The sequence below is a fragment of the Modestobacter sp. VKM Ac-2985 genome (genome assembly GCF_026967925.1).
GTDB lineage: Bacteria > Actinomycetota > Actinomycetes > Mycobacteriales > Geodermatophilaceae > Modestobacter.
The window spans coordinates 1,613,023-1,669,439 of sequence record NZ_JAPVBI010000001.1 but is presented as its reverse complement, the minus strand read 5'-3'; the positions used below and the strand labels follow the sequence as shown (position 1 = coordinate 1,669,439).

The 56,417-nt window shown below is 74.9% G+C and carries 53 protein-coding genes and 1 pseudogene (1 of these 54 running past the window's edge); 28 read left to right on the top strand and 26 right to left on the bottom strand.

Annotated features, from left to right (window positions below; genetic code table 11):
- Window positions 1-313: 313 nt before the first annotated feature.
- Window positions 314-748 carry a division/cell wall cluster transcriptional repressor MraZ gene (gene mraZ, locus O2V61_RS07960; protein WP_036340702.1) on the bottom strand — a complete coding sequence of 145 codons (435 nt, stop codon included), beginning with the start codon at window positions 746-748 and terminating at the stop codon, window positions 314-316.
- Between the two features lie 260 nt (window positions 749-1,008).
- Between mraZ and O2V61_RS07955 the strand changes: the two genes are divergently transcribed.
- The 4 genes from O2V61_RS07955 (at window position 1,009) to O2V61_RS07940 (ending at window position 6,821) form a co-directional block, all read left to right on the top strand.
- Window positions 1,009-2,058: an AAA family ATPase gene (locus tag O2V61_RS07955; RefSeq protein ID WP_269182760.1), complete on the top strand. Its 1,050-nt coding sequence runs from the start codon at window positions 1,009-1,011 to the stop codon at window positions 2,056-2,058.
- A gap of 26 nt (window positions 2,059-2,084) precedes the next feature.
- Complete coding sequence (locus tag O2V61_RS07950) at window positions 2,085-3,437, top strand: DUF58 domain-containing protein (protein WP_269182759.1); 1,353 nt, start codon at window positions 2,085-2,087, stop codon at window positions 3,435-3,437.
- Window positions 3,434-5,788, top strand: a complete 2,355-nt coding sequence (locus tag O2V61_RS07945; RefSeq protein ID WP_269182758.1) for a transglutaminase family protein — start codon at window positions 3,434-3,436, stop codon at window positions 5,786-5,788. Before O2V61_RS07950 ends, O2V61_RS07945 begins: the two co-directional genes overlap by 4 nt.
- A gap of 76 nt (window positions 5,789-5,864) precedes the next feature.
- Window positions 5,865-6,821, top strand: a complete 957-nt coding sequence (locus tag O2V61_RS07940; RefSeq protein ID WP_269182757.1) for a ribose-phosphate diphosphokinase — start codon at window positions 5,865-5,867, stop codon at window positions 6,819-6,821.
- 77 nt (window positions 6,822-6,898) lie between these two features.
- On the opposite strand, the gene O2V61_RS07935 is transcribed toward O2V61_RS07940, so the two are convergent.
- The 7 genes from O2V61_RS07935 to O2V61_RS07905 form a co-directional block, all read right to left on the bottom strand.
- Window positions 6,899-7,336: a DUF3040 domain-containing protein gene (locus tag O2V61_RS07935; protein WP_269182756.1), complete on the bottom strand. Its 438-nt coding sequence runs from the start codon at window positions 7,334-7,336 to the stop codon at window positions 6,899-6,901.
- A 140-nt stretch (window positions 7,337-7,476) separates the two neighbouring features.
- Window positions 7,477-8,715: a DNA polymerase IV gene (locus O2V61_RS07930; RefSeq protein ID WP_269182755.1), complete on the bottom strand. Its 1,239-nt coding sequence runs from the start codon at window positions 8,713-8,715 to the stop codon at window positions 7,477-7,479.
- Between the two features lie 103 nt (window positions 8,716-8,818).
- Window positions 8,819-9,514, bottom strand: coding sequence for a permease (locus O2V61_RS07925; RefSeq protein ID WP_269182754.1), 696 nt, complete (start codon window positions 9,512-9,514; stop codon window positions 8,819-8,821).
- A gap of 174 nt (window positions 9,515-9,688) precedes the next feature.
- A complete protein-coding gene (locus O2V61_RS07920) occupies window positions 9,689-10,423 on the bottom strand; it encodes a glycosyltransferase (RefSeq protein ID WP_269182753.1) in 735 nt (244 codons plus the stop codon).
- 13 nt (window positions 10,424-10,436) lie between these two features.
- A complete protein-coding gene (locus tag O2V61_RS07915; protein WP_269182752.1) occupies window positions 10,437-11,045 on the bottom strand; it encodes an SAM-dependent methyltransferase in 609 nt (202 codons plus the stop codon).
- Window positions 11,042-11,791, bottom strand: coding sequence for a PIG-L deacetylase family protein (locus tag O2V61_RS07910; RefSeq protein ID WP_269182751.1), 750 nt, complete (start codon window positions 11,789-11,791; stop codon window positions 11,042-11,044). The genes O2V61_RS07915 and O2V61_RS07910 overlap by 4 nt, the downstream gene beginning before the upstream one ends.
- Window positions 11,788-12,789, bottom strand: a complete 1,002-nt coding sequence (locus O2V61_RS07905) for an acyl-CoA dehydrogenase family protein (protein WP_269182750.1) — start codon at window positions 12,787-12,789, stop codon at window positions 11,788-11,790. Before O2V61_RS07905 ends, O2V61_RS07910 begins: the two co-directional genes overlap by 4 nt.
- Before the next feature lie 137 nt (window positions 12,790-12,926).
- Here O2V61_RS07905 and O2V61_RS07900 point away from each other — a divergent pair, with 137 nt between their 5' ends.
- From O2V61_RS07900 to O2V61_RS07890, 3 genes are read left to right on the top strand one after another with little or no spacing between them, the layout of a single operon-like run.
- Window positions 12,927-13,223, top strand: a complete 297-nt coding sequence (locus O2V61_RS07900) for a BatC protein (RefSeq protein ID WP_269182749.1) — start codon at window positions 12,927-12,929, stop codon at window positions 13,221-13,223.
- Window positions 13,224-13,225: 2 nt separating this feature from the next.
- A complete protein-coding gene (locus O2V61_RS07895; RefSeq protein ID WP_269182748.1) occupies window positions 13,226-14,593 on the top strand; it encodes a cupin domain-containing protein in 1,368 nt (455 codons plus the stop codon).
- Window positions 14,562-15,560: a sucrase ferredoxin gene (locus O2V61_RS07890; RefSeq protein ID WP_442929167.1), complete on the top strand. Its 999-nt coding sequence runs from the start codon at window positions 14,562-14,564 to the stop codon at window positions 15,558-15,560. Before O2V61_RS07895 ends, O2V61_RS07890 begins: the two co-directional genes overlap by 32 nt.
- A 42-nt stretch (window positions 15,561-15,602) precedes the next feature.
- Here the strand turns inward: O2V61_RS07890 and O2V61_RS07885 are convergent, their stop codons facing one another.
- The 5 genes from O2V61_RS07885 to O2V61_RS07865 all read right to left on the bottom strand — a co-directional run bounded on the left by O2V61_RS07885 (window position 15,603) and on the right by O2V61_RS07865 (window position 22,316).
- Window positions 15,603-16,772, bottom strand: coding sequence for an alkaline phosphatase family protein (locus O2V61_RS07885; RefSeq protein ID WP_269182746.1), 1,170 nt, complete (start codon window positions 16,770-16,772; stop codon window positions 15,603-15,605).
- 20 nt (window positions 16,773-16,792) lie between these two features.
- Window positions 16,793-17,536: a class I SAM-dependent methyltransferase gene (locus O2V61_RS07880; protein ID WP_269182745.1), complete on the bottom strand. Its 744-nt coding sequence runs from the start codon at window positions 17,534-17,536 to the stop codon at window positions 16,793-16,795.
- Between the two features lie 183 nt (window positions 17,537-17,719).
- A complete protein-coding gene (locus tag O2V61_RS07875; RefSeq protein ID WP_269182744.1) occupies window positions 17,720-21,478 on the bottom strand; it encodes a DNA polymerase III subunit alpha in 3,759 nt (1,252 codons plus the stop codon).
- Window positions 21,475-21,990, bottom strand: a complete 516-nt coding sequence (locus tag O2V61_RS07870; RefSeq protein WP_269182743.1) for an SAV_6107 family HEPN domain-containing protein — start codon at window positions 21,988-21,990, stop codon at window positions 21,475-21,477. Before O2V61_RS07870 ends, O2V61_RS07875 begins: the two co-directional genes overlap by 4 nt.
- A complete protein-coding gene (locus tag O2V61_RS07865; protein ID WP_269182742.1) occupies window positions 21,990-22,316 on the bottom strand; it encodes a DUF6504 family protein in 327 nt (108 codons plus the stop codon). The genes O2V61_RS07870 and O2V61_RS07865 overlap by 1 nt, the downstream gene beginning before the upstream one ends.
- 337 nt (window positions 22,317-22,653) lie before the next feature.
- On the opposite strand from O2V61_RS07865, the gene O2V61_RS07860 reads away from it, so the two are divergent.
- The 7 genes and pseudogenes from O2V61_RS07860 (at window position 22,654) to O2V61_RS07830 (ending at window position 28,760) form a co-directional block, all read left to right on the top strand.
- Window positions 22,654-23,178 (top strand): YbaK/EbsC family protein, encoded by a 525-nt coding sequence (locus tag O2V61_RS07860; RefSeq protein WP_269182741.1) that lies wholly within the window; start codon window positions 22,654-22,656, stop codon window positions 23,176-23,178.
- Window positions 23,175-23,768 (top strand): GNAT family N-acetyltransferase, encoded by a 594-nt coding sequence (locus O2V61_RS07855; RefSeq protein ID WP_269182740.1) that lies wholly within the window; start codon window positions 23,175-23,177, stop codon window positions 23,766-23,768. The genes O2V61_RS07860 and O2V61_RS07855 overlap by 4 nt, the downstream gene beginning before the upstream one ends.
- Window positions 23,765-25,426: a phytoene desaturase family protein gene (locus O2V61_RS07850; RefSeq protein ID WP_331254219.1), complete on the top strand. Its 1,662-nt coding sequence runs from the start codon at window positions 23,765-23,767 to the stop codon at window positions 25,424-25,426. The genes O2V61_RS07855 and O2V61_RS07850 overlap by 4 nt, the downstream gene beginning before the upstream one ends.
- A complete protein-coding gene (locus tag O2V61_RS07845) occupies window positions 25,423-26,241 on the top strand; it encodes a carotenoid biosynthesis protein (RefSeq protein ID WP_269182739.1) in 819 nt (272 codons plus the stop codon). The genes O2V61_RS07850 and O2V61_RS07845 overlap by 4 nt, the downstream gene beginning before the upstream one ends.
- Window positions 26,238-27,407 (top strand): glycosyltransferase, encoded by a 1,170-nt coding sequence (locus O2V61_RS07840; RefSeq protein WP_269182738.1) that lies wholly within the window; start codon window positions 26,238-26,240, stop codon window positions 27,405-27,407. Before O2V61_RS07845 ends, O2V61_RS07840 begins: the two co-directional genes overlap by 4 nt.
- 89 nt (window positions 27,408-27,496) lie before the next feature.
- Window positions 27,497-28,072: pseudogene (locus tag O2V61_RS07835) on the top strand (peroxiredoxin family protein); the annotation flags it as partial.
- A gap of 31 nt (window positions 28,073-28,103) precedes the next feature.
- Window positions 28,104-28,760, top strand: a complete 657-nt coding sequence (locus tag O2V61_RS07830) for a flavin reductase family protein (protein ID WP_269182737.1) — start codon at window positions 28,104-28,106, stop codon at window positions 28,758-28,760.
- 80 nt (window positions 28,761-28,840) lie between these two features.
- On the opposite strand, the gene O2V61_RS07825 is transcribed toward O2V61_RS07830, so the two are convergent.
- On the bottom strand, window positions 28,841-29,818 hold the full coding sequence (locus O2V61_RS07825; RefSeq protein WP_269182736.1) for a carbohydrate kinase family protein: 978 nt from the start codon (window positions 29,816-29,818) through the stop codon (window positions 28,841-28,843).
- A 121-nt stretch (window positions 29,819-29,939) separates the two neighbouring features.
- Complete coding sequence (locus O2V61_RS07820) at window positions 29,940-30,623, bottom strand: CDP-alcohol phosphatidyltransferase family protein (protein WP_269182735.1); 684 nt, start codon at window positions 30,621-30,623, stop codon at window positions 29,940-29,942.
- Between the two features lie 37 nt (window positions 30,624-30,660).
- On the opposite strand from O2V61_RS07820, the gene O2V61_RS07815 reads away from it, so the two are divergent.
- The 3 genes from O2V61_RS07815 to O2V61_RS07805 all read left to right on the top strand — a co-directional run bounded on the left by O2V61_RS07815 (window position 30,661) and on the right by O2V61_RS07805 (window position 33,536).
- On the top strand, window positions 30,661-31,500 hold the full coding sequence (locus O2V61_RS07815; RefSeq protein ID WP_269182734.1) for a lipase family alpha/beta hydrolase: 840 nt from the start codon (window positions 30,661-30,663) through the stop codon (window positions 31,498-31,500).
- Between the two features lie 156 nt (window positions 31,501-31,656).
- Window positions 31,657-32,703: a 2,5-dihydroxypyridine 5,6-dioxygenase gene (locus tag O2V61_RS07810; protein ID WP_269182733.1), complete on the top strand. Its 1,047-nt coding sequence runs from the start codon at window positions 31,657-31,659 to the stop codon at window positions 32,701-32,703.
- Complete coding sequence (locus O2V61_RS07805) at window positions 32,700-33,536, top strand: maleate cis-trans isomerase family protein (RefSeq protein ID WP_269182732.1); 837 nt, start codon at window positions 32,700-32,702, stop codon at window positions 33,534-33,536. Before O2V61_RS07810 ends, O2V61_RS07805 begins: the two co-directional genes overlap by 4 nt.
- Before the next feature lie 36 nt (window positions 33,537-33,572).
- Here O2V61_RS07805 and O2V61_RS07800 read toward each other — a convergent pair whose 3' ends face one another.
- From O2V61_RS07800 to O2V61_RS07770, 7 genes are all read right to left on the bottom strand, one after another.
- Window positions 33,573-34,475, bottom strand: a complete 903-nt coding sequence (locus tag O2V61_RS07800) for an alpha/beta fold hydrolase (RefSeq protein ID WP_269182731.1) — start codon at window positions 34,473-34,475, stop codon at window positions 33,573-33,575.
- Window positions 34,472-35,191: an isochorismatase family protein gene (locus O2V61_RS07795; protein WP_269182730.1), complete on the bottom strand. Its 720-nt coding sequence runs from the start codon at window positions 35,189-35,191 to the stop codon at window positions 34,472-34,474. Before O2V61_RS07795 ends, O2V61_RS07800 begins: the two co-directional genes overlap by 4 nt.
- 56 nt (window positions 35,192-35,247) lie before the next feature.
- The gene (locus O2V61_RS07790) at window positions 35,248-35,946 is read right to left on the bottom strand and encodes an SRPBCC family protein (RefSeq protein ID WP_269182729.1); all 699 of its coding nucleotides are present in this window, start codon (window positions 35,944-35,946) and stop codon (window positions 35,248-35,250) included.
- Entirely contained in the window at window positions 35,943-36,434 is a 492-nt protein-coding gene (locus tag O2V61_RS07785; RefSeq protein WP_269182728.1) for a (2Fe-2S)-binding protein, read from the bottom strand. The genes O2V61_RS07790 and O2V61_RS07785 overlap by 4 nt, the downstream gene beginning before the upstream one ends.
- Window positions 36,431-38,899 (bottom strand): xanthine dehydrogenase family protein molybdopterin-binding subunit, encoded by a 2,469-nt coding sequence (locus tag O2V61_RS07780; protein ID WP_269182727.1) that lies wholly within the window; start codon window positions 38,897-38,899, stop codon window positions 36,431-36,433. Before O2V61_RS07780 ends, O2V61_RS07785 begins: the two co-directional genes overlap by 4 nt.
- Window positions 38,899-39,828, bottom strand: coding sequence for an FAD binding domain-containing protein (locus O2V61_RS07775; protein ID WP_269182726.1), 930 nt, complete (start codon window positions 39,826-39,828; stop codon window positions 38,899-38,901). The genes O2V61_RS07780 and O2V61_RS07775 overlap by 1 nt, the downstream gene beginning before the upstream one ends.
- Window positions 39,829-40,035: 207 nt before the next feature.
- Window positions 40,036-41,298 (bottom strand): FAD-dependent oxidoreductase, encoded by a 1,263-nt coding sequence (locus O2V61_RS07770; protein WP_269182725.1) that lies wholly within the window; start codon window positions 41,296-41,298, stop codon window positions 40,036-40,038.
- 500 nt (window positions 41,299-41,798) lie between these two features.
- Between O2V61_RS07770 and O2V61_RS07765 the strand changes: the two genes are divergently transcribed.
- The 5 genes from O2V61_RS07765 to O2V61_RS07745 are packed head-to-tail and all read left to right on the top strand — an operon-like array spanning window position 41,799 to window position 46,598.
- Complete coding sequence (locus tag O2V61_RS07765; protein ID WP_269182724.1) at window positions 41,799-43,073, top strand: ABC transporter substrate-binding protein; 1,275 nt, start codon at window positions 41,799-41,801, stop codon at window positions 43,071-43,073.
- 25 nt (window positions 43,074-43,098) lie between these two features.
- Window positions 43,099-43,962: a branched-chain amino acid ABC transporter permease gene (locus O2V61_RS07760; protein WP_269182723.1), complete on the top strand. Its 864-nt coding sequence runs from the start codon at window positions 43,099-43,101 to the stop codon at window positions 43,960-43,962.
- A gap of 11 nt (window positions 43,963-43,973) precedes the next feature.
- The gene (locus tag O2V61_RS07755) at window positions 43,974-45,125 is read left to right on the top strand and encodes a branched-chain amino acid ABC transporter permease (protein WP_269182722.1); all 1,152 of its coding nucleotides are present in this window, start codon (window positions 43,974-43,976) and stop codon (window positions 45,123-45,125) included.
- The gene (locus tag O2V61_RS07750) at window positions 45,122-45,877 is read left to right on the top strand and encodes an ABC transporter ATP-binding protein (protein WP_269182721.1); all 756 of its coding nucleotides are present in this window, start codon (window positions 45,122-45,124) and stop codon (window positions 45,875-45,877) included. Before O2V61_RS07755 ends, O2V61_RS07750 begins: the two co-directional genes overlap by 4 nt.
- On the top strand, window positions 45,870-46,598 hold the full coding sequence (locus O2V61_RS07745; RefSeq protein WP_269182720.1) for an ABC transporter ATP-binding protein: 729 nt from the start codon (window positions 45,870-45,872) through the stop codon (window positions 46,596-46,598). The genes O2V61_RS07750 and O2V61_RS07745 overlap by 8 nt, the downstream gene beginning before the upstream one ends.
- Here O2V61_RS07745 and O2V61_RS07740 read toward each other — a convergent pair.
- Together O2V61_RS07740 and O2V61_RS07735 are read right to left on the bottom strand one after the other, a co-directional pair.
- Window positions 46,574-47,041, bottom strand: coding sequence for a MarR family winged helix-turn-helix transcriptional regulator (locus O2V61_RS07740; protein WP_269182719.1), 468 nt, complete (start codon window positions 47,039-47,041; stop codon window positions 46,574-46,576). The two genes, O2V61_RS07745 and O2V61_RS07740, sit on opposite strands and share 25 nt — an antisense overlap.
- 147 nt (window positions 47,042-47,188) lie before the next feature.
- Window positions 47,189-47,335, bottom strand: coding sequence for a hypothetical protein (locus O2V61_RS07735; protein ID WP_269182718.1), 147 nt, complete (start codon window positions 47,333-47,335; stop codon window positions 47,189-47,191).
- A gap of 144 nt (window positions 47,336-47,479) precedes the next feature.
- Between O2V61_RS07735 and O2V61_RS07730 the strand changes: the two genes are divergently transcribed.
- On the top strand, window positions 47,480-48,094 hold the full coding sequence (locus tag O2V61_RS07730; RefSeq protein ID WP_269182717.1) for a hypothetical protein: 615 nt from the start codon (window positions 47,480-47,482) through the stop codon (window positions 48,092-48,094).
- On the opposite strand, the gene metF is transcribed toward O2V61_RS07730, so the two are convergent.
- Window positions 48,087-48,989 carry a methylenetetrahydrofolate reductase [NAD(P)H] gene (metF, locus tag O2V61_RS07725; RefSeq protein ID WP_269182716.1) on the bottom strand — a complete coding sequence of 301 codons (903 nt, stop codon included), beginning with the start codon at window positions 48,987-48,989 and terminating at the stop codon, window positions 48,087-48,089. The two genes, O2V61_RS07730 and metF, sit on opposite strands and share 8 nt — an antisense overlap.
- A 215-nt stretch (window positions 48,990-49,204) precedes the next feature.
- Here metF and O2V61_RS07720 point away from each other — a divergent pair, with 215 nt between their 5' ends.
- Genes O2V61_RS07720 through O2V61_RS07710 form a run of 3 tightly spaced genes read left to right on the top strand, consistent with a single transcriptional unit; the run spans window position 49,205 to window position 52,793 of the window.
- On the top strand, window positions 49,205-50,356 hold the full coding sequence (locus tag O2V61_RS07720) for a polyprenyl synthetase family protein (protein ID WP_269182715.1): 1,152 nt from the start codon (window positions 49,205-49,207) through the stop codon (window positions 50,354-50,356).
- A complete protein-coding gene (gene crtI / locus O2V61_RS07715; RefSeq protein WP_269182714.1) occupies window positions 50,353-51,855 on the top strand; it encodes a phytoene desaturase family protein in 1,503 nt (500 codons plus the stop codon). The genes O2V61_RS07720 and crtI overlap by 4 nt, the downstream gene beginning before the upstream one ends.
- Complete coding sequence (locus O2V61_RS07710) at window positions 51,852-52,793, top strand: phytoene/squalene synthase family protein (RefSeq protein WP_269182713.1); 942 nt, start codon at window positions 51,852-51,854, stop codon at window positions 52,791-52,793. Before crtI ends, O2V61_RS07710 begins: the two co-directional genes overlap by 4 nt.
- 22 nt (window positions 52,794-52,815) lie before the next feature.
- Here O2V61_RS07710 and O2V61_RS07705 read toward each other — a convergent pair whose 3' ends face one another.
- Window positions 52,816-53,139: an Rv2175c family DNA-binding protein gene (locus O2V61_RS07705; RefSeq protein WP_269182712.1), complete on the bottom strand. Its 324-nt coding sequence runs from the start codon at window positions 53,137-53,139 to the stop codon at window positions 52,816-52,818.
- Window positions 53,140-53,152: 13 nt separating this feature from the next.
- Here O2V61_RS07705 and O2V61_RS07700 point away from each other — a divergent pair, with 13 nt between their 5' ends.
- Both O2V61_RS07700 and O2V61_RS07695 read left to right on the top strand, forming a co-directional pair.
- Entirely contained in the window at window positions 53,153-54,307 is a 1,155-nt protein-coding gene (locus O2V61_RS07700; RefSeq protein WP_269182711.1) for an alpha-hydroxy acid oxidase, read from the top strand.
- A 181-nt stretch (window positions 54,308-54,488) separates the two neighbouring features.
- Window positions 54,489-56,417, top strand: the 5' portion of a protein-coding gene (locus O2V61_RS07695) for a Stk1 family PASTA domain-containing Ser/Thr kinase (RefSeq protein ID WP_269182710.1). It continues 90 nt past the right edge of the window; 1,929 of the gene's 2,019 nt are visible here — the first part of the coding sequence; its start codon is at window positions 54,489-54,491; its stop codon lies beyond the right edge, outside the window.

The window sequence follows — 56,417 nt, the reverse complement described above, 5'->3', positions numbered from 1 at the left end:
GGGTGGGGTGGGGCGTGCGGGCGGGCGGCGAGTGGGGCCGAGTGGGGTGGGTGGTGCGCGGTGGAGCGCGGGTGGGGCGGGAGCGGGCACCGCCCCGGCCCGCTGCCCCGCCCGCCTCGCCTGGCGCCGGGGAAGCGGTACCAGGTGGAGCCGGGATGGGGCAGCTGGGCGGTGGGGCGGTCGGTGCGGTGGACGTCGAGCCGGGGGGAAGTCGGCTCGCTGTCCGGGCCCGGTCGAGCCGGGGGGAAGTCGGCTCGTGCGGGGTGGCGCGGTCCTGCGGTGCGGTCGTGCGGTGGGGTCGGGTGGGGGCGACTCAGGACAGGGTCGGCATCCCCTCGCTCTCCATGGCGGCGAAGACGGCCTCCTGCTCTGCCACGTAGGCGTCCCAGGTGCCGGAGTCCCAGATCTCGAATCGGGTGTCCACGCCGACGACGACGACGTCGCGGTCCAGGCCGGCGTACTCCCGGAGGGTCGCCGGGATGGTGATCCGGCCGGTCTTGTCCGCCTCGACCTCGACCATCGAGCCGAAGCTCATCCGGGCGTGCATGCGGCCGGCGTTGGTGTCGGCCGGCGCCATCGACTTCAGCGCGGCGCTCTGCTCGGCGACCCGGGCCATGGTCAGGCCGTAGACGCAGCGCTCCTGGCCCTTCTTGATCACCATGCCGTCGGCCACGAGCTCGCGGTAGCGGACCGGGAGGGCGAGCCGGCCCTTCTCGTCGAGCCGCAAGGGGTAGCTGCCGACGAACACCGGATCACCCCCTGCATCAGTCCTCCTGTGGTCGTGCCGGGCACCATCCGTGGCCCCTGCCTCCCCATTGCGCGACACAGTAACCCACTGGCCCCCACTGGACACCACTCCACGCCGTGTCGCCCCCTTCTCCCCACCGGCCTCCACCGGCCCCCCGCCGGGCCGCCTCCGAGCCACCTCCGGGCGGCATCCGGGCCGCATCCGGGCCGCGGAACGGGATCGACCGTGCGCGCCGCTGAGCAGCACGTACCGTGAGCGGGGTGACCGAGGGCACGGCAGAGCTGCGGTCGGACCGGGGGGTCGCGGAGCTGCGCTCCGCCCCCCGGCACGACACCGGCCAGGACGCCGCAGCGACGCAGCCGGAGACCGACGCCGACGTGGCGGCCGAGGGGGCGCAGCTCGCCGAGGCGATCGGCCGGGTGGTGCAGGGCAAGCCCGACGTCGTCCGGCTGGCACTGGTCGTGCTGCTGGCCGAGGGCCACCTGCTGATCGAGGACGTCCCCGGGGTCGGGAAGACCACCCTGGCCAAGGCGCTGGCCCGCACCATCGACGGCACGGTGCGCCGGATCCAGTTCACCCCCGACCTGCTGCCCAGCGACGTCACCGGGGTGGCGGTCTACGACCAGGAGTCCCGGGCGTTCGAGTTCAAGCCCGGCGCCGTCTTCGCCAACGTGGTCGTGGCCGACGAGATCAACCGCGCCTCCCCCAAGACGCAGTCGGCCCTGCTGGAGTGCATGGAGGAGCGGCAGGTCACCGTCGACGGGGTCACCTACGAACTGGCCCGGCCGTTCATGGTGGTCGCGACGCAGAACCCGCTGGAGATGGAGGGCACCTACCCCCTCCCCGAGGCGCAGCGGGACCGGTTCACCGCCCGGGTCTCGATGGGCTACCCCGACCGTGAGGCCGAGCTGGCGATGCTCGGCGGGCGGGCCACCGTCGACCCGCTCACCGCGCTCACCCCGGTGCTCGACGCCGCGCGCGTGCGGACCCTGGTGGCCGCGGTGGGCCGGCTGCACGTCGCCGAGCCGCTGCGCCAGTACGTCGTCTCGCTGGTCGAGGCCACCCGCCGCTCCCCCGACCTGCGGCTGGGTGCCTCGCCGCGCGCGGGACTGCAGCTGCTGCGCGCCGCCCGCGCCACCGCCGCACTGGCCGGCCGCGACCACGTGCTCCCCGACGACGTGCAGGCCATGGCGGTCCCGGTGCTGGCCCACCGGCTGCTGCTGACCCCGGACGCGGCGCTGGCACGGCGGGACGCCCAGCGGGTGGTCACCGACCTGCTCACCACCGTGCCCGTCCACGGCGGCCGCTGACCCATCCCAGAGACGGACGGTCCCCCATGGCGCGCACCCGGATCGCCGACGCGGCGTCCTCCCTCACGCTGCGCGGCCGCTGCCTGGTCGCCGCCGGGCTGACCCTGGGCGCGCTGGGCGCCCTGCTCGGCGAGCGGGCCCTCGTGCAGCTGGCCCTGTTCGTGCTCGCCCTGCCGGTGGTGTCGGCCGTCGGGATCGCCCGCCAGCGCTTCCGGGTCGCGACCCGGCGCACCGTCAGCCCGGCCCGGTTGCCGCGCGGCGGGTCCGCCGAGGTGCTGGTGGAGGTGTCCAACGCCGACCGGCGGGCCGGCGGGCTGTGGTTGCTCACCGAGCACCTGCCGGCCGACCTGGGTGCGCAGCCGCGCTTCGTCGTGGAGCGGCTCGCCAGCGGCGGCACCGCGCCGCTCCGGTACCGGCTGCACGGTTCCCGGCGCGGCCGGTACACCCTGGGGCCGCTGAGCCTGCGGCTCGTCGACCCCTTCGGCCTGGTGCTGCGCACGGCGACCGGCAGCGACACCGCCGCGCTGCTGGTGCTGCCCCGGGTCGTACCACTGCTCGGTGGCGGCGCGCTGACCGGCGCCGGCGGGGACGGCGGCGAGGGCGCCCGCCGCGCGATCGCCGTGCACGGCGAGGACGACGTCAGCACCCGGGAGTACCGCCACGGCGACGACCTGCGGCTGGTGCACTGGCGGGCCACCGCGCGCACCGGCGAGCTGATGGTCCGGCTGGAGGAACGCCCGTGGCGCGCGGCGGCGACCGTGTTCGTCGACACCCGGTCGACCGCCCACCTGCTCGGGGGCCGGGTCGAGAGCCCAGCGGGTGACCCGGCCCCGCCGCAGGACACCCTGGAGTGGGTGGTGGAGGCCGCGGCCAGCATCGGCACCCACCTGCTGCACCGGGGGGCGGCGCTGCGGGTGGTGACCGACGGCGGGGAGCTCACCCCGGCGCTCGGCCGGGGACAGCTGGGCCCGGACGAGCTGCTCGAGCGGCTCGCCGTCCTGGGCGGGGCACCGCAGCCCGGCCTGCAGCTGGGCATGGAGGCGCTGCGCCGGTCCGGGTCCGACGGACCGGCGATCTGCCTGCTGGGCCTCGTCGGACCCGAGGACGTCGCGGCGCTGGTCCGCGCCCGCTCCGGTCCGGGCCGGGACGTCGCGGTGCTCGTGGACACCGCCGGCTGGCTGGACGCCGGGGCAACCCGGGGCCGGCGCACGCTCAGCCCCGCCGCCCGGGCCGAGGTGTGCACCCGGCAGCAGCAGGCCGGTGACCTGCTCCGTGCGGCCGGCTGGCAGGTGGTCGCCGTCGGCCCGGACCGGACCGTGGCACAGCTGTGGAGCCAGGTGGGCAGCCGGGCCGGCACCGCGGGACCGGTGCCGGCATGAGCGGCCAGGTCGACGAGCTGCCGCGGGCCACCCGCGGCGGGCCGGGCACCGGGATCGCCGTCGCGGTCGCCGTGCTGCTGGGCGCGCTGGCGCTGGACCCCGTCTTCGCCGCCCGCACGTGGCTGCTGCCGGTGACGATGGTGGTGGCGGCCGTGGGCCTGGGCGGGGTGGCGCTGCGGGCACTGCTGGACCGGCTGGTGGACGCCGCCGAGGACGACGGCCCCTGGTGGTCCGGTCCGGCGCGGCTGGCCGTGCCGCTGGGCCAGGTGGCGCTGGTGCTCGTCGTGCTCACCGTCGTCTTCACGCCCGACCGCGCCTGGGCGGGCGTGCTGCCGACCCTGGACAGCCTGACCGACCTCGCCGGCCTGCTCGGTGACGGCACCGCGGAGATCCGGGAGCAGGCCACCCCGGCGCTGCCGCTCACCGGGCTGGTGGCGCTGACCACCGTCTTCGTCGCCCTGATCGCGCTGGCCGTCGACCTGCTCGCCGTCCCCGCCCGCCAGCCGGCCCTGGGCGGGCTCGGCCTGCTGGTCCTCTACTGCGTCCCGGTGAGCACCGTGACCGGGGAGGTGGCGCTGATCTCCTTCGCCGCACCGGCCGCCGGGTTCGCGGTCCTGCTGTGGGCCGACCAGCGGGCGCGGCTGGTCGGGAGCGGCCGGGGCGGCAGCGGGTCGCCGATGGGCACCGGCACCCTGCCGGCCCTGCGCACCGGCCTGGTCGCCCTCGTGGCCGGGCTGCTGCTGCCGGCGTTCGTGCCGACCCTGGCCGAGGGCTCGCTCGCGGCGGGGTGGGGCGGGGCGGGCACCGGCAACGGCGTGGGGACGTCGCTGGACCCGGTGGCGGAGATGGCCGGCCAGCTGAGCCTGCCCGAGCCGATCGACCTGCTGGCCGTCGACGCCTCGGTGGCCGACCCGGGGTACCTGCGCTCGGTCTCGCTGGACGAGTACAGCGGCGACGTCGGCTGGCGGATGACCAACCTCGACGGCCAGGCATCGATCGCGGCCGACGGTCCCCTGGCGCCGCTCCTGGACCGGCAGTCCAGCCGCGAGGTGACCGCCCGGGTCACCGTGCTCTCGCACGACGACCGCTTCCTCCCGCTGTTCGACTCCCCGCTGTCGGTGCAGGTGCTGGGCTCCGAGGACGAGGACTGGCGCTTCGACCCGGCCGCCCGGACCGTCTTCGGCCGGGACGTGACCACCGGCGGGCTCGCCTACCGGTTCACCTCGCGGCAGCCGCAGCCGAGCGCGGCGGAGCTGGCTGCCGCACCCCAGGACCCGGGCGACCCCATGGTGGAGCGCTACACGGCACTGCCGGAGCTCGACCCCAGCGTCGTGGCCCTGTCCGACCAGCTGACCGACCCGGCACAGTCGCCCTACGAGCGGGTCCGGGCCGTGCTCGGCCTGTTCACCGACCCGGCCAACGGCTTCACCTACAGCCTGTCCACCGGCCCGGGCACCACCGGCGACGACCTGGCCGACTTCCTCCGGCTGAAGCGGGGCTACTGCGAGCAGTACGCCGGCGCCATGGCCGTGCTCGTCCGGGCGGCAGGGGTCCCGGCCCGGGTGGTGCTGGGCTACACACCCGGTCAGGTCGGCGAGGACGGCGACCGGGTGGTCACCACCGACGACGCACACGCCTGGGTCGAGGTCTGGTTCGCCGGCCTGGGCTGGATCCCCTTCGACCCGACCCCGATCGCCGCCGACCGGGCCGTGGCGCTCCCCTGGGCACCGCGCACGGACGAGGCCGACACCAGCGGCCCGGACCCGTTCACGCCGGGCGGTGCGGCCCCGCTGCCGGCGCCACCGGCTGCCGAGCTGGACCGCGACGACCAGTACGTGCCGCCGCTGGCGGCCCAGTCCGCGCCGGAGGAGCAGCTCAGGCCGTGGCTGCTGGGGGCAGCGGGCACGCTGGTCGTCCTCGCCCTGGCCGCGCTGCCGTTCCTCCTCCGCCGCCGGCAGCGCGCCGCCCGGCTGGCCGACGGGCAGCCGGGCGCCCTGTGGGAGGAGCTGCTGGCGACCACCGTCGACCTGGCCGTCGAGCTGCCCGGGAGGTCGACGGCACGCCAGCTGGCCCAGCAGCTGGCCCAGCGGCTCGCCACCACCGACCCCGCCGCGGTCGCCGCGGTGCAGGTGCTGGCACGAGCCCAGGAGCGTTCGGTGTACGGCCCACCGGCGGCCCGCCCCAGCCCGGACCCTGCGCTGACCGCGGCGCTGGCGACGGTGCGACGGGCGTTGCTCCGGTCCTCCTCCCGCGGGGAGCGGGTCCGGGCGGCGCTGTGGCCGGCCTCCACGCTCGCGACGGCCGCACGGTGGGCCGCCGCCCGGGCACCCCGCCGACCCCGCCCGGCCTGACCACCGGGCCGGGGCTGGCTACGGTGGCCGGTGTCGGTGGCGTCGCCACCGGCTCCCCCCAGCTGCGGAGTGCCCCTTGCGCGAGATCGCCGTCTTCGCCGGCAGTGCCCACCCCGAGCTCGCCGCGGAGATGTGTGCCCACCTGGGCGTGCCGCTGCAGCCGGTCCGGGTGACCCGCTTCGCCAACGACTGCCTCGAGGTGCAGCTGCAGGCCAACTGCCGGGAGCGCGACGTCTTCCTGGTGCAACCGCTGGTCACCCCGGTGCAGGAGAACCTGGTCGAGCTGCTGCTGATGATCGACGCGGCCCGCGGCGCCTCGGCTGCCCGGATCACCGTGGTGATGCCGCACTACGCCTACGCGCGGTCGGACAAGAAGGACGCCCCTCGGATCTCCATCGGTGGCCGACTGATCGCCGACCTGATGGTGGCGGCCGGGGCCAGCCGGGTGCTGGCCATGACGCTGCACTCCCCGCAGGTGCACGGCTTCTTCAGCGTGCCGGTCGACCACCTGCACGCCCTGCGCGAACTGGCCGATCACTTCCGCGCGCTGGACCTCTCCCGCACCACCGTCGTCTCCCCCGACCTGGGCAACGCCAAGGAGGCCGCAGCCTTCGCCCGGCGGCTCGGGGTGCCGGTCGCCGCGGGTGCCAAGCAGCGGTACGCCGACGACCGGGTCAGCATCAGCGCCGTGATCGGGGACGTCGCCGGCCGTGACGTGATCGTGCTGGACGACGAGATCGCCAAGGGCAGCACGGTGCTGGAGCTCATCGACCGGCTGCGGGACGACGGCGCCCGCTCGATCCGGGTGGCCTGCACGCACGGCCTGTTCGCCGCGGGTGCGCTGGAGCGGATCGGCGCCCAGTCCGACGTCGTGGAGATCGTCTGCACGAACACCGTGCCGGTGCCGGCCGGGGCCTCGGAGAAGCTGACCGTGCTCTCGGTGGCCCCCGCGCTCGCCCAGGCCGTGCAGCGGATCCACGACGGGGAGTCGGTCAGCGCGCTGTTCGACACGACGGCGACGCCCGAGGTCTGAGCCGACCGGAGAGCCAGCAGCCGCCGTCCCGGACGGGGTACGGCGGCTGCTGGCTCAGCGGGTGGTCCCGGTGAGTGCTACTGGTCGTAGCGGCGGCGGAAACGCTCCTCGAGCCGGCTCTTCAGCGGCTGGCGGCGCGCCTTCGCGCTGCTGCTGCCCCCGCGGCCGCCGGCCGCCGGCCGCCCGGCCGGACCCGGCGCGGAACCGGCCGGCACCTCACCGGTCGCGGCCTTGTAGTTCAGGACCCCGAGAACGGCCCCGCCGAAGGCCACCAGGAAGCCCAGCACGCCGACGACGGCGTTGGGCAGGGCCACCCCGCCGACCACCACGGCCAGGCCGACGACCACCAGGGCGGCCCCCAGCTGCAGCTTGCGGCGGGCCTTCTGCCGCCGGTCACCGGTGCGGACCGTCGAGGCGAACTTCGGATCGTCATCGACGAGGGCGCGCTCGATCTGCTCCAGCAGACGCTGCTCGTGCTCGGAGAGCGGCACGTCGACCTCCAGGTACAAGTGCAAGAAGCCACCGGCGGCAGTCCGCCCGCGGTAGCACCGAGGATACGAGCCGTTTGCGGCGTGCGAAAGGCGAGTCGCCGTCGACACACCCGGCGAGGATCATGTTGCCGCCCCGCAGCGCCTCCGCGGGGCAGAGGGCCAGGTCAGCGGGGCGTCCCCGAGGAAGGGCCGCGCGCAACCGGACCGGCGCCCGGGACCTGCCGGCGGCCGAGCAGGGTGGCCGGCCGGACGGCGCCGGCCCCGAAGCGCCGGGCAGCCCGGTCGGCGGCCAGCTCGGCGTCCCGGCGGCCGTGCTCGCGAGCCCCCAGTTCGAGCTGTCGCGCGGTCGCCTCGGCCCTCACCAGTCCTTCGGCCCTGACCCCGACCAGCCGGATGCGGGCCCGGTCCAGCCCCAGGGCGTCGAAGAGCGCGCGGGCCGTGTCGTACAGCTCCTGGCCCACGTCGGTGGGGACCTTCAGCGTGCGGGAGCGGGTGATCGTGGTGAAGTCGGCGAAGCGGACCTTGACGGTCACCGTGCGCGCCAGGTGGCCGGTGGAGCGCAGTCGCCCCGCCGTCCGCTCGGCCAGGTGCAGCAGCTCCCGGTGGACCACCTGCGGGTCGTCGACGTCGGTGCCGAAGGTCTCCTCGGCCCCGGTGGACCGGTCGGGCTCGTCGGGCACCACCCGCCGCGGGTCGCGGCCCCAGGCGAGTTCGTGCAGGTGGCTGCCGGCCGCCTGGCCCACCGCCCGCTGCAGGGTCCGCGCCGGCACGTGGGCCAGGTCCCCGACCGTGCGCAGCCCCAGCCGGAGGAGGACCTCCTCGGTCTTCGGGCCGACGCCCCACAGGGCGCCCACCGGCAGCGGGTGCAGGAAGTCCATGACCTCGGCCGGCGGCACCACCAGCAGCCCGTCGGGCTTGGCCCGGGTGGAGGCCAGCTTGGCCACGAACTTGCTGCCGGCCACCCCGACCGAGCAGGTGATCCCCTGCTCGTCGTGGACCCGGGCCCGGATGTGCTCCCCGATCGCCACCGGGTCGCCCAGCCGGCGACCGCTGCCGGAGACGTCGAGGAACGCCTCGTCCAGGCTCAGCGGCTCGACCAGTGGCGTGAGGGAGCGGAACAGCGCCATCACCGACCGGGACACCTCGGTGTAGAGGTCGAGGTCGCCGGGGAGCACGGTGGCCGTCGGGCACAGGCGCAGCGCCCGGGAGGTCGGCATGGCGCTGTGCACGCCGTACCGGCGGGCCTCGTAGGTGGCCGAGGTGACGACCCCGCGGTTGCCGACCCCGCCGACGATGACCGGTGTGCCGGCCAGCTCGGGGTGCCGGCGCACCTCGACGCTGGCGAAGAAGGCGTCCATGTCGACGTGCAGCAACGTGCAGCCGACAGCCCGGTCCCTGGTCACCGCACCCCCGTCGTCCCCGCGGATCGAACACGTGTTCGACCCACGGGGACGATAGCCGGTCACGACGCCGGCGGCGGAGCACCCCGGCGCGTGTCCTCGAGGGTCAGCGGGCAGCGGCGGCCCGGTGCTCCTCGGTGTCCTTCTTGCTCGGCCACATCTTGGCGCCGAGCACGCCACCCAGCGCCGAGGCCGCGATCGACAGCCCCAGGCCGAGGACGGCCCAGCTGGCACCCGACCGGACGGTCTCCAGGGCACTGGCCGCCTGGACGTCCGGGAGGTTGGCCTGGGAGAACGAGCCGACCTGGGTGATCACGTTGGCCAGCGAGCCGAAGAGCGCACCACCACCGAACAGCGTCAGGAAGACGATCGTCACGACGCCCAGCGCCCAGACCAGGATGCCGTGCAGCAGGCCGTCACTGATCCCCCGCCACAGGGCCGAGGCCCCGGCGGTGAGCCCGCCGAGGAAGAAGGCGATCAACCCGACGACGCCGCTGATCCAGTTGGCCTCGTTCGAGCCTCCCCCGCCGACGTCCCACCAGCCGAGGGCGAAGGTGGCCAGCTCCAGCAGCAGGAACGTGGGGACCGCGACGATCAGGCCCGCCCAGACCGGACCCCAGCGGACCCGGTCCCGCCGGGAGGGGGCGATCGACAGCTGCGTCGGTGCGTCGTGCCGTTCCACCTCGTGGACCATCGGCTCGGACCGCACGTCACGGGTCGCGCCGGCCGTCGACTCCGGCGGCACCTCCCGTGCCACGTTGCTCTGGGAACTCACGTCGGTACGCGTACGACTCTCGGTCATGACCGGTCCTCTCTCGTGCGTCGTCGTGTCTGGCACCTCCTGAGGTGCCCGGCCGGGACAGGCCGTCCACGACACGGCGAGGGACCGTGACCCAATCGTCATGAAGCCGGCGCCGCGTCCGGCCCGGCCCGGCGCCCCCCGTGGTCGGGCAGTCGTTGCACGAGGCGACCGGCGTCAGCCGGCGTCGAACCGCGTCGCCAGGTGCGCCAGGTCGGTGCCGAGACCACCTCGTGCCCGCGGCACCCGGCGTGCGGAGGTGCGCACCGGCCCGGCCGGGGCGCGCAGCACGTTCCACCCGCCCCGCCCGAGCGCGTCCACCAGGCTGCGGTCCTCGTCCACGGCCAAGGCCGGGAAGCCACCTGCCTGCAGGTACGCGCTGCCGCGCACGCCCAGGTTCGCACCGTGGACGTGCGGGTGGACGGCGCCGGGTCCACCGGCCCGCCAGGCGCCGTAGTCGGCGGTGAAGGCGGCGACGGCCTCGGCCGGGAACCCGGTCCAGTCGTCGACCTCGACCGTGCCGACCAGGGCGTCCGCCCCGGACTGCGCTGCGGTCACCTGCAGCACCAGCCAGTCCTCCGGGACCCGGCTGTCGGCGTCGGTGGCGGCCACCCAGACCCGGTCGGCCGGCGTCCCGGTGCGGCCCGCATCGGCCAGCACCCGCAGCACGCCGCGGCGCCGGGCCGCCCCGACGTTGCCCCCGCGACCGTCGACCAGCACGGTCACCCCGGCCCGCCGGGCGACCGCGGCGGTCCCGTCGGTGCAGCCGTCGGCCACCACCACGACCTGGACCGCGGTGCCGGCCAGCTCCGGCGCGCGGGCGGCGGCGGCCAGCGCGGCCAGGCAGCGGGGCAGCAGCTCCTCCTCGTCCCTCGCGGGCACCACCACCCCGAGCAGCTCGACCCGACTCACCGCCGCTCCCCGGTCACCACAGGTGCTCGGCGGCGGCGACCGACGCCGCCCGGGGGTCGTCGGCCGCGACCCAGCAGTCCAGCAGCAGGTCCGGCTCCTCGTGGGTGGCGACCCGTGGCCAGGGCAGCGCCGCGCGCAGGGCCTCGTGGACGGCGTCACCGGTCTGCGGGTACTCCGGCACCGGGTGTCGCCAGTGCACGGCCACCACGGTGCCGCCGGGCCGCACCGCGGCGGGCACCTGCGCCAGGAACCGCTGCAGGTCCGCGGCGTCGAGGTAGTACAGCACCTCCGACAGCACCAGCAGGTCGACCTGCGGCAGCGGCCGGTGCGGGACGGCGGCCTGCTCGATCCGCACCTGCCCGGCGCCGGCGACGCGGGCGGTGGCCCGGGCGACCGCTGCGGCGCTGGCGTCCCAGCCGGTCAACCGGTCGCAGCGGCCGGCCAGGCGGGCGGTGAGCTCGCCGACCGAGCAGCCGACCTCCAGCCCGTCCCCGTACCGCTCCTGCGGCAGCACCGCCGTCGTGAGGGAGTACTTGCGCCGCTCGTACCACCGGGTGCGCATCGACCAGGGGTCCTCGGCCGCGGCGTACATCGCGTCGAAGAAGGACGGCGGCAGGCTCACCGGAACAGCACCTCCGAGTCGCGGTCGAAGTGGGCCAGCACGTCCGGGGGCAGCACCGCGCGGTCACCCGCGCCGGGCCCCAGCGCCCGGACCTGGGTGAGGAAGCACGCCACCGCGGCCCGCTTGGCCGCCTGCTCCCGCGGCGACAGCGGCACCCGGTGGGCGGTGTGCCACGGCACGCGCGGGTCCCCCGGCGTCGCCCAGTGCCAGGCCCACACCGGGTACTGCCAGACCGGCACGCCCGCCGTCCGGCCGGCGGTGAGGGCGGCCCGCCCGACCGCCTCGTGGTCGGGGTGCGCGTCGCCGGACCACGGTGCCAGGACGGCGTCGCAGCGGGCGACGGCGTCGGCCAGCCGCCGGGTGAGCTCGGCCTCCCGCGCGGCCAGGCCGGAGTCCGGCAGGCCCAGCCGGACGACCCGGGCGCTCACCCCGAGGGCGGCGAGGGCGTGCTCGGTCTCGGCGACCCGGGCGTACGCCAGCTCAGCCGGGGTGAGCACCGTGCTGCCGGGGTGGCTGCCCTCCCCGTCGGTGACCGCGACCAGGTCCAGCTGCACCCCGGCGGCCGCCAGCCGGGCGAGCGCACCGCCCGCGCCCAGCACCTCGTCGTCCGGGTGGGCGGCGCAGACCGCGACCCGGCTCCAGGCCGGGTCCGGCGTCCAGACCGGCCAGTCGGTGCCGGGCAGCCAGGCGGCCCAGTCGGCCTCCTCGGTGCCCGGTGCGGCGATCCGGTCCCCGCCCGTGCTCACCGGCTCCCCCGTTCGCGGACCAGCGCACCCAGCGCGGCGACGTCCCGCTCGCCGTGGTGCTGCCGCAGGTAGACGGTGAGGTCGGCGACGCGGGCGGCGTGCCCGGCGTCGTGGGCCAGCGGTCCGGCGCCGAGTGCCCGTCCCACGACCCCCAGCACCTCCTCGCCGGCGCGGGCGGCCAGCGCCCGCACCCGCTGGGCCCGCAGCTGGGCCTCCCCGGCGGCGTCGAGCGGGTCGGCGTCGACCTCCGCGGCGGCGACCTGCAGCGCCGAGTCCAGCCCGGCGAGCACGACGTCGACCGCGCCGAGGGCCGCGTCCCGCAGCGGGTCGGGCCCGCGCCGGACGGCGGCGTCGTGCAGGGCCGCCGCCACGCCCCGCGCCCCACCGGCCCAGACGGCGGCGACCCCGATCCCGCCGTGCCAGAAGCCGGGCCGGTCCAGGTACGCCCGCGGGCCGCCCACCGGCACGGCGGGGACGTCGCGCAGGTGGACGTCCGCGGTCTCGGCACCGGCCATGCCGGCGTTGACCCACGGCGAGGCGTCGACCGCCACCCCGGGGTGCCGGAGGTCGAGGAGGAACAGCCGGCGCCCGTCCTCGGCGCTCGCGGTGACCAGGGCGGCGGTGAGCGACCCGGCGCCGGAGCACCACCGCTTGCGCCCGTCCAGCCGCCAGCCGTCGGCGGAGGACGTGGCGGTGACCTGCCCGTCCGGTGGCTCGGCCGCCCACACGCCGAGCCGGGACCCGGGCCGCACGGGCGGCCCGTCGAGCTCGGTGAGCACGGCCAGCGCATCGGCGTGCCCCTCGGCCAGCCGGGCCAGCGAGAGGTCCCGCTCGGCGACGGCGGCCAGCGCCCGCCACCGGGTGAGGGTGGCGCCGGCGCCGGGCCGCGGGGGCGACCAGCCCTCCGCGAGGAGGGCGCGGAAGGCGGCGGCGGTGCCGTCCACCGCCGCAGCGGCGGCTCGACCCGGGCCTGTCCCGACCGTCCCTGATGCGCTCATCGCACCGGACTATGCCGCATCCGGTCGTGCACGACCGGACTGTGGGCGGGCAGGAGGTGTGGGGAGTCGATCATCGCGGTAGAACTGGGCCAGGTGGTCGCCGACCGGTGGCCACGACCTCGACGATCGGAGGAGCCATGGCGCTCGACGACGACGACATGACCAGCACGGAGGGCCCCGCCGACGGCGGTGCCGAGGGCACCCCGGGTCAGCACGACGGTGGCGCGGACGGCGGTGCCGATGGTGGCGCCGACGGCGGTGCCGACGGTGGCGCCGACGGTGGCGCCGAGGGTCCGGCCGACTCCGGTGCCGGCGGCGGCACCCCCGGCCAGCACGACGGCGGCGCGGACGGCGGGGCCGAGGGCCCGGCCGACTCCGGTGCCGGCGGCGGCACGCCCGGCCAGCACGACGGCGGCGCGGACGGCTCGGCCTGACCGTGCTCGACCCAGAACTGCAGGACCGGGCGTCGTCCTCCGCTGAGGAGGGCGACGCCCGCCCCTGGGCCGGGAGCCCCACCCGCCCCGCGTTGCGCCGGTGCATCCGGGTCGAGCCGGAGGTGTTCGCCGCCGAGCACTGGTCCCGCCGGCCCCTGCTCTCCACCGCCGCCGAGCTCGGCGGCACCTTCACCGACCTGCTCGACCTGGCCGCCGTCGACGAGCTGCTGAGCACCCGCGGCCTGCGCACCCCCTTCCTGCGGATCGCCAAGGACGGCGCGGTCGTCGACGCCAAGCGCTTCACCAGCCCCCAGGGCGCGGGCGCCGAGGTGGCCGACCAGGTCTCCTCCGACGCGGTGCTGCGGCTGTTCGCCGACGGCAGCACCGTCGTCCTGCAGGGCCTGCACCGGCTGTGGCCGCCGGTGATCGAGTTCGCCGGCCAGCTCGCCGCCGACCTCGGGCACCCCACCCAGGTCAACGCCTACATCACCCCGCCGTCCTCACGTGGGTTCTCCCCGCACTACGACGTGCACGACGTGTTCGTGCTGCAGGTCGCCGGCGAGAAGCACTGGACGATCCACGAGCCGGTGCTCACCGACCCGCTGCGCACCCACCCCTGGACCGATCGCGCCGACGAGGTCGCCGCCGCCGCGCAGCGCCCGCCCGTGATCGACGCGGTGCTGCGTCCCGGTGATGCCCTCTACCTGCCCCGCGGCTACCTGCACTCGGCGGTCGCGCTCGGGGAGATCAGCGCCCACCTGACCGTCGGCGTGCACTCGGTGACCCGGTGGGGCGCCGTGGAGTCCGCCCTGGACCAGGTGCGCACCCTGGCCGCGGAGGACCCGGCGCTGCGCGGCTCCCTCCCCCTCGGCGTCGACCTGGCCGACCCGTCGACCACCGCCGAGGACGTCGCCGCAGTGCTCTCCGGGCTGCAGCGCTGGCTCGGCGAGGTCGACCCGGCGGCCGTGGCCGACGCGCTGCGGGCCCGTACCTGGGCGCAGGTGCGGCCGGCCCCGGTGTCACCACTGGCCCAGTCCAGCGCGATCGCGGCGCTGGCGGTCGACACCGTGCTGCAGGTGCGGCCGTTGCTGCGCCTGCAGCTGCGCGACCCGGACGGCGACCGGGTGGCCCTGGTCGCCGGTCGCCGCACCCACGACCTGCCGGCCAGCACGCACCCGGCCCTGGCCGCGCTGTTCGCCGCGGGCGAGCTGAAGGTCGGGGACCTGCCCGGACTGGACGCGGCCGACCAGCTCACGCTGGCCCGCCGGCTGGTCACCGAGGCGATCGCGGTCGTGCCGGACGCCACCGCCGGGGCACCGGCCGCCACCGCCGGGCACGATGGGGGTCGTGGCGACACCGGTGGGGCCTGAGCCGATCGGTCCCGTCCAGCCCACCCCGCCACTCCGGTCCACCCCGGCCGGGCGACTGGACCCGGCCCGCTGCTCGGTGCAGGCGCTCCTCCGCGGCGACTCACCCGTCGCCACCGCGCCACCGGCCCGGCGCTGGCTGCTGGTCGAGCAGCCCGGCCCGTGGGGGCGCGACGCACTGCTGGAGTCCCGGTTCGACCGCCGGGTCGCCTCCCGGCTGGCGGCCCGGGCGCGCGAACTGGGCATGCGGATCCAGATGGTGCGCCGGCCCGGCGAGCGGCTGTCGGACTCCGGTCGCCGCTGGGCCGTCGCCGACACCACCCCGGGCCGGGAGACCGTCCGGTGGTCGACCCGGGCCGATGACGCCGAGCTGCTCCAGCTGCCCTGGGACGGCTCGATCGGCGAGCCGACGCAGGTGCCGACGTACCTGGTCTGCACGCACGGCGCGCACGACGTCTGCTGCGCCGTCCGCGGCCGGCCGCTCGCCCGGGCACTGCCCGCCGCCGGGGCGGCCGCCGATGTCTGGGAGACCAGCCACCTGGGCGGTGACCGGTTCGCCGCGAACGTCGTCGTCCTGCCCTGGGGGCTGGTCTACGGGCAGGTGCCCGAAGGCGGCCAGGTGCTGCTCGCCGCGCACGCCGCCGGCCAGGTCGCGCTCCCGTTCCTGCGCGGGCGGGCCGGGCTGGCCCCGGCCGCCCAGGCGGCGCAGCACCACGCCCGCGGGGAGCTCGGCCTGCTCGGCGTGGGCGACCTGCCGCCGCGTCGGGTGACCGGGCTGCCGTCGCCCGCGCCCGGCATCGAGCGGTTCGAGGTGACCCTGGCCGGCCCGGACGGCGACGTCGTGGTCACCGTGGAGAGCAGGCTGTCGGCGGAGTCGCACCGGCTCACCTGCGCCGCCCCGCAGCCGGGCCACTGGCGCACCTGGCACCCGCTGTCCCTGCGGCTGGCGGCGACACCGGCTCAGGGCTGAGCCCCGGCCGGCGCGGAGCGCCTGCCGTTCAGCGCCGGACGTTCAGCCCAGCGCCCGACCGCGGGCGGCCAGCAGCGGGATCGCCAGCTCTGCGGGGGTCAGGGAGCCGTGGTAGGCCGCCAGCATCGACCCGAACGGGTCCCGCTGGACGTCGGTGAACGCCCAGCTGCCCCGGGCCAGCGCGACGACGTCGCCGATCCGGTCGGCCAGCTGCTCCTGGACCTCCCCGAACACCCCGCTGGCGACCGCCTCCGCCCGGCTGACCACCCAGGCGCGATGCCCGAGCACCGCGCGCCAGGCCGCGAGCACGTCCTCGGCGGCCCCGGGCTCGGCGTGCACGTACCGGGCGCGGGGTTCACCGGCCAGCAGCCGCACGCCCTCGGTGAGCGCGGGCTCCGCGCCGATGTCGAGCCGGGTGTCGTCGGGGACGTCGACCATGCCGTGGTCGGCGGTCACGAGCAGCACCGCGTCGTCGGGCAGCCCCTCGGCCAGCTGCTCCACCAGCCGGTCGACGATGCCCAGCTGGGCGCGCCAGGCGGCCGAGTCGACGCCGCGGACGTGCCCGGTCAGGTCGAGGTCGGCGGTGTAGCCGTAGACCAGGCTGCGCTCGCCGGTGCGCAGTGCGGCGTGCATCCCGGCGACCAGGTCGCCGGGGCTGAACGCGCTGGCGTAGTCGGCCCCGCGGTAGGCGGCGCGGGTGAGGCCGGAGCCGGCGAAGGCGTGCGGGGCGACGACGGTGCAGGAGACGCCGTCGGCGGTGGCCTGCTCGAACACGGTCGACTGGGCCTGCCACCGCAGCGGGTCGGGGTCGTCGTCCCAGTGGACGTGGTTGAGGGTGCGCTCCTCGCCGGGCACCGCGGTGACGAAGCCGAGCACGCCGTGGCTGCCCGGCGGCAGGCCGGTGCCCAGGGTGACGAGGCTGACCGGGGTGGTGCTCGGACACGGTGCGGACAGCGTGCCGACCGGGGTGCCGAGCGCGTTGAGCACCGGTGCCTGACCCGGGTGGGCGGTGACCAGCTCCGCACCCAGGCCGTCGACCAGCAGGACGGCGACCCGGCGGGCGCCGGCCACGGCGGCGGTCAGGTCGAGCGGGTCGACGGGCAGGTCGCCGCGGTGCACCGGGACGCCGAGGGCGGTGGCCGCGCTGGGCAGCACGTCGGCGAGGGTGGCGCTCCCGTAGGGCGGGACGCCGAACTCGTCGGGCAGGCTCATCGGCTCGGCCGGCGGCCGGGTCAGCCGGCGGCCGGGCGGGTGGCGAGGACGTGCAGGCCGGTGGCGACGTCCCGGTAGGGCGAGGTGCCGGACAGGGCCAGCTCCAGCGCGCGCAGCGCGTCGGGGTCGGCGCCGGAGGAGGCGCCCAGCAGATCGGCGACGACGGCGACGCCGTGCCACTCCCCCGGCTCCAACCCGGCGCCGGCGAGCAGCGCGAGCAGCTCGGCCGGGTCGAACCGCCGGTGGACGTGGCCGCCGCGGCCGGGGGCCGGGTCGCGGTCGGCCAGGAGAGCGACCGCCTCGACCGGGTGCCCGCTGATCGCCCGCCCGAGGACGGCGCCGGCCCGGTTCGCCACGGCGAGGGAGAGCTGTCCACCGGGCCGCAGCGCACTGGCGAGCTGCTGGAGGGTGCTGGCCGGCTCGTCGACCACCTCGAGGACGAAGTGGCACAGCACCAGGTCGAAGAGGTCACCGGAGGGCAGGGCGGTGAGCATCCGGTCGCCGTCGCCCTGCACGCCACGGACCCGGTCGCCCGCGCCGACGGTGGCGGCCCGGCGGTGCAGGGTGGCCAGCGCATCGGCGCTGGGGTCGACGACGGTGACCTGGTGGCCGAGGGCGGCGAGCGGGACGGCGAACATCCCGCTGCCGCCGCCGAGGTCGAGGACCTGCAGCGGGGAGCCGGCCGTGACCAGCGGGTCGAGCGCGGCCCAGATCGCCGCGGTGCGGGCGGGGGCCTGCGCGGCGGTGGCCGGGGAGTTCGTCACCCAGCGGAGCCTAATCGCGGACCGCCGAGCACACCCGGCCCGGACCGGCGCCGCCGCGCAGCTCGTGGTCGTGCCGCTGCCCAGCCGTGCTGCTGTCGCCGCGGGGCTCGCGGTGGTGCCGTTGGACCCGGCACGGCCCACGACGTCCCTGGTCCTGGGCCGTGCCGGGTCACAGGAGCCACCTCAGTGGCCGGAGCTGCCGGGGCTGGAGTGCCAGAGCTTGCGCGGTGGCGCTGCGGCCGCGCGGCGGGCGGCGGTGGCGGCGTCCTCCCCGGCCGGCTTGATGTCGGCGTAGGGCGACATGCGGAAGCCGGTCGGGTGCACCAGCACCGGCCGCACCACCACCGGCCGGGACGCCCGGGACGCCGCTGCCCCGGCGATCGCCTGCTCGGTGTACTCCCCCGGCGCGGCCATCAGCTCGGCGACCGCCGCGAGCCCACCGGTCTCCCAGGCCTCGTGCAGCGCGGGCAGCTCCCACGCCCCGGTGGCCCGCATCGACACCCCGCGCGGCCCGGTGCGCCGCATCACCCCGCGGACCACCAGCAGCCAGGAGTGGAAGACCGTGGCGGCGTAGGGCCCCTGCACGTCCTCGAAGAAGGTCGCGTCCGCGCAGCCGGTGCCGTCGTCCAGGGTCACGAACACCACCCGGCGACCGGACCGGATCGGCGGGGTCTGGGTGGCCACCTTCACCCCGGCCACCAGCACCTCCGACCCGCTGCGGCACTGCAGCAGCTCCTCGGCCGGCACCGCACCGAGGGCGGCCAGGAACGGCCGGTAGAACTCCACGACGTGCCGGCTGGCGTCCAGCCCCAGCACCTCCAGCTCGGCGCGCACCCGTTCCGCGTCGGTGAACTCCGGCAGCCCGGAGGCGACGAACTCCGGTTGTCCGGTTGCTCCCTCGTCGCCCGCCGGGTCGAACAGCCCGGGCTCGGCCTCCCCGGCCTCGGCGCCGAACAGGTCCAGGCCCAGCTGGCCCGTGCTGCTCGCCCGGGCCCCGCTGCGGCTCCAGCGGTCCAGCTCGCCGATCTGCAGCAACAGGTCGCGGCGGGTCAGCTGCTCCCGCCGCCGCGCCGGCCGGCCGCCCTCGCTGTCGCGCATCCCGAACCCGTAGACGGAGTCGAACCCGCCGGCCAGCACCAGCCGCTCCACCACCGGCCGGGACACCTTCGCCCGGTTCCAGAAGTCGGTCAGCGACCGGTAGGGCTGCCCGGCCCGGATCCGGGCGACCTCCTCGTCGTTGATCCCCTTGACGTCGGCCAGCGACAGCCGGATGCCGTACCGCCCCGGGTCGGGCATCGACGCCGGCATCCACGCCGGGCGGGGGCGCGACTGGTCGGCCGGCCCGTCGTCCGTGCTGCCGTCGACCCGTTCGACCCGGTAGGTGCCGGCCGAGGCGTTGACGTCCAGGCCGAGCACCTGCACCCCGAAGTTGCGGGCGTCGTCGAGGATCAGCCGCTTGGGGTACATCCCCGGGTCGTGGGTGAGCACCCCGGCCAGGAAGGCCGCGGTGTGGTGGGTCTTCAGCCAGGCCGACTGGTAGGTGGGCAGCGCGAACGCCGCGGCGTGGGCCTTGCAGAAGCCGAAGGAGCCGAAGGCGACCAGCACCTCCCACACCTGTTCGACCACCGCGACGTCGAAGCCCTCCGCCAGCGCCTGCGGCGCGAACCAGGCCTTCACCTCCGGGTGGGCGTCCTTCTCCCCCAGCGCGCGGCGCACCTCGTCGGCCTCGGCCAGGTCGCAGCCGGTCATCACCGACACGATCTGCAGCACCTGCTCGTGGAAGACCACCACCCCGGCGGTCTCCGCCAGCGCCGGGACCAGCGCCGGGTGCGGGTAGACCGGGTCACGCCAGCCGTTCCGGGCCATCAGGAACGGGGTGACCATGTCGCTCTTCACCGGCCCCGGCCGGAACAGCGAGATGTCGACGATGAGGTCCTCGAAGGTCTGCGGACCGAACTTGCCGACCAGCTCCCGCTGACCCGGTGACTCGATCTGGAACATGCCCAGGGTGCGGGTGCTGCGGATCAGCTCGAAGGTGGTCGGGTCGTCGCGCGGGACGGCGTCGATCTCGACCTGCTCACCGTCGACCCGGGCCACCTCGTCCATGGCGTGCGCGATCGCCGACTGCATCCGGATGCCGAGCAGGTCCAGCTTGAGCAGCCCCAGCTCCTCGACGTCGTCCTTGTCGAACTGGCTCATCGGGTAGCCCAGGTAGCTGCTCTCCACCGGCGTGCGGTCGAGCAGCGTGGCGTCGGAGAGCAGCACCCCGCACGGGTGCAGAGCGATGTGCCGGGGCAGGCCGTCGAGCCGGGAGACCAGGTCGAAGAGCAGGTCGAGATCGCCACTGCCACCCGTCCGCCGGGAGCCCAGCCGGCTGGCCCGCAGCTCCGGCAGGTCGCGCAGGGCCGCGTGCACCTGGTTGGCCCGGATGTGCGGGAACGCCTTGGCCACCGCGTCGACCTCCGCCGGGGGCAGCCCGAGGGCGGCGCCGACGTCGCGGACCGCGTGCCGCACCCGGTAGGTGTCCATCATCGAGATGCAGCTGACCCGGGAGGCGCCGAAGCGCTCGATCACCGCGTCGTAGACCTCCATCCTGCGGGCGGACTCCACGTCGATGTCGATGTCGGGCAGCTGGTGGCGCAACGGGGAGAGGAAGCGCTCCATCAGCAGGCCGTACCGGATCGGGTCGACGTCGGAGATGCCCAGCAGGTAGGTGACCAGGCTGCCGGCGCCCGAGCCCCGGGCCGCCGCGCGGACCCGGAGCTCCTTGATCAAGGCCACCACGTCGGCGACGGTGAGAAAGTAGGAGGGATAGCCGAGGGAGTCGATGACCGCCAGCTCCTCCTCCAGCCGCTCGCGCACCACGGCCGACGGGGTCATCCCACGCCGGCCGAACCCGGCCTCGCACCGGGCCCGCAGCACCTGCGAGGGGCCCATCCCCCGCTCGGCAGGGGTGGTGACCACGTCGAGCTCGGGGTAGCGGACGGTGCCGATGCCGAGATCGGCCCGGACGTCGACCGCGCACTGCTCGGCGACCCGGGCGGTGGTCTCCAGCAGCTGCAGCGCCGCGTCCCGGTCCGGCCCGGCCAGCTCCTCGGCGAGCAGCGCCATCTCCTTGCCCGACTTCAGGTGCCCCTCGGCGGTGCGCCGGTCGACGTGCCGCTGGCCCAGCGGCACCAGCCGGCGGGCGGCGTCCAGCACGTCGGCGGTCGGGGCGTCGAGGGCGTCGACGTAGCGGACCGCGTTGGTCAGCACCGCCGGCACCCCGGCCTCGGCGGCCAGCCGCAGCATCGCCTGGGCGCGGGACCGGTCGCCCTGGCCGCGGTGGTGCACGACCTCGAGGGCCAGCTGGCCCGGCCCGAACACCGCGCGCCAGGTGTCCAGCCGGGCCCGTGCCAGGTCGGCCCGGCCGGCGGCCAGCGCGCGGCCGACCGAGGACCCCGGCCCCAGCACCGCCAGCAGCCCGGTCGCGTGCGCACCGGCCAGCGTCAGCGAGCTGACCGGCTCACCGCGGGTGCCGCCGAGGTGGGTGGCGCTGGTCAGCCGGCACAGCGACCGCCAACCGGCGCCGTCGCGGGCCAGGAAGGTGGCCCGGGGCAGCCGGGAGTCGACGCTGGCCCCGCCGCGCGCCGGGGCACGGCGGCCGACGGGGTGGGCGGCCCGGTGCCGGGCCGCAGCAGTGATCCGCCCGGGGGCCTGGTCACCCGGCTCGCCCCCGGCGACCGGGTCGACCGCGAGGTCGACGCCGAACAGCGGCCGGATGCCCGCCGACCGGCAGGCCAGCGCGAACTTGACCGCGCCGTAGAGACCGTCGCGGTCGGTCAGGGCCAGGGCGCCCATGCCGTGCTCGGCTGCCCGGGCGACCAGGTCGGCCGGGTGGTTGGCGCCGTGCCGCATCGAGTACCCCGACGCGACGTGCAGGTGGACGAAGGGGTCGCTCACGAGGTGGAGCCGGGACCGGGACGATCCGGGCCGCGCCGATGCGCACCGGGGTCGACCACGCGCAGGCGCGCGGGCGCCGGCGGTGCCGGGCGGCTGATCGCGGTCTCGACGACGCCGAGGAACGTGCCGACGTCCCGGACCAGGTCGTCGGCCTCCCGCGCGGTGACCGCGTGCGAGAGCCCCGCCTCGGCGGCAGCGCGCTTGGCCGCCCCCGCGGCGAAGAACGCCGCCCACTCCGACAGCTCGGGGGCGACCTGACCGATCAGCACCCAGGCGCTGCGCGGCCGGCGACGCCCGGCCTCGGGCTGGGTGCGGGCAGCCAGCACGGCCGCCGCGGCGCGCAGCGCGGCCAGGTGTGCGGTCGCGTACCGCCAGGCCGCGTCGGGGCTGGCGGCGGCCTCGGCCAGCCCGCGATGGGCCTGACCGAGCAGCTGGGCGGCGGCCGCGGGCAGCGGCGGGAGCAACGGGAGCTGCCCGTCGGCGGCGGCCGGGAGGGCCCGGGCGGCGCCCATCAGTCGTGCACCCGGACGAGCAGCCACTGGTTGCCCGCCGGCTCCCAGGACAGGTCGAAGACCCCGGCGAAGCTCATCCGGGACCGGCCGGCGCGGACCGCCTCGACCCGCCAGACCTGCCGGGTGGCGACCAGCTCGGCCGACGCCCCACCCCGTCCGGCGGCGTCGGCCTGCCACCACGGCGCGGTCTCCACCCACGAGTCGAGCAGCTCCCCCACCACGTACCGGGTCGACCCTCGCCAGAACTCGGCCGGCCCCGACGGCCCCTGCTCGACCTGCACCTCTTCACCGGCCCGGCCACCGGCCCCGGCGAGCACTCGGCTCATGTCAGACTCCGCAACTCGTCGCCCCCCACCGGCCGCCCGCCCCCCGGCCCGGCGGGGAAGCGCACGTCGGAGACGTGACGGCCCGGGCCGGCGAACGGGTCGCCGGTGTTCGAACAGGTGTTCGAACACCGATGAGTAGACCGGAGTGGGCCGGAGCGGTCAAGCCGGACATGCGTGTCAACATCCGTGTCGTTACAGCGACTGCACCCAGGTCGTCACGCAACCCTCGACCCGAGCTCGAGGTCGGCGCATCTCCGGGGACGTCACGCCCGACCGTCGGCTCCGGCCCAGGTGCCAGGTGGCGCGCGGTCCCGGACCCGGTGGGAGGATCGCGGGCATGACCGCTGCGGAGACCCCGCACCCACGGGTCGCCGAGGTCGAGCAGGTGCTGCGCGCCTCCGGCGTCGCCGGCGAGGTGTGCGCGCTGCCCGACAGTGCTCGCACCGCCGCCGCGGCAGCGGCCCAGCTCGGCGTCGAGGTCGGGGCGATCGCCAACAGCCTGGTGTTCGACGCCGGCGGCGTCCCGCTGCTGGTGCTCACCAGCGGCGCGCACCGGGTCGACGAGGCACTCGTCGCCGACCTGCTCGGCGTCCCGCGGATCACCCGGGCCACCCCGGAGTTCGTCCGCCGGCACACCGGCCAGGCGATCGGCGGGGTGGCGCCGGTCGGGCACCCGGAGCCGATCGGCACGCTGGTCGACGTGGAGCTCGCCCGGCACCCGCGGGTGTGGGCGGCCGCCGGGCACCCGCACACCGTCTTCCCCACCAGCTACGACGAGCTGTTGCAGCTCACCGGCGGCACCCCCGCGGAGGTCGGCCCGGGGCCCCTCCCGGCCGCCGCCGACGAGGAGACCACCCGATGACCGGCACCACACCCGCAGCCCGGGTCACCGAGCTGCCCACCGACTGGATGCGCGAGCACCTGCACGAGGCACTGGCGATCTACGGGGCTGCGATGGGCTACGGCGACTCCGTCGTCGCCGGGCGCTACGGCTACGCCGTCCAGCACACCGAGCGGGAGGGCTTCCGCGCCGTCGGCGCCTTCGCCGAGGTCAGGCAGGACGACGGCACGGTCGGCGAGCGGCTGGTCGGCTTCGGCTACGGCTACGTCGTCGCCCCCGGCCAGTGGTGGCACGACCAGGTCCGCAACGCCCTGGACCGGCGGACGGCGAAGCAGTGGCTGCCCGGCGCGTTCGAGGTGTGCGAGCTGCACGTGCACCCCGACCGGCAGAGCCAGGGCCTGGGCCGGCAGCTGCTGCACGCGCTGCTGGCCGACCTCCCCCAGCCGGCCGCCCTGCTGAGCACCCCGGACACCGACACCAAGGCCTTCCGGCTGTACCACGCCGACGGGTTCGTCGACCTGGCCCGCGGCTACCACTTCCCCGGCGACGCCCGCCCCTTCGCGATCCTGGGCGCGCGGCTGCCGCTGGCTCCCCCCACCGGAAAGGACTGATCACCGTCGACAGCACGGCCGACGTCGTCGTCATCGGTTCCGGGCACAACGGCCTGGTCGCCGCCTGCCACCTCGCCCGGGCAGGGCTGCGCGTGGAGGTGGTGGAGTCCGACGACGTCCTCGGCGGCGCCGTCTCCACGGTGGAGCGCTGGCCCGGCGTCCGGGTCGACCGCGGCTCCAGCGCGCACGTGATCATCCGGCACAGCGGGGTGGTCGAGGAGCTGGAGCTCGATCGTTTCGGCCTGCGCTACGTCGACTGCGACCCCTGGGGCTTCGCACCGGCACCGGTGCCCGGCGACCCCGGCCCCGACGGCCGGCCGCTGGTCTTCTCCGTCGACCTCGACGCCACCTGCGCCTCCATCGCCGCCGCCTGCGGGGACGCCGACGCCGCGGCCTACCGCCGGTTCGTCGAGGTCTGGGGCCCGCGCAGCGCCGCCGTCGTCAAGGCCTTCGGCGACCGGCCGGCGATGACCCGGCTGGTCCGGCACCTGTGGCCGGTCGGTGCCCCCCGGCGCGGCCAGCCCCGCACCCCGGGCGGGGAGATCGCCACCGACTTCCTCGGCTCCGGCGACGCCCTGCTCGACCGGTGGTTCACCAGCGAGCGGCTCAAGGCGGCCCTGGCCTGGTTCGGCGCCCAGTCCGGCCCACCCATGTCCGAGCCCGGCACCGCCGCGATGGTCGGCTGGGTCGCGCTGCTGCACGACGTCCCGCCGGGTCACCCGGTCGGCGGGTCGGGCGGGCTCACCCAGGCGCTGGCGGCGCGGCTGGCCAGCGACGGCGGCCGGGTCACCCTCGGGGACGGCGCGGCCCGCCTGCTCGTCGACGGGCCGGCCGACGACCGGCGGGTCACCGGGGTGCAGACGGTCTCCGGACGTCGGATCACCGCACCGGTGGTCGTCGCCGCCTGCCACGTGCTGGCCACCCGGGCGCTCGCCGGCGACGACGCCCCGCCCGCGCTGGCCGACGCCGACCCGCCGCTGGGCAACGGCTTCGGCCTGGTGCTGCGCGCCCAGACCGACGCCCTCCCCCAGTACCCCGGCGCGGGCGACGAGGCGCTGCAGGGGCTGCAGCTGCTCTGCACCGACCGGGCCCAGCTGGCCCGGGCGCACGGCGACTGGCTGGCCGGCGAGCTCCCCCGGGAGCCGGTGCCGCTGGCCATGTCGTTCTCCGCGAGCGACCCGACCCTCGCCCCGGCCGGCCAGCACGTGGTCACCGTCTGGGGTCAGTGGTACCCCTACGAGCTCGCCGACGGGTCGGACTGGGAGGAGATCGCCGACCGGGCCGCCCAGCAGCTGATCGCCGCGGTCGACCGGTACGCGCCGGGCTTCGCCGACTCGATACAGCGGCTGTACGTGCAGACCCCGCTGAAGCTGGAGCAGGAACTGTCCCTGCTGCGTGGCAACGTCATGCACGTGGAGATGAGCCTGGCCAGCATGTTCGGCTTCCGGCCCACCCCGGCGCTGTCCGGTCACCGGGTACCGGGCCTCGGTGGGCTGTACCTGACCGGTGCCTCCACGCACCCCGGCGGCGGGGTCTCCGGCAACTCCGGGCGCACCGCGGCCCGGGTGGTGCTCGCCGACCGCCGGCCGGCCGCCCGGCTGCGGGCAGAGCTGACCGGGCGGGCCGGCCGCCTGCTGTCCCGGAGGACGTCGAGGTGACCGGCACGCTGACCACCCGCCGCCCGGGTACCGAGCCGGCGCCGCTGCCGTGGCTGCCGCTGGCGCTGACCGTTGCGCTGCTCGGCGCCGCGATCGCCTACCCGCTGAGCAGCGGGGACGGCCGTGACACGGTCAGCTGGGCGATCGTGCTGCTGGGCTCGGCGGTCTCGGTCAGCCACGCCGCGGTGAGCCGCGGCGTGCGCACCGGGGCCGCGGTGCTGGTCCTGGTCGGCGTCGTCGCGGTGCTGTTCGAGGCGCTCGGGCTGCGCACCGGGTTCCCGTACGGCGAGTACCGCTACAGCGACCTGCTCGGGCCGACCCTGCTCGGGGTGCCCTTCCTGGTGCCGCTGGCCTGGCTGATGATGGCGTGGCCGAGCTGGGTGCTCGCCGCCCGGCTCACCTCCCAAATCCGCCCCGGCCGGCGCCGGGCCGCCCGGGTGGCGGTGGCGGCCTACGTCTTCGCCGCCTGGGACGTCGTGCTCGACCCGCAGCTCGTGCAGGCCGGCTACTGGCGCTGGACGTACCCGGAGCCGGGGCTGCCGGGCATCCCCACCGTGCCGCTCACCAATCTGGTCGGCTGGCTGCTGGCCGGCCTGGTGCTGATGACCCTGCTGGACCTGCTCGTGGAGCGCACCAGCCTCCCGCCGCGGATCGGGGACGCCGCACCGCTGCTCACGCTGGGCTGGATGGTGCTGGGCGGCGCCCTGGCCCACGCCGCGTGGCTGGACCTCCCGGGCTCGGCGGTCTGGGGCGTCGTCCTGGCGGTGCCGGTGCTCGCCGTCCTGGCCGTCCAGGAACGGCGCCGACGCCGATGACCGCTGCCTGGCGCGGGCTGCTGCGGGTGTGCGCCGGGCTCTCGGTGGCGGCCGCGGTCCACGCCGCGCTGAACAGCCGGCTCCTCCGCCGGCCGCCGGCCCTGCCGCGGCCGGTCCCCCGCCGGGTGACCGTGGTGGTCCCGGCACGCGACGAGGCCCACCAGATCGAAGGCTGCCTGGCCGCCGTGCTCGACCAGCGCGGGGTGCCGCACCTGCAGGTCGTGGTCGTCGACGACGGCTCCACCGACGGCACCGCCGACCGGGTCACGGCGGTCGGCGACGCCCGGGTCACCCTGCTGCCCGCGACGCCGCCCGGGCCGGGCTGGCTGGGCAAGCCGAACGCCTGCGCCCAGGGCGCCGCCACGGACCGCCAGCAGGCCGACGACGACGTGCTGGTCTTCCTGGACGCCGACGTCCGGCTGATGCCCGACGCGATCGCCTCGGCGGTCGCCCTGCTCGACGACGCGGCGCTCGACCTGGTCTCCCCCTGGCCGCGCCAGCTCACCGGCAGCACCGCCGAGCGGCTGGTCCAACCGCTGCAGCAGTGGCTGTGGGCCACCCTGTTGCCGCTGCGCCTGGCCGAGCGGTCACCACGACCGTCGCTGGCGGCGGCCAACGGGCAGTTCCTGGTGGTCCGCCGGGCCGCCTACGACCGGGCCGGCGGGCACGCCGCCGTCCGCGGTGAGGTGATCGAGGACGTCGCGCTGCTGCGCGCGGTCAAGGCCGCCGGGGGCCGGGGCGTCGTCGTCGACGGCTCGACGCTGGCCGCCTGCCGGATGTACGACGGCTGGCCCGGCGTCCGGGACGGCTACACGAAGTCGCTGTGGTCGGCGGTCGGCGGGCGCCCGGCGGCCGCCGTCGGGATGGCGGCCGGGCTCAGCGCCGTCTGGCTGCTGCCGCCGCTGGCTGCGCTGACCGGTTCCCGCGTCGGACTGGTCGGCTACGCCGCCGGGGTGGTGAACCGGGCCGTGGTCGCGTCCCGCACGGGTGGCCGGGCCTGGCCGGACTCGCTGGCGCACCCGGTGTCGATCGTCCTGCTCGACGTGCTGGTCGCCCGCTCGGTGGCCGGACACCGGCGGGGCTCGCTCCGGTGGCGCGGGCGCACCCTGCCGGTCGCCGCAGTCGACCAGCGGGCCGAGCCCCGGGCACCCATCCTGGGCAGGTGACGAGCAGCGACCTCCTCGACCTGCGCACCGACACGCGCGCCGCCCTCCTCTTCGTCGGCCTGCGCGGCGACTGGTAGCCCTACTGCTGCGCCCAGGCGGTCCGTCTGGCCCAGTCCCTGCCCCGCATCACCGCCGCCGGCGCCGAGGTGGTGCTCGCCTCGGTCGACCCGCCCGAGGTCCAGCTCGCCATGGACCACACCTGGCACCTGCCGTTCCGGTGGGCCAGCGATCCCGAGGGCACCCGGCTGGCGAAGCCGCTGGGGGCCTGGGACGCCGACGCGTCGATCTTCCGGCCGGTCGTCGTCGCCGTGGCCCCGGACGGCCGCGAGGTCTTCCGGGAGCTGTCCCGGGACTTCACCGACCGCACCGACGACGAGCCGGTGCTCACCGCGCTCGAGTCCCTCGGCCTCCCCGCGCTCCCCGAGCCAGCCCCCTGGACGCCCGAGGGCGTGCAGCCCCACCCCTCGAAGCGTGCGTTCAAGCCCAGCTCCTTCATCCCCTACTTCCGCGCCATCCGGTTCAACACCATGGCGCTGAGCGACCGGATGGTCGACGACCGGGACCGCGACCTGCTGGTCACCGAGCAGCGGATGGCCGAGTCCTTCCTCGGCGCCTTCGACACCTGGCGCGCCGAGCACCCGCCGGACGGGCAGGCCCGCAGCTGAGCCCGGCGACCCGATCGGCGACGATGGGCCGGTGACCGAGCAGAGCAGCCCGCCGCGCGTCTCCTTCGACCCGGCGGAGATGGAGACCGGGGCCTTCTACCGGGTGCTGAACTCGGTGGTGGTGCCCCGGCCGATCGCCTGGGTCTGCAGCCGCTCGGCGGAGGGCGTGCACAACCTGGCGCCGCACTCCTTCTACACGGTGGCCTGCGTCGACCCGCCGGTCGTCCAGTTCACCTCGGTGGGCCGCAAGGACTCGCTGCGCAACGTGGAGGACAGCGGCGAGTTCACCATCAGCCTCACCCCGGAGGCGTTGTTCGAGCAGGTCAACGCCACCGGGACCGACTTCCCGCCGGACCAGAGCGAGGCCGAGCACACCGGGGTGACCCTGGAGGCCAGCGACCGGATCACCACCATGCGGGTCGCCCAGTCACCGGTGACCCTGGAGTGCGTCCTGCACGCGACCCTGCGGCTGGGCGACAGCACGGTGGTGTTCGGCCGGGTGGTGCACGTCTCGGCGTGGGACAGCGTCGTCCGGGACGGCCGGCCACGGATCGAGGCGCTGCAGCCCCTCGCCCGGCTCGGCGGCAACGAGTGGTCGACGATCGGCGAGGTCAAGGAGATCCGCCGGATCCCCTACCGCAGCTGGACCGAGGACCCGTCCATCGGCGACCGCCTCCGCGGCAGCTGAGGCAAAGGAAGCTGTTCACCCACGTGCCGGCCAAGAACCGGGTGAAGAGCTTCCTATGCCTGAGGCAGCGGGGCCTTCCCTCAGCCCGGCAGGTGCGGGGCGACCTCGTCGGCGGCGTCGGTGCCGAAGGCCTCGGCGAACCGCTCCAGGAACGGCGCGCGGGGCAGCGTGTACTCCTGCGTGCCGATCACCTCGACCGCGGCGGTGGCGACCGCAGACCCGACCTGGGTGGCGCGTTCGATGTCGAGCCCCCACTGGAGAGCCGCCACGAACCCCGCCCGCAACGCGTCGCCGCCGCCGGTCGGCTCCACCGGCTTGGTCTCCGGGACGGCGATCACCTCGATCGTCGCCTCCCCCGCCTGCTCGACCCGCACGCCCTTGGCGGCCTGCGTGGTGACCCAGGTGCCCACCCGGGCGAGCACCTCGGCGTCGTCCCAGCCGGTCTTCTGCAGCAGCAGGGCGTGCTCGTACTCGTTGGTGAACAGCAGGTCGGCGCCGTCGACGAGCTCGCGGATCATCGCCCCGTCGGCCCAGGCCAGCTGCTGCGAGGGGTCGGCGAGGAACGGGTAGCCCCGCTGCCGGCACTCCTGCGTGTGCTGCACCATCGCCGTCGGGTCGTTCGGCCCGATGATCACCAGGTCCAGGTCACCGACGCGCGTGGCCACCGGGGCCAGCTCGATCAGCGCGGCCTCGGACATCGCCCCGGAGTAGAAGGACGCGATCTGGTTGTTCGCCGCGTCGGTGGTGCAGACGAAGCGGGCCGTGTGCTTCAGCTCCGACCAGCGCACGCTGCCGGTGTCCACGCCGTGCCGGCTCAGCCAGGCGTCGTAGTCGGCGAAGTCGTTGCCCACCGCGCCGACCAGCACCGGCTCCTGGCCCAGCAGCCCGAGCCCGTAGGCCATGTTCGCCCCGGCACCGCCGCGGTGCTGCACCAGGTCGTCGACCAGGAAGGAGAGCGAGACGTTCTCCATCTTGCCCTCGACGAACTGGTCGGTGAACCTCCCGGGGAAGGTCATCAGGTGGTCGGTGGCGATGGAACCGGTCACGACGACGGGCATGGGGGCGACTCTCTCCGGGGACGGCGGCCACCATCGGCCTGCGGACCCCGGCCGGGAACGGACGCCGGGGCGGGAACAGCGTAGGAGCCGCGGCAGGTGCCCGCTCGCGGAGGTGGGGCAGTCAGTCGGCCAGCGCCCGGCGCAGCTGGACGCCGAGCTGCACCGTCCCGATGACGCCCAGCAGGCAGCCGACCGCCGCCGCGCCGCCGACGGCGAGCACGACCGCATCGGCGCCCCCCAGTTCCAGCTGCACGTCCAGGAGGGAGACGACCCCGGCGCCGACCAGCCCGAGCGCCGCCATCGCCACCCGGCTGGGCCGCTCCCACACCGAGACGGCGCCGGTCTCGTGCACGCCGGCCTGCCCGGCCCGGGCGCGCAGGTAGTCCGGCAGCCAGCACAGCGCACCGAAGGCGGCGGCCAGCCAGCCCGGGGCGCCGGCGACCCAGAAGGCCACGGCGTAGCCGGCCTCGGTCAGCCGGTCGACGGCGGAGTCCAGCACGAACCCACGGCGGGAGGCGCGCCCGCCCGCGATGGCCAGCGCGCCGTCCAGGGAGTCCAGCAGGCCGGACAGCCCGATGAGCAGCCCGGCCGCGATCAGCCACGCCCCACCTGCGGCGGCCGGGGCGATCGCGGCCACCGCGACCAGCAGCCCCAGCGCGGTGGCCACCAGCGGGGAGAGCCGGGCCAGCGGCACGGCCAGGCTGTAGGCCAGCGACAGCCAGCCGCGCACCAGCCGGCTCTCGGCCGGGTCGGTGCCCCCGTGCCAGCGTGACCAGGCCACCAGGTACTCGTCGCGGCTCAGCACGGTGTGCAGTCCACCACGAACCGGGCAGCCCGGTGCCATGGGCAGGGACAGTGGGCTGGTGCTCGCCGGCCTCTCCCCCGTCCGTCGTCGTCTCGCGCTCGCGCTGCTCGCGCTGGTCGCGGTGGTGGCCGTCGCAGCCCTCGCCGTCCACCGGCTGACCGGCCCGGACGACGGAGCCGGGCCGGCCGCCGTCGAGGAGCTCACCCCCGGCCCGGTGCTGCTGGTGCCCGGGTACGGGGGCTCGGTCGGCTCGCTGCAGCCGCTCGCAGACCGGCTCACCGCCAGCGGGCGGGACGCCACCGTCGTCCCGGTGCCGGGCGACGGCACCGGTGACCTCGCCGCCTCGGCGGCGGTGCTGGGCACCGCGGTCGACGAGGCGCTCGAGCGCACCGGCGCCGACAGCGTGGACGTCGTCGGCTACTCCGCCGGTGGGGTCATCGCCCGGCTGTGGGCGGCCGACGGCGGCGCGGAGCAGGCCCGGCGGGTGCTCACCCTGGGCTCCCCGCACCACGGCACGGCCATCGCCGACCTGGCCGCCCGGTTCCTGGCCGCGGAGTGCCCGGACGCCTGCCAGCAGCTGACCACCGGCAGCCCGCTGCTCGCCGAGCTGAACGCCGGCGATGAGACGCCGGCCGGGCCCAGCTGGGTCTCGGTGTGGACGACGCAGGACGAGACCGTCACGCCGCCGGCGTCCGCCGAGCTGGACGGGGCCCTGAACCTCCCCGTTCAGTCGGTCTGCGCCGACGCCGAGGTCTCCCACGGCCAGCTGCCCGCCGACGCGCTGGTGCAGGCCATCGTGCTGGCCGAGCTGGCCGCCGGGCCCCCGGTCGAGCTGGGCTCGGCCGACTGCGCCCGACTCCGCCGAGGCCCTGCGTAGCCCCACCACCGGCCGGTCGTGCGGAGGGACGAGCGCAACCGGCACCTGTTAACGCTGTGTTCCAGCTCGGCTCAGGGGCTGGACGCCGGTGCGCACCTGCCGCAAGGTAGTCCGAACACGGACGACATTCCGCCGCCCGGTGTCCTGGAGGACTCGATGGACCAGAACTTGTTCAACGACATCTGCCTGCAGCAGCTGAAGCTCTCCGCAGTGCACGAGGGGGAGACCGTGGCGGTGCTCTCCCGCGGCGCCGAGCGGCCCGAGTACGCCGATGCGTTCCTGTGGGCGGCCCAGCAGCTGGGCGCGGAGACCTACCACCTGCGGCTGCCCGCACCGGCCTCGGCGAAGGGCGCCTGGGCGGTGGGTGATTCCGGGCTGGCCACCAACCGGCTGGCCGTCGACGCGCTGAAGGCCGCCGACATGGTGGTGGACCTGACCTTCCTGCTGTTCAGCAAGGAGCAGTTCGAGATCCAGGACGCCAACACCCGGATCCTCACCGCCGTGGAGCCCGCCCCGCTGCTGGCCCGCCTCATGCCCACCCGGGAACTGCGCGAACGGGTCGAGATCGGCGCCGATCTGCTGGCCAAGGCCCAGACCATGCGGATCACCAGCCCCGCCGGCACCGACGTCACCTACCGGCTCGGGGTCTACCCGACCCTGAGCGAGTACGGGTTCACCGACACCCCCGGCCGCTGGGACCACTGGCCGGCGGCCTTCGTGTTCACCGGCGGTGCAGATGACGGCGTGGACGGGACGATCGTCCTCTCCCCCGGCGACGTGCTGCTGCCGTTCAACACCTACGTGCAGACCCCGGTCGAACTGATCATCGAGCAGGGGTTCATCCAGAGCATCCGCGGTGTCGGCGGGGCCCCGAGCCTGGACGCGGACCTGCTGCGGTCCTACATCGAGTCCTTCGACGACCCGCGCGGCTACGGGATGTCCCACGTCGGCTGGGGCCTCGACGAGCGCGCCCACTGGCACGGCCTCACCCAGTTCGGCGGCGGCATGGGGATGGAACTGCGCTCCTTCTACGGCAACGTCATGTTCTCCATCGGCCCCAACAACGAGCTCGGCGGCCCCAACGACACCCCCTGCCACTTCGACATCCCGATGCGCGGCTGCAGCCTGTACCTCGACGACCAGCTCATCGTCGACGCGGGCGAGCTCACCGTCCCCGAGATGCGCCCCGTCGCCCGCCGATGACCGAGGACACGGCAGCCGCAGCCGCTCGCGGGTACGGCGCCGGACGGGACCACCACATCGGCATGATCGTGCCCAGCTCGAACCTGACGATGGAGACGGAGCTGCCCCGGATGCTGGCCGCCCGGGCCGCGCTCCACCCTGACGACCGGTTCGTGTTCCATGCCAGCCGGATGCGGATGCAGCACGTCACCCCTGAGCAGCTCGCGGCGATGAACGCCCAGACCGAGCGGGCATCCCTCGAACTCGCCGACGCCCGGCCCGACGTCGTCGCCACCGCCTGCCTGGTCGCCCTGATGGCCCAGGGCCCCGGCTTCCACTGCACGGCCGAGGACGAGATCACTGCGGTCCTTCGCGGTCAGGGGGTGCCGGCGCCGGTGATCTCCAGCGCCGGTGCGCTGATCAGCGGGATCACCGCGCTCGGCGCGCGGCGGGTCGCCATCCTGACCCCCTACATGAAGCCGCTGACCCAACTGGTGGCCGAGTACCTGGAGGACGCCGGCATCGAGGTCGTGGACACGCTCAGCCTCGAGGTCGCCGACAACATCGCCGTCGCGCGGCTGGACCCGGCCGACCTGCTGGAGCACTGGCGCAAGCTCGATCTGCACGACGCCGACGCCCTCGTGCTGTCGGCATGTGTGCAGATGCCCTCGCTGGCGGCACTGCAGCCGGTGCAGGAGGCGGCCGGGCTCCCCGTCCTCTCCGCCGCCTCGGCCACGACCTACCAGGTGCTGCGCGAGCTGGGCCTGGACCCGGTCGTCCCCGGCGCCGGCGCCCTGCTCGCGGGAGGCCTGCCCGTTCCGGCGGTGTCGCCGTCGGGAGCGGCCGCCGGCTGACCTCCGGGCACGCCGCGGCGGGGTCGGCCGGACGGCCTACCCCGCCGCTGGCCCGCCGCCGACCGGCACCCGATCCTGGCTCGAGAGGTCCACGAGCACCTCCCTGGTCACGGCCAGCGCCCCGGGCACGTTGTCCCAGAAGACCATGTGCCCGGCTCCCGGGATGCTCGCGAACCCGGCCTCCGGGTGCGCTGCCCGGGCTTCGCCGGCGCCGGCCGCCGTCACCACGGGGCTGTCCTCTCCCCACACGAAGACCGTCGACGCCGGCACCTGGGCCCAGAAGTCGAAGAAGTCCTCGCTCTCGAAACCGCGATGGGTGGCCTCGATGGCCTCCGGAGCGCAGCTGGACAGCCAGCGGGCCCGCAGTTCCTGCTCGCGCCGAGGCCAGCGCGGCCACGACTGCGCCACCTCGTCGGCAGTCGTCCCCCGCACGGCAGCGTCCAGCTGGCCCATGAAGGCGGCCAGCGTGGTCGGGTAGGGACTCCGCCCCGGGCCACTCAGCGGTGGGTCGACGAGAACCGAGCCGGTCAAGGGGATCCGCTGACCGGCCGCCCGCACAGCGGCCAACCCGGCGATCCGGGCCCCCATGCTGTGGCCGAGCAGCAGCGGGAGGTGCAGCTGCAGGCCGGTCACCACCGCGAGGACGTCGTCGGCGTAGTCGCTGAGCGTGTAGCTGTCCGCCGAGTCCGACAACCCGCGTCCACGCACGTCGAGCACGACCGGGCGCACCAGGTCGGTGAGTTCCCGGGCGACGAAGTCCATGCCGATGGCCGGCGTCGTGATGCCCGGGACGACCAGGAGCGGGGTCCGCACGTCGTCATCGGTCCGGGCGTAGTCCAGCACGTGCAGCCGGAGCGCGCCGCTGCGCACCCACCGACTGCGCGCGGGGACGTCGGCCAGATCGGCCAGCGCCACCTGCTCGACGACGCGCCGGTTCACCGGATCACCGCCTGCTGGGCCACGGCGAGTGCCGGTTCGGCGAGCTGCGTGGCCGGTCCCGCCGGGCCGGTCTCGACCGAGGCGAGGTAGTCCAGCACCTCGGTCAGTTGGACCACGTCGGCGTACTTGGCCTGCAGGTCGAACAACGCGGCGTCGTGCGGCGCCTGCGCCCGGTCCCCGACGCACTCGCGCGGCACCAGGACCGGGAAGCCAGATTGCACCGCGTCGACGACCGAGGCCCGGACACAGCCACTGGTGGTGGCCCCGCAGACGATCACGGTGTCCACCTGCCAGGCGCTGAGCATCGCGGCCAGGTGCGTGCCGGCGAAGGCCGAGGCGCCCTTCTTCACCAGCAGGGGGTCACGCGGCCCCCGGGGCAACCGCGGGTCCAGCGCAGCCGCGTCCCCACCCTCCCGCAGGGACGCCATCCCGGTGGCCTTCTGCAGCCAGACGATGGCGCCGCTGTCCACCTCTGCGTCGCTGTAGGCGATGGCGGTGAACACGACCGGGGCTCCCACGGCGTGGGCGGCCTCCACCAGAGCGCCGGTGTCGGCGACGACGTAGCTCAGGTCGGCTCCGGTGTCGAACCCCGGCTCGGTGAACCCGCGGGTGAGGTCGACGACGACGACCGCCGGGCGGTGGCCGCGGCGCACGGCCGCACCGAAACCGGCTCGGGCGTAGACCTGCTGGGTGTTCTCGCTGTCGTCCGCGGACATGGGGCTCCTCGTGTGTGTCGGTCGTGGTGGCGACGCGGTGAGTGGTGGTGGAGCGGTCAGCGGCGGGTGGAGCGGTAGAACCGCTCGATCGTGACGGCTCGGCCGAGCACCCAGCCCTGCAGCAGACCGAAGGCCACCAGCGCCACCGGACGCCCGTACTCCTTCAGGACCGGTCCGATCACGAGGCTGAACGCGTTCAGCTCCGAGGCGGCGGGCCTGGCCGGCGCGAGGTCCGGCGCGACGGTCGTGCCGACCGGAGTCGGCGAGCGCGATCCGGCCGGGGTGGGCGCTGGTGCCGTGGCCGGGCTGCCGTCCTGGGCAGCCAGCCGGCCGAGCTCGGCGGCGAACTGCTGCAGGATCCGGGTGGAGACCGCCGCGATGGCGCCCTTCCCGAACTGGGCGATCTTGCCGCGGATGAGCAGATCCGTGTCGATGAGCAGCTCCGAGCCGCCGTCGACCGGCTGGACCCGCACGACCACCTCGGCCTCGGCGTCCCCGCTCCCCCGGGTGTCGGCCCCACGGGCGACCAGCCGCAGCGACCGGCCCGCCTCGTCGACGTCGACGAACCGGACGGTGCCCGCGTAGGCGGCCGTGATCGGCCCGACCTTCACCGTCACCCCGCCGGCCCAGGCGTCGCCGTCCCGGCCGGTCAGTGCGCCACCCGGCACGCACCCCACGATCGCCTCGGGGTCGTTGAGCATGCCGAAGACGACGTCGGCATCGGCCTGGACCACGGCCCGGTTCTCCAGCTTCACGATCTCTCCTCCTGGGGGCAGCGGGCCCGGGCACACGCCTCGACCGCATCGACGATGCTCTGGTAACCGGTGCAGCGGCACAGGTTCGCCGCCACGACCTCGCGGATCTCCTCGCGGCCGGCGGCCGGCCTCTCGGCGAGCAGTCCCTCGGCGAGCATGAGCATCCCGGGGGTGCAGAAGCCGCACTGCAGGCCGTGGTGGTCGACGAAGGACTGCTGCAGGTCGTTGAGCCGGCCGTCGGGCGACAGGCTCTCGACCGTGCTGATCTCCCGCCCCTCCGCCTGGACGGCGAACATCAGGCAGGCCCGAGCGGGCAGTCCGTCGACGAGCACGGTGCACGCACCGCAGACGCCGTGCTCGCACCCGACGTGGGTGCCGGTCAGGCGCAGGTCGTGCCGGAGCGCGTCGACGAGGGTGCGCCGTGGCTCCACCAGCAGCTCGTGCTCGACGCCGTTGACGGTCAGCGTGACCAGCTGCCGCTCGCTCACGCGGCGCTCCCGTGGGCGGCCGAGCGGGTGACCTGCAGTGACCGGTGCACCACCTCCGGACGGATGGGGGTGTCGTCCAGCTCGACCCCGGTGGGCCGCAGGGCGTCGTTGACCGCGTTCAGCACGGCGGCCGGAGCACCGATGGTGCCCCCCTCACCGGCTCCCTTGGCGCCGGTCTCGGTGAACAGGCACGGCGTCTCGAGGTGCTTGATGAGCACGTCCGGTGTCTCCCAGGCGGTGGGCACCTTGTAGTCCAGGAACGACGCGCAGGACGGCTCACCGTTGGCGTCGTAGCTCACCTGCTCGAACAGCGCACCGGCGATGCCCTGAGCGATGCCGCCACGGGCCTGGCCCTCGACGATCGGGGGGTTGATGGCCACGCCGCAGTCCTCCACGCAGACGTACCGCAGGATCCGGGTGCCCCCGGTGCCCGGATCGAGTTCCACCACGCAGGCGTGCGTGGCGTTGGAGAAGGTGCCGTCGCCGGCGACGTCGAAGCTGGCGACCGCGCTGAGCCCCGGGTCGGTCTCCTTGGCCAGCAGGTGCGACTTCAGGTAGGCGACGTCGGCCAGTTGGGTGAACGACAGCCCTTCCGGGGGCACACCGTCCCCGGCGTGCGGGATGGGGCGGACACCGCCGTCGCGCAGTTCCAGCACCTCCGGCCGGGTGCCCAGCAGGTGGGCAGCCAGCTCGCGCAGCTTGACCTCCAGCTTGCCGGCCGCCGCGCCGACCGCGGAGCCGCCGATGACGGCGGACCGGCTGGCGAAGCTGCCCCAGCCGTACAGGACGCGGTCGGTGTCGCCCTGCTCGACCCGGACGTCGGCGACGTCGAGCTTCAGCTTGTCCGCCACGATCTGCGCCATCGTGGTCTCGTGGCCCTGCCCGTGGCTCTGGGTACCGGTCGTGACGGTCACCGTCCCGGACAGGTCCATCCGGATCTCGGAGATGTCGAAGCCGGGCACGACCTTCATCCGGCGCTTGGCGAAGGCGCCGGACCCGTACCCGGTCCGCTCGCTGAAGCAGCTGTAGCCGATCCCGACGAACCGCCCCTCCGCGCGGGCGGCGGCCTGGACGTCGTACCAGCCCTCGTCGCGGACGGTCTGCTCGGCCAGGTCGAGGGACTCCAGGTAGGAGCCGGGGTCGTAGGTGATGTGGTTGACCCCGGTGTAGGGGAACGTGGTGATGACGTTGCGGCGGCGCACCTCGACGGGGTCGAGGTCGAGCACGCGGGCGGCCCGCTCCATCAGCCGCTCCATCACCATCACGTACTGCGGGCGGCTGACCCCCCGGTAGGGAGCCGTCGGCGCCTTGTTGCTGGTGATCGACCGCCCGCGCACCCGGTAGGCGGGCACCCGGTAGACCGAGGGCATCTCCCCCGACGCCATCAGGGGTTCGATCGCCGCGGTGAACGGATAGCAGGAGTAGGCGCCCATGTCGCAGACCACGTCGGCGTCCAGGGCCAGGACGTGCCCCTCCCGGTCGAAGGCGGCCCGGGCCACGTACTGCTGCTCACGGGCCAGGAAGGAAGCGGTCAGCGCGTCCTTGCGGTCCTCGATCCACTTGACGGGGCGGCGCAGCCGCTGGGCCGCTGCCGCGACGGCGATCTCCTCCCGGCCGACCACGCACTTGATACCGAAGCCACCGCCCATGTCCGGCACCCGGACGCGCACCTGCCGTTCGGCCAGCCCCAGGCACCCGGCCGTGACCGTGCGCACCTGGTGCGGCACCTGCGTGCAGGTGTCGAGGACCAGTTGCCCAGCGCGCTCGTCCCACTCGGCCAACGCGCCTCGGGTCTCCAGCGGGAGGGCGTTCTGCCGGCCGGTGCTGCTGCGCACCTCGACCACCGTGTGGGCATCGCTGAACACCTCGTCGATGCCCTCGGTGGCGAACATCGAGACGTCGACCAGCACGTTGCCGGGCGCCTCGTCGTGCACCAGGGCAGCACCCTGCGCCATCGCCCCCTCCGCGGAGGTGATCGCGGGGAGAGCCTCGTACCGCACGCGGGCCAGCTCGAGGGCGTCCTCCACGAGGTAGGGGTCGGCGGCCACCACGATGGCCAGCGGCTCCCCGACGAAGCGCACCTTGCCCAGGGAGCCGTCGGCCTGCGGCGCACCGGACAGGACGGGCATGGGCGTCGGGACGAACTCCTCCAGGGGCCGGTCCAGCAGCGCGGTGATGTCCCCCAGCGCCAGGTCGGCGGCGCTGTAGGCGGCGACCACCCCCGGCAGCGCCCGGACGGCGGTGAGGTCGACCTCCAGCAGCCGGGCGTGCGCGATCGTGGACCGGACGAACTGGGCGTGCAGCATGCCCGGGACGGCGATGTCGTCGAGGAAGCGGCCACGACCGGTCACCAGCCGGGGGTCCTCCCGCCGGGGTACGGCCGCCCCGACGTAGCGTCCGGTGGAGCCGAAGCTCGGGGCTCGGTGCCCGGCATCGGGCTGATCGGTGTCGGCGCCCTGCGGCATCACGGTCTCCTCCTCGCACCGGCCGGCACTGCTGCCGGCCGATCGTCATCTACGGCCCGCGCCGCGACCGACGCCTGCACGCCGGCCCGCTGCACGAGGGTCCGCACCAGCGACCGCCGGTAGTCGGCGCTGCCGTGCTGGTCGTCGCCCGGGTCGACGGCTGCTGCCGCGGCGTCCGCCGCGGCAGCGAAGACCCCGCCGAGCTCGTCGGGGTGGGTCGTACCGGCGGTCAACAGCGCCTCGGCCTCCGGGACCCGGACCGGCGCGTCGGCGACCCCGCCCAGCGCGATCCGGCCGCCGCGCAGCGAGCCGTCGACCAGGTCGAGCGAGACCGCGGCGGAGACGATGGCGTAGTCGCCGTGCCGCTCGGCGTACTCGGTGAGCGCGGCGTGCGGCGCGGGCGCCGGGAACCGCACCTCGACCAGCAGCTCGTCGGGCAGCAGGGCCGTGGTGAAGAAGCCGAGGAAGAAGTCGGCAACCGGGATCTCCCGCCGTCCGTCCGCTCCCTCGGCCACGAGGACCGCGTCCAGCAACGTGGTGAGCAGGCACCACTCCGCCAGTGCGTCCCCGTGAGCCACGCTGCCGCCGACGGTCCCCAGGGTGCGGATCGGCAGGTGACCGATCCAGGACATCGACGCCGGGAGGACCGGCCAGCCGGCCAGGACGGCCGGATCGGTGCAGGTCTCCACCTGGTGGTGGGTGGTGAGCGCGCCGATGTGCAGGCCGTCGTCGTCGACCCACAGACCGCGCAGCTCGCCCAGGCCGCCGATGTCGACCAGATGGGAGGGCCGGGCCAGCCGGAAGGCCATCATCGGCATCAAGCTCTGCCCACCGGCGATGACCTTGGCCTCCCCGCCGAGCTCGGCGAGCAGGCCCAGGGCATCCGCGACGCTGCGCGCCCGCCGGTAGTCGAAGGGTGCCGGTTTCACCGCTCCTCCCTCGGCGGACGGCCGCTCGTGGGGTCGCCTCGCCCCGAGACGGCGCGGCTGTCGAGCGGGGAGCCGTCCCCGCCGGGGACGTCGGCATCCTGCGCTCCCCTCGCCGGGAGCTCGTCGCCGACCTGTTGTCCGGTCCTCATGTCGCGCTCCTCTCGAGAGTTGACCCCGCGCTCCGGCGGGACGTTCGGCGTTCGGGGATCAGCGCCGGAACTCGTAGTCGAAGGGGACGAGGTCGGGGTCGTCCAGCGGGGTCCCGCGCCACAGCCAGTCGTAGGACACATCGGACTCGCCGTTGAACTCCTGCAGCGTGCTGTCCCGCGCCTGCTGCTCGGGGCCGTCGGGCAGGTGGTAGAAGCGCATGTTCTCCAGCGACGCGTCCTGCACCATCCCGGCGTGCTTCGCGCGGCGGGCGACGTAGCGCGCCAGCGCGCCGTCGATGCCGGCATGGGTGACGGCGCCCAGCTCCTCGGCCAGCACGGCGGCGTCCTCCATCGCCTGGGACGCGCCCTGCGCCTGGTACGGCAACATCGCGTGACAGGCGTCGCCGAGCAGTGCGACCCGACCGTAGACCCAGCGCGGGTCGCGTCGCCGGTAGGACATCGCCCAGGCGCTGACGTTGTCCTCGGCCTTGGACAGCATGGCCGTGACCCGGTCGTCCCAGCCCGGATAGGCCGCCACGAGTTCGCTGACCGGGACCGGGCCGCTCCAGGTCTGCTCGATCTCCGGCGAACACGGGACGATGGCGACCACGTTGAGGTACTGGCCCCCACGGATGAAGTAGTGCACCAGATGCCGGTCGGGGCCGTACCAGATGGTGCTGTGGAAGCGGTCGAGCAGGAACCGGGTCGCCGGGTCGTCGGCGATCCGCTTGCCCGGGATGAGCACCCGGTAGGCCATCTCCCCGGAGAAGACCAGGGTGTCCGGTGCGCCCACCAGGTCCCGCACCTTCGATCGGATCCCATCCGCGCCGACGACCACGTCGGCGGTGAATCGCCGCCCGGCGTCGGTGACCGCCGTCGGCCGGGCCGGGTCGGACTGGTCGAGGTCGGTGACCCGGCACCCCGTCGCGAACTCGACCACCGGGCCGGGCCGCTCGGGCGCCAGGCAGGCGGCCAGCAGCAACGCGTGCAGATCGGCCCGGTGGTAGTGCCAGTAGGGCGCACCGTAGTCCGCCTGCACCTCCCGGCCCAGGGGCTTGCTGGCGACGATGCTGCCGTCCTTCCACCGCCGTCGGACCTGGTCCTCGGGCTGGGTGTGGATCGCCTCCATCTGCGGCAGCAGGCCCAGGCCCATCAGGATGCGACTCGCGTTGGGAGCCGTCTGGATGCCCGCCCCCACCTCGCCCAGCTCGTTCGCCGCCTCGAGCACGGTGACCTGCAGGCCCCGCTGCCGCAGCGACAGCGCAGTGGTCAGCCCGCCCAGCCCGCCGCCGACCACGAGCACCTCGATCGAGTGGGACACAGGACCTCCAGGGAGAAGACGAACCGGATCGAACGAGATGATCCGAACACTGACTAGTTGCTCGGGCAAGTGGTCGGTGTTGCGTTCCTGTTACATCCGTCGGGTCGGGCGCGGGTGCATCTCGCACCGGGCCGCACGCCCGAGGCCCGTCGGCCTCCACCGCGTCGACGGGTGGCGCGGACCGACTCGCCAAGTCCGCCGACCCACCTCGCAAGCACCGGACGTCATGGAGACCTGGCGACGAGTGGTCGGCCCAGGTCGGGCGTTTCGGCCTCGTTAACACTGCGTGAGAAGCTTGCCCCGGGCGGTCCGTCCGTGTTCGGATCATTTTCGATTCGGCGAGAACGTGCTGGTGAGATCCCCCTTCAGGCGAGGCTCGACCGCGCAGTCAGTGCGTCTGGCGGGCCATGGCCGTGGGTTCCGCGACATCTGCCGACCGCGGCGCATCGGCCGGAGTACGTGCACGTCCCGCTGAGCACTTCCCGACACAAGGAGCAGACATGAGCGGACCGCGTTCGGCACTGCAGGTCGCCGCCCTGACCACGTTCGCCGTGGTCCTCGCCGGATGCGGCGACCTGGACCCCTCGGCCGGCGGTGTCCCTGCCGGCAGCGGGGAGACAGCGGAGGGCGAGAAGGGGACCGTCAACGTCGGTCTGCTCAACCCCACGACCGGTCCGTTCACCGCCCTCGGCGAGGACGTGAACGCCGGATTCGAGCTCTATCTCGAGCGCAACGGCGGCACGTTGGGTGGCTACGGGGTCGAGGTGGTCAAGGAGGACACCGCCAACGACCCGGGCGGTACCACCACGAAGGCCCGCCAGCTCGTCGAGCAGCACGAGTCCGACATCATCATCGGCCTGGTGAACTCCGGCGTCGCCTACGCCGTGGCGCCCTATCTCGAGGAAGCCGGCGTCCCGCTGCTGATCACGGTCGCCGGTGCGGACGGTCTGACCCGGGAGACCGACCCGAACGTCTTCCGACTGTCCTACACCGGTTCCCAGGACACCATGCCGGCCGGCGACTACGTCTGCGACGAGCTCGGACACCGGACGGCGGCCATCGTGGGCTTGGACTACTCCTTCGGCTGGGAAGCCACCGGAGGGTTCGCGCGGGTCTACGAGGACGCCGGGTGCGAGGTCGTACAGGAGCTCTACGCGCCACTGGGCACCCAGGACTGGGGTCCGTACGTCACCCAGATCGACCCCGCCGCCGACGTCGTCTTCGCGGTTGCCCCGGGCAGTGACTCGGTCCGCTTCTTCCAGGCCATCGACGGCTTCGGGGTCACGACGCCGGTCTTCGTCCACGGCTCGACCACCGACGAGACGCTGCTGCCCTCGCTCGGGGCGACCGCCGAAGGCGTGCAGTCGAGCTTGCACTACGCACCCGGCGTGGAGAACGACGCCAACGACACCTTCGTGGCGGCCTGGACGGAGGCGCAGGGGCGTTCGACCAACCAGTACGCCGAGGACGGCTGGGCAGCCGCCCAGTCGCTGGAGGCCGCGCTGACCGAGATGGAGGGCGAAGCGACTCCGGAGGCGATCCGGGAGGCGCTGGCCGGAGTGCAGATCGATGCTCCCCGCGGCCCGGTCTACTTCGACGAGTACGGCCAGGCCGTCTACGACGTCCAGTTCCGGGAGGTGACCCAGCAGGACGGCGAGTGGGTGAACGAGGTCATCGACACCGCCGAGGACGTCAGCCAGTTCTACACCTACGACCCCGCCGAGTACCTGGAGTTCCCGCCCTACGAGGAGCTCAAGGGCACCTGGGCGGACTGACGGACCACGGATCGAGGGGATCACCATGCTCTGGCTGTCCAACGTCCTCAACGGTCTGGCCTTCGGGTCGCTGCTCTTCCTCGTCGCCAGTGGCCTGACCATCACGTTCGGGCTGATGCGCACGATCAACCTGGCGCACGGCGGGTTCTACCTGGTGGGGGGCTACCTGGCGTTCGACCTGTTCACCCGCACGAACGACTACTGGCTCTCGCTGGTGCTCGCGGTCGTCGTGACGGCGGTCCTGGGGATGATCGTGCAGCGCTTCCTGCTGCACCGGCTGATCAACCAGGAGCTCCCGCAGATCATCCTGACCGTCGGCGTCGCGCTCATCCTCGGCGACCTGCTGCTGGCCCAGTACGGCGGCAACCCGGTGTCACCGCCCGCACCGGCGGGGCTGGAGGGCTCGATCCAACTGACGGACACCCTGGTGTTCCCGAAGTTCCGGTTGTTCCTGATCGGCCTGGCCCTCGCGCTGGCCGCCGTGATCATGGCCTTCCTGCGCTTCTCCTCGGTCGGTGCGAAGGTCCGCAGTGCCGTGGACGACCAGGAGATCGCCCGCACCATCGGGATCCGGGTGCCCCTGATGTTCCTCCTGGTCTTCGGCACAGGGACCGCACTGGCAGCGTTCGCCGGCGTGTGGGGTGGTGCCATGACCAGCCTGTCGCCGGACACGGGTTTCGACATCCTGCTGCTGGCCCTCGTCGTCGTCGTCGTCGGCGGGCTCGGCTCGGTGCCCGGAGCGCTGATCGCGGCCTTCGCGGTGGGGCTGCTGGACCAGTTCGGCCGGGTCCTGTTCCCGGAATGGGCGATGTTCACCATCTACGCGCCCGTCGCGCTGCTCCTGGCGTTCCGTCCCCGCGGGCTGCTGGGCAAGGTCGAGACACGGTGAGGAGACCAGCCATGCACGACAGCCCACGGGACCGGCGACACCTGGTCGTTCCGCTGCTGGTGGCGGTGGGACTCCTCGTCCTGCTCCTCCTGCCGCTGATCATCCCGTCGTTCTACCTCTTCCTGAGCACCCGCATCCTGGTGTTCGGACTGTTCGCCACGGCCTTCAACGTCGTGTTCGGCTACGCCGGCATGCCCTCGCTCGGGCACGCCGCGTTCTTCGGTGCCGGTGCCTACGTCGTCGGGCTCGCCAGCACCCGCACGGAGCTGCCCTTCCCCGTCGTCCTGCTGCTGGCACTGCTGGTCGGAACGGCGCTCGGGGTGGTCTTCGGGCTGATGAACCTGCGGGTGCGCGGCATCTACCTGCTGCTGCTCACCCTGGCACTGGCCCAGGCCGTCTTCGGGCTGGCCTTCACCCAGGTCTCGATCACCGGCGGGGACAACGGCATCTTCGGGATCGCCCGCGAAGGGCTCGTCCCGGTGGGCCTGCCGTACTTCTACTGGTTCGTCCTCGGCATCGTCGGGGTGTCCCTGGCGCTGATGTGGCAGTTCATGCGCTCGCCGGTCGGCATGGCGATCACCGGGCTGCGGGAGAGCGAGTCCCGCCTGGCCGCCACGGGTTACCGGGTCGGCATGTACCGGGTCTGGGCGTTCGCCGTGTCCGGTGCGTTCGCCGCCCTCGCTGGGATGCTCGACGCCTACCTCGTGGGCAGCGTGTCCCCGGCGAACCTGGCCTTCCTGCTCAGCGCCGAGGTGGTCGTGATGGCGATCCTCGGCGGAGCCAGGTACTTCTTCGGCCCGTTCCTCGGTGCGGCCCTGATCCTCGGCCTGGAGTTCTACGTGAGCACCTTCACCACCCGCTGGACCATCGTGCTCGGTGCCCTCTACATCGTGACGGCGCTGTTCATGAGCGACGGAGTGCTCGGTCGCATCGCGCACTGGCGCCAGCGGTCCGGTCAGCGGGCTGGGACCGCGACCGGCCCTGGCCCGGACGGGTCTGCCACGTCGTCCGGAGGTCCCGTCCCGGACGGGGTACCGGCACTGCCGGCCGGGGCCGCGCTGCCGTCGATGAGCGGTTCCGGACCTGCCGAGCCGACTCCGAGCCGCTCGACGGCGAGCGCCCGGACCACGGCGAGCGCTCGGACCACGGAGCCCCGGCCGTGACCCGCCTGGCCCTGGCGACCCGCGGCGTGCAGATGCGGTTCGGGTCCTTCCTCGCCAACGACGACGTCACCCTGGAGGTCCCCGTCGGCGAACGCCGGGTGCTGATCGGGCCGAACGGCGCAGGGAAGTCGACCCTGTTCAACGTGCTGGCCGGCCAGCTCCGACCGACGGCGGGGTCGGTGGAACTGCTGGGTCAGGACGTCACCCGGCTGCCGGCGCACCGCCGAGCGCGGATGGGGCTGGCCCGCACGTTCCAGCTGAACAACCTGTTCACCGACCTGACCGTCCGGCAGAACGTGGAGATCACGCTCGCCTCGCAGTCCCGGTCGCGCGTGGTCTTCTGGCGCGACCTCGCCTCCGTACCCGGCATCCGGGCGCGCTCGGATGCACTGCTGGACACGTGGGAGTTCACCGATCTCGCCGACCTGCCGGTGAGCGAGCTCGCCTACGGCCAGCAGCGGGTCATGGAGATCGTGCTGGCGATGAGCACCGAACCACAGGTGCTGCTCCTCGACGAGCCCACCGCCGGCCTCGCTCCGGCCGATGCCCACCGGCTGACCCGACTGGTGTCCGAGCTCCCCCGGGAGATCACGATCATCATGATCGAGCACGACATGGACGTCGCCTTCGCCCTCGCCGACCGGGTCACGGTCCTGCACCAGGGGAGCGTTCTGGCCGACGACCTGCCCGAACGCGTTGCGGTCGACCGCAGCGTGCTGCAGATCTACCTGGGGGACGCCACCGATGCTTGAGGTCCAGGCCGTCGACACCTTCTACGGCTCCAGTCAGATCCTGCACGCCGCCACCCTGTCGGTGCGCGAAGGAGAGGTGGTGGGGCTCCTCGGGCGCAACGGCATGGGCAAGACGACGCTCGTGCACACGATCGTCGGGCTGCTCCATCCCCGCAGCGGTGAGATCACCTTCGACGGGAAGCGGATCTCCACCCTGCCGGCCGAGAAGATCTCCCGGCTCGGCATGACCCTGGTGCCGCAGGGCCACCGGGTCTTCCCCTCACTCACGGTCCGGGAGAACCTGCGGATCGCCCGGCGCCGCGTCGGTCCGGGTGAGTGGACGATGGAGGAGGTGCTGGAGAACTTCCCGGCGCTCGAGCAGCGATGGAGCGTCAGCGCCGGCAAGCTCAGCGGAGGTCAACAGCAGATGCTCGCGATGGGCCGGGCCCTGCTCGGCAACGGTCGGATCATGCTGCTCGACGAGCCGACGGAAGGGCTCGATCCGCAGACCGTCGCCCGCATGGGCGAGGTGATCGACGAGCTGCGGCGCCGCGGGACCTCGGCCATCCTGGTGGAGCAGAAGGTCAACTTCACCCTCGACCGCGTCGACCGGGCGGTGGTCCTGAGCCGGGGACGCATCGTCCACGAGACCGACCGACCGCAGGAGCTGAAGGCCGACGCGGCCGCGCTCCAGCGGCTGCTGGGCGTCAGCGCCGGTCACGGGGCTGCGGTCCACTCCTGATCCCGGCCGGCGACGTCCGACCAGTGCCCGGAGAGGCGCTCGAGCACCGCCATGACCTCGGCCCGTTCCTCCGCGTCCAGCCCGGCCAGGAGCAACTCGTCCAGCTGGCGGGCCCGCACGTTGCTCCGCGCCAAGGTCTCCCGGCCCTCGTCGGTCAGGTTGAGCAGCTTCCGGCGCCCGTCCTGGGTGTCCGGAGTTCGGGTGATCAACCCCTTCTCCTGCATCCGCCGGGCGATGTCGGCCATGGTCGAACGGTCCAACGCCACGGCTGAGGCGAGTGAGCCCTGGTCGGAGCCGGGGTTCTCGTCCACGGCGACCAGCACGGCGAACTGCGGTCCGGTCAGCACTCCGTCGACCTGCCGTACCCACGAGGCGACGTACGCCTGGTACATCCGGCGGACCAGGTAGCCGGGGGCCGTCAGGAGAGCCCGAGGGGTGTGCAACGAGATCGTCGCCGCTTCGTCCACTGGCTCTGTGCCCGTCTGCCGTGTCACATCTCGGAGCTTACGCAAGACGCTCCGTGCTCGGACGACTCGAGAGGAGACTGCCGTCCCGGCGGGCACCCACCATGCCGGCGTCCTGGGCGCCGCTCAGCTGGTGACGTCCTTGGTGGTGAAGTCGGCCCACGCGGCGCCCACCAGCACCGCCAGCGCGCCCAGGGTGGCGCCCAGCGGGGAGTCGGTGAGCGTGGAGAAGAACAGTGCGAACGCGGCCACCCCGAGCATCGCGACGGTCACGTAGCCGATCGCCAGCAGCGTCCGGACGGCGACCTCCTGGGAGGTGAGCGTGGTGCCCCACAGCGCCGTCCCGCCGATCGGCTGGACCTCGAACAGCAGCTGCCCGACCGGTCGGGCGGCCGGCGGCCACCTAGGGTCGCGGGCATGGCCGCCCCGATCAGCGACGCCGTCGTCGTCGACGTGCTCCGCCGCGTCGACCGTGGGCTGAGCCCCCTGACCCGGCGTCTCGGCCGCCCCCCGCAGCTCCCCCCGGCCGAGCGGGCCGCCTGGTGGGCCGACCAGGTCAGCCGGGTGGCCGCCGGCGTCTCGGCCGCGCCGCGCTTCGCCGGCAAGCTGGCCGACCTGCTGCCGCTGCAGAACACCGTCGGCTCGGCGGTGCAGGCCCTCGTCGTCCTCGGGGTGGCCGGGGAACACGGCCTCGACCGACCTGCTGACCGGGTGTCGCTGCTGGCCCGGGTGCTGCTGGACCGCGACCTGCCCGCCGACCGGGTCCAGCCGCTGCTGGACCGCACCCGTGGGGTCTACGTCGACGAGGCGCTGGGCGAGGACCGCTCCGGGGCGCGGGGCGTCGCGCGCAGCCTGTGGCGGGCCGCCCGGCTGCTCAGCCGGATCGACGACGCCCTGGACGCGCGACCCAAGGGCAAGCTCCGGCACCGGGCGCTGGCCCAGTTCCCCGTCGTGGGGGTCGCCGGGGGCTACGCCGCCGAGCGCGAGGGCCTGCGCCGAGCCGCGCTGGCGGCCGAGGAGCTGCTCAGCTGACCAGGTCCGCGCCGGCCAGGTTGGTGTAGACCTCCCGCGTCGCCGTCGACCGGTTCATCGTGATGAAGTGGATGCCGGGGACGCCCTCGTCCAGCAGCTGCCGGCACATCTGGGTGGCCACCTCGACGCCGAGCGCCCGCACCGCGCGCTTGTCCTCGGGGCGGTCGCCGTCCAGCGCGGCGAACCGCTCGGCCAGCTCCGCCGGGAACGCCTGCCCGGACAACTGCACGATCCGGGAGATCTGCCGGGCGTTGGTCACCGGCATCACCCCGGCGAGGACCGGGACGTCGCAGCCGCGGGCCGCGACCCGGTCCCGCAGCCGCAGGTAGTCCTCGACCCGGAAGAACATCTGGGTGATGGCGAAGTCGGCACCGGCCCGGCACTTGGCGACGAACATGTCGGTGTCGGTGTCGAAGTCCGCCGAGCGGGGGTGCCGCTCCGGGAAGGCGGCCACGCCGACGGAGAAGTCGCCGATGCCCTTGATCAGCTCGACCAGCTCGGCGGCGTACCGCAGGCCCTGCGGGTGGGCCACCCACTCCCCCTGCGGGTCGGCACCCGGCGGGTCACCGCGCAGCGCGAGCAGGTTCCGCACGCCCGCCGCCGCGAGCCGGCTCACCACGTGCCGGAGCTCGGCGACGCTGTGGTCGACCGCGGTCAGGTGGGCCATCGGGAGCATCGTGGTGTCGGTGGCGATGCGCTCGGTCACCGACACGGTGCCCTCGCGGGTCGACCCGCCCGCGCCGTAGGTGACCGACACGAACGAGGGCCGCAGCTGCTCCAGCTGGCGCAGCGCCGTCCACAGCTGCGTCTCCGCCGCCGCGTCACGCGGGGGGAAGAACTCGAAGGACCAGGTGGGCTGCTCGGTCTGGAGCAGCTCGCGCACGGTGCCGGTCATGACCGACGAGCCTACGTGCGCGCGGGCCACCGGCCGCGCACCGACCGCCGCAGATCCGTCCCGGCCAGCTGCATCCACCGGCGGGGTCGCGGCAGAAGCAACCCCGGACGGCGCTCGGACGGCCCGCGACACGGCGGGCCGGCGCGGCCGGCGGAGGAGGAGGCCCAGTGGAGACGACGGCCGCACCAGCCAGGGTGAACGGGCAACGTCCGATCATGACGGGCGATACTGGCTCGGTGACCGCCGGGACCCAACGCCGCCAGCCGCCCGTCCGGGTCCCGATCGAGCCGGGAGCCGCCGACGTGGAGCGGGTCCGCGCGGCTGTCGCCGCCGCGCTGGCCGGGTTCCTGGCCGAGCAGCGGCAGACCCTGGCCGCGATGGACGACTCGCTCGTCCCGGTCGTCGACGAGGTCTGCGCGCTGGCCGAGGGCGGGAAGCGACTGCGGCCACTGTTCGCCTACTGGGGCTGGCGCGGGGCCACGGCCGGCGCGGCCGGCGTGGCCGAGGCCGATGCCGACGTGCTGCGTGCCGTCTCCGCCGTGGAGTTCGTGCACGCCAGTGCGCTGGTCCACGACGACGTGATGGACGGCGCACTGACCCGCCGCGGCCGCCCGGCGACCCACATCGGCTTCGCGACCCGACACGTCGACGCCGGCCTCCACGGCGACGCCACCGGGTTCGGCGTCGGGGCCGCGATCCTCGTCGGCGACCTCGCCCTGGTCTGGTCCGACGAGCTGCTCCGCCGGTCGGGCATCTCCGCACCCGCCCTGGCCCGCGCCCGCGGGGTCTGGGACACCATGCGCACCGAGGTGACCGCCGGGCAGTACCTGGACCTGCTGCGCGCCGACGGCGGGCTGCCCGGGCCCGGTGGCGCCCTGACCGTGGCCCGGTACAAGAGCGCCGGCTACACGGTGCAGCGGCCACTGCAGCTCGGCGCCGCGATCGCCGGGGCCGGCCCCGACGTCAGCGAGGCGTACACCGCCATCGGCCTGCCGCTCGGCGAGGCCTTCCAGCTCCGCGACGACGTGCTCGGCGTCTTCGGCGACCCCGCCGTCACCGGCAAGTCCGTGGACGACGACCTGCGCGAGGGCAAGCAGACGCTGCTGATCGCGCTGGCCGAGGAGCGGGCCGACGAGGCCGGCCTGCGGCTGTTGAGCAGGGCGCTCGGCGACCCGGACGCCGGTCCGGAGCAGCTGGCCGCGCTGCGCACCCTGCTCGAGGAGACCGGCGCCCGCACCCGGGTCGAGGAGCGGATCGCCGACCGGACCGCCGTGGCCCGCGCGGCGATCGCCGCGGCACCCATCAGCGACGAGGCGCGCGCCGCGCTGGACGCCCTCGCCGTCGCCGCCACCATCCGCACCGCGTGAGCAGGACCCTGCGCACCGTCCCCGGGCGCACCGACCGGATCGTGGTGATCGGGGCCGGCCTGGCCGGCCTGTCCGCGGCGCTGCGGCTGCGCGGCGCCGGACGGGAGGTCACCGTCGTCGACCGCTGCCCCGGCCCCGGCGGGCGGGCCGGCCGGGTCGAGCGGTCCGGGTACGCCCTGGACACCGGCCCCTCGGTGTTCACCGCCCCCGAGCTGGTCGCCGACGCCTTCGCCGCGGTCGGCGAGACGATGTCCGACCGGCTGACCCTCACCGCCCTGGACACCACCTACCGGGCCCAGTTCGCCGACGGGTCGCACCTGGACGTGCACGCCGACCGGACCGCCTTCGCCGCCGAGGTGGAGCGGCTGTGCGGCGCCGGCGAGGCCGCGGCGCTGCTGCGCTACCTCGACGACCTCGCCGAGCTCTACGAGCTGCAGCTGCGCACGTTCATCGACCGCAACCTCGACTCCCCCCTGGACCTGCTGGGCCCCGAGCTGCTGTCCCTGGTCCGTCGCGGTGGGTTCCGCCGGCTGTCCAAGCACGTCGAGGCGGCCTTCACCGACGACCGGATGCGCCGGCTGTTCAGCTTCCAGGCGCTCTACGCCGGGGTCTCCCCGTTCCGGGCGATCGCCGCCTACGCGGTCATCGCCCAGCTCGACATCGGGGCCGGGGTCTGGCACCCGCAGGGCGGGATCGGCGCCGTCCCCCGGGCGATGGCCGCCGCCGCCGCCGACGCCGGGGTGGAGTTCCGCTACGGCACGGAGGTGGCCGAGCTGGAGCTGGCCGGCGGCCGGGTCACCGGGGTGGCGCTCGAGGGCGGGGACCTGCTGCCCGCCGACGCCGTCGTGGTGACCGCCGACGCCCCGCACCGGCTGGTGCCCGGGCTGCGCGGGCCGCGGCGCCCGGTCTACTCGCCGTCCTGCGTGGCGCTGCACCTGGGAGTGCGGGCCGAGCTGCCCGGCCAGGCGCACCACACCATCAGCTTCGGCGCCGCCTGGGAGCAGGTCTTCGACGAGCTGACCCGCGACGGCCGCCCGATGAGCGACCCGAGCCTGCTGATCAGCATGCCGTCGGTGACCGACCGCTCGCTCGCGCCCGACGGCGGTCAGGTGCTCAGCGTGGTCGCCCCGACGCCGAACCTCGACCCGCGCAGCGGCGGCAACCCCGACCTGGACTGGCCGGCGCTGGCCCCCCGCTACCGCGACGAGCTGCTGGCCACCCTGGAGGCGCGCGGCTGGACCGGGATCGGCGGGTCGATCGAGGTCGAGGAGCTGCTCACGCCGGTCGACTGGGCCGCCCAGGGCATGGAAGCGGGCACCCCGTTCGCACTCGCGCACACCTTCGGGCAGACCGGGCCGTTCCGGCCGTCCACGCTGCCCCGCAGCGGGCCGGAGAACGTCGTCCTGGCCGGTTCGTCGGTCCAGCCCGGCGTCGGGGTGCCGATGGTGGTGATCAGCGGCCGGCTGGCTGCCGAGCGGATCACGGGAGCCCAGGGATGACCACCGCACCGCCGCCCACCCGGGTGCAGCAGCAGGCCCGGCTGGACGCCGCCTACGCCGTGTGCCGCGGGATCGCCGCCGAGCACGGCAAGTCCTACTTCCTGGCCACCCGGCTGCTCACCCCGGACCGCCGGGCGGCGATCCACGCGCTGTACGCCGCCGCCCGGGTGGCCGACGACATCGTCGACGTCGGCGCCGACCAGCCCGGGCGGGACCCCGAGGGCGAGCTGCTGGCCTGGTCGAAGGCGGCGCTGGAGGAGGTCGAGGCCGGCTGGTCCGACGACCCGGTGCGGCTGGCGCTGGTGCACACCTACCGCCGCTACGACATCCCGATGGAGCACCTGGTCGACTTCCTGGCCGCGATGACCAGCGACCTCGACGTCACCGGCTACGCCGACCTGGCCGCCCTGGACCGGTACATGTGGGGGTCGGCGTCGGTCATCGGCCTGCAGGTGCTCCCGGTGCTGGGCACCGCCCCCGGGGTCGCCCGGGAGGAGGCCGCACCGCACGCGATCGCGTTGGGCGAGGCGTTCCAGCTGACCAACTTCCTGCGCGACGTCGCCGAGGACGTCGACCGTGGCCGGGTGTACCTGCCGGCGGACCTGATGGCCGCGCACGGGGTCACCCGTGAGCAGCTCGCCGCCAAGCGGCACTCCCCCGGCTTCGCCGAGCTGATGCGGGAGATGGTCGCGGTCACCCGGCGCCGCTACGACGACGCGGCACCGGGCACCCCGATGCTGGCCCGCGAGTCCCGGGACTGCGTGCGCGCGGCCACCGCCCTCTACGGCGGGATCCTCACCGAGATCGAGCGCGCCGACCACCGGGTGCTGGACCGCCGGGTGCGGGTGTCCAAGCCGCGGCGTCTGGCGGTGTTCGCCCGCCGGCTGGCCGCCGCCCAGGTCGCCCGGGTCGGCAGCAGGCCCGCGAGGGACACGTAGGCCGACCGAGTACGCCGGGTGGCTACAGCGCCAGGGCCTGGGCCCGGCGGGTGACCTCGGTGTGCCGGTCGTCCCGCAGGGCCTGCACCGGCGTGCCCGGCAGCGAGTCGTCCTCGCGGAACAGCCACTCGAAGGCCTCTTCGTCGGTGAACCGGCCGTCGTAGAGCACCGTGAGCAGGCCAGGCAGGTGCTTGAGGATGATCCCGTCCTGCACGAAGTCCACCGGGATCTTGCTGTTGCCGCTGCCGGGCACGGCCATGAGCTTCCGCTCGGCGATCAGCTGACGGACCTTGTTCGTCGAGACGCCGAGCTGCTCGGCGACCTCCGCGGGGGTGTACGTGTCCATAGGCTGCCAGCCTATGGCGCACAGTGCAGCCCCGGCGAACGGTCCCCGGCTCAGCCAGCCGCAGCGGGGCAGCGATGCCCCGGCCACCCCGGACGACCCCGGCCGCGAGCCGCCGTACCTCGACCTCGACGCGCTCGCCGAGCGGGCCCGGGAGCTGTTGCCGCCCGACGTCGCCGACTACTACGCCGGCGGCGCCGGCGCCGAGACCACCCTGGCCGAGGCGCCGGCCGCCTGGCGGACGTGGCGGCTGCGCCCCCGGGTGCTGCGCGGGGTCACGAGTGCGCAGCTGGGCACCACGCTGCTGGGCGCGGAGGTGGACACCCCGATCGGGGTCGCCCCGTGGGCCTACCAGGCGATGGCGCACCCGGACGGCGAGCTGGCCACCGCCCGCGGCGCGGCCACGACCGGTGCGCTGATGACCGTGTCGACCAGCGCGACGACCTCGCTGGAGGAGGTCGCCGCGGCCCGCCCGGCCGGGCCGCGCTGGTTCCAGCTCTACCGGCTGCACTCCCCCGCCCACACCGACGACCTGGCCCGCCGGGCCGGGCAGGCTGGCTACGGCGCGCTCGTGCTCACCGTCGACCTGCCGGTGCTCGGCCGCCGGCACCGCGACCTGCGGCACGACTTCGCGCTGCCCGCCGGCCTCCGACTGGCCAACCACCCGCCCGTGACGGGGACCCAGCCGCCACTGGCGGCCGCCGAGACGCCGACCTGGACCTTCGCCGACATCGGCCGGTTCACCGACGTCTCCGGGCTCCCGGTGGTGGTCAAGGGGGTGCTGCGCGGCGACGATGCGGCCCGGTGCGTGGCCGCCGGGGCCGCGGCGGTGTGGGTCTCCACGCACGGCGGGCGGCAGGCCGACCCCGCGGTCGCCAGCGCCGACGCGCTGCCGGAGGTGGTCGAGGCGGTCGGGGACGACGCCGAGGTCTACGCCGACGGGGGGATCCGCACCGGGTCCGACGTCCTCACCGCCCTGGCGCTGGGCGCCCGGGCGGTCTTCCTCGGCCGGCCCACGGTGTGGGGGCTGACCACCGGAGGCGCCGACGGCGTGGCCCGGGTGATCAGCGGGCTGACCGAGGAGCTGGCCCACACCATGGCCCTGTGCGGAGTCGACGACGTGCGGGCGGTGCCACGCGACACCGTCGTCCGGCCGTGGCCCAGCCGGTGATCAGCGGGTCGGCGCGCCGTCCGGGCACAGCCACCCCACTGGCCACCGGCGCCCCGGACCGACCACCTCCGGCGACCCCACGCGTCCACCTGGTCACTCCAGGTCCCTGGTGTCCAGACCGTGACCTGGCAGCTCGCGTCGTTCGGGCCACGCACCCCGATCCGCTCCTAGACTCGCCGGCGTGGAGACCGTCGTGACCGACCCCGTGGTCGGCCTCGTCCTCGAGGGGCGTTACCGCCTCGAGGAGCGTCTGGCACGTGGCGGCATGTCCACCGTCTACGCCGCGACCGACCTGCGCCTGCACCGCACCGTGGCGGTCAAGGTGATGGCCGAGCACCTGGCGCACGACCCCGCCTTCGTCGACCGGTTCACCCGGGAGGCCCGGGCCACCGCGATGCTCAGCCACGTCAACGTGGTCTCCGTCAGCGACCAGGGCAGCGACCAGGGGCTGGTCTACCTGGTCATGGAGCTGGTCCGCGGTCGCACGCTGCGCGACCTGCTGCAGGCCCGCGGCCGGCTGACCGTGGGCGAGGCGTTCGCCGTCCTGGAGCCGGTGCTGTCCGGGCTGACCGCGGCCCACCGGGCCGGGATCGCGCACCGCGACGTCAAGCCGGAGAACGTGCTCATCTCCACCGACGGCCAGGTCAAGGTGGCCGACTTCGGGCTCGCCCGCGCGGTGGCCGGCACCGGGCAGACCAGCCACACCGGCGGCGTGCTCATCGGCACGGTCGCCTACCTCTCCCCCGAGCAGCTGGAGCGCGGCCGCAGCGACGCCCGCAGCGACGTCTACGCCGCCGGCGTGATGCTCTACGAGCTGCTCACCGGCCACCCGCCCTACGCCGGCGACACCCCGCTGGCGGTGGCCTACCAGCACGTGCACCACGACGTGCCGGCGCCCTCGGCCGAGGTGCCGACGGTGCCGTGGCAGGTCGACGAGCTGGTCACCCGGACCACCCGGCGCGACCCGGCCGCCCGGCCGCTGGACGCCGGCGCCTTCCTGGCCGAGCTGACCGACCTGCGCGCCGACCTGGGCCTGGCCCGCGTCCCGGTGCCCACCGGCCTGCCGGCCGACAACCCGGCCACGCTCCGCCCGACCAACCGCCCGACCGCACCCCGTCCCCGGCAGCCCAGCGCGCCGGGCGGGCGGGCCGGCGACCCGCACACCGAGGTGATCGGTGGCCCGGTGGAGCGCGGCCGGGGCACCACGGTGCTGCCGGGCATGGGCACCGGCCCGACCACCGCCGTGGGCAGCGCCCGCCCCGGCGTCGGCCCGCGCCCGCCCGTCGTCCGACCCGGGGTGCCCCCGCACATCCGCCGTCGCCGTGCCCAGCTGGGCATCGCGGTGGTGCTGCTGCTGGCGGTGACCATCGGCGCGATCGGCTGGTGGCTGGGCGTCGGGCGCTGGACCGAGGTCCCCGACCTGCTCAACAAGGACCAGGACACCGCGGTCGGCCTGCTGCAGGAGGCCGGCCTGGACCCGGTGCTGACCGAGGAGCAGTTCAGCGAGACCGTCCCGTCCGGTGCGGTGATCACCGCCGAGCCCGCCGCGGGCGAGGCGATCCGCGGCTCGGACGTGGAGCTCGTCGTCTCCAAGGGACCGGAGCGGTTCGCGGTCGACCCGGCGCTGGCCGGCCAGCCCGCCGACGCCGTCCTCGCCCAACTGCAGACCCAGTTCCCCGACCTCGCCTTCAGCACCGTGGAGGACTACAGCGACGACGTCGACACGGGCGACGTGATCCGCTTCGACCCTGCGCCGGGCACGGAGCTCAAGCGCGGTGACACGGTCACCGTCGTGGTCTCCTCCGGCCGGGCGCCCGTCGCGGTGCCCAACGTCGTCGGCCAGAGCCCGGACGCCGCCGAGAGCAACCTGGAGCAGCTGGGGTTCACCGTCGAGCGGGCCACCGGTCGCAGCGCCGACGTCGCCACCGGCGCGGTCATGGCGGTCAGCCCCGGACCGGGTGCGGGCGCACAGCCCTACGGCAGCACGGTGACGATCACGGTGTCCGAGGGCCTGCCGCAGGTGGCGGTCCCCGACGTCACCGGCCGGAGCCGCGAGGAGGCGATCGCCACCCTCGAGGAGGCCGGCCTGGAGGCCGAGGTCACCCAGTTC

Coding starts and splice junctions, on each gene's coding strand:
- O2V61_RS07865 (WP_269182742.1), bottom strand. CDS start 22,316: ATGAGCCGAGTGCTCGCCGGGGCCGGTGGCCGGGCCGGTGAAGAGGTG.
- O2V61_RS07945 (WP_269182758.1), top strand. CDS start 3,434: ATGAGCGGCCAGGTCGACGAGCTGCCGCGGGCCACCCGCGGCGGGCCG.
- O2V61_RS07855 (WP_269182740.1), top strand. CDS start 23,175: ATGACCGGCACCACACCCGCAGCCCGGGTCACCGAGCTGCCCACCGAC.
- O2V61_RS07810 (WP_269182733.1), top strand. CDS start 31,657: ATGGACCAGAACTTGTTCAACGACATCTGCCTGCAGCAGCTGAAGCTC.
- O2V61_RS07890 (WP_442929167.1), top strand. CDS start 14,562: ATGGGGGTCGTGGCGACACCGGTGGGGCCTGAGCCGATCGGTCCCGTC.
- O2V61_RS07900 (WP_269182749.1), top strand. CDS start 12,927: ATGGCGCTCGACGACGACGACATGACCAGCACGGAGGGCCCCGCCGAC.
- O2V61_RS07705 (WP_269182712.1), bottom strand. CDS start 53,139: ATGGACACGTACACCCCCGCGGAGGTCGCCGAGCAGCTCGGCGTCTCG.
- O2V61_RS07730 (WP_269182717.1), top strand. CDS start 47,480: ATGGCCGCCCCGATCAGCGACGCCGTCGTCGTCGACGTGCTCCGCCGC.
- O2V61_RS07925 (WP_269182754.1), bottom strand. CDS start 9,514: ATGACCGAGAGTCGTACGCGTACCGACGTGAGTTCCCAGAGCAACGTG.
- O2V61_RS07860 (WP_269182741.1), top strand. CDS start 22,654: ATGACCGCTGCGGAGACCCCGCACCCACGGGTCGCCGAGGTCGAGCAG.
- O2V61_RS07710 (WP_269182713.1), top strand. CDS start 51,852: ATGACCACCGCACCGCCGCCCACCCGGGTGCAGCAGCAGGCCCGGCTG.
- O2V61_RS07950 (WP_269182759.1), top strand. CDS start 2,085: ATGGCGCGCACCCGGATCGCCGACGCGGCGTCCTCCCTCACGCTGCGC.
- O2V61_RS07795 (WP_269182730.1), bottom strand. CDS start 35,191: ATGTCCGCGGACGACAGCGAGAACACCCAGCAGGTCTACGCCCGAGCC.
- O2V61_RS07755 (WP_269182722.1), top strand. CDS start 43,974: ATGCACGACAGCCCACGGGACCGGCGACACCTGGTCGTTCCGCTGCTG.
- O2V61_RS07720 (WP_269182715.1), top strand. CDS start 49,205: ATGACGGGCGATACTGGCTCGGTGACCGCCGGGACCCAACGCCGCCAG.
- metF (WP_269182716.1), bottom strand. CDS start 48,989: ATGACCGGCACCGTGCGCGAGCTGCTCCAGACCGAGCAGCCCACCTGG.
- O2V61_RS07765 (WP_269182724.1), top strand. CDS start 41,799: ATGAGCGGACCGCGTTCGGCACTGCAGGTCGCCGCCCTGACCACGTTC.
- O2V61_RS07840 (WP_269182738.1), top strand. CDS start 26,238: ATGACCGCTGCCTGGCGCGGGCTGCTGCGGGTGTGCGCCGGGCTCTCG.
- O2V61_RS07760 (WP_269182723.1), top strand. CDS start 43,099: ATGCTCTGGCTGTCCAACGTCCTCAACGGTCTGGCCTTCGGGTCGCTG.
- O2V61_RS07700 (WP_269182711.1), top strand. CDS start 53,153: ATGGCGCACAGTGCAGCCCCGGCGAACGGTCCCCGGCTCAGCCAGCCG.
- O2V61_RS07825 (WP_269182736.1), bottom strand. CDS start 29,818: ATGCCCGTCGTCGTGACCGGTTCCATCGCCACCGACCACCTGATGACC.
- O2V61_RS07745 (WP_269182720.1), top strand. CDS start 45,870: ATGCTTGAGGTCCAGGCCGTCGACACCTTCTACGGCTCCAGTCAGATC.
- O2V61_RS07815 (WP_269182734.1), top strand. CDS start 30,661: ATGGGCAGGGACAGTGGGCTGGTGCTCGCCGGCCTCTCCCCCGTCCGT.
- O2V61_RS07805 (WP_269182732.1), top strand. CDS start 32,700: ATGACCGAGGACACGGCAGCCGCAGCCGCTCGCGGGTACGGCGCCGGA.
- O2V61_RS07885 (WP_269182746.1), bottom strand. CDS start 16,772: ATGAGCCTGCCCGACGAGTTCGGCGTCCCGCCCTACGGGAGCGCCACC.
- O2V61_RS07780 (WP_269182727.1), bottom strand. CDS start 38,899: ATGCCGCAGGGCGCCGACACCGATCAGCCCGATGCCGGGCACCGAGCC.
- O2V61_RS07870 (WP_269182743.1), bottom strand. CDS start 21,990: ATGGGCGCCGCCCGGGCCCTCCCGGCCGCCGCCGACGGGCAGCTCCCG.
- O2V61_RS07905 (WP_269182750.1), bottom strand. CDS start 12,789: ATGAGCGCATCAGGGACGGTCGGGACAGGCCCGGGTCGAGCCGCCGCT.